The organism is Microvirga yunnanensis (genome assembly GCF_025460875.1).
This window is the reverse complement of record NZ_JAMXFI010000066.1, coordinates 1-42,975: the sequence shown is the minus strand read 5'-3', so window position 1 is coordinate 42,975 and position 42,975 is coordinate 1. Positions and strand designations below refer to the sequence as shown.

The 42,975-nt window shown below is 66.7% G+C and carries 37 protein-coding genes and 1 pseudogene; 22 read left to right on the top strand and 16 right to left on the bottom strand.

Annotated elements, in window-relative coordinates; translation table 11 throughout:
• Positions 1-231: 231 nt before the first annotated feature.
• Complete coding sequence (locus NF876_RS26735; RefSeq protein WP_262271397.1) at positions 232-1,011, bottom strand: class I SAM-dependent methyltransferase; 780 nt, start codon at positions 1,009-1,011, stop codon at positions 232-234.
• Between the two features lie 193 nt (positions 1,012-1,204).
• Complete coding sequence (locus NF876_RS26730) at positions 1,205-1,627, bottom strand: ester cyclase (RefSeq protein WP_262271396.1); 423 nt, start codon at positions 1,625-1,627, stop codon at positions 1,205-1,207.
• A 540-nt stretch (positions 1,628-2,167) separates the two neighbouring features.
• On the opposite strand from NF876_RS26730, the gene NF876_RS26725 reads away from it, so the two are divergent.
• Positions 2,168-2,422, top strand: coding sequence for a DUF2171 domain-containing protein (locus NF876_RS26725; protein WP_009488682.1), 255 nt, complete (start codon positions 2,168-2,170; stop codon positions 2,420-2,422).
• Positions 2,423-3,007: 585 nt separating this feature from the next.
• Here the strand turns inward: NF876_RS26725 and gyrB are convergent.
• The 9 genes from gyrB to mutM all read right to left on the bottom strand — a co-directional run bounded on the left by gyrB (position 3,008) and on the right by mutM (position 14,244).
• Complete coding sequence (gene gyrB / locus NF876_RS26720) at positions 3,008-5,434, bottom strand: DNA topoisomerase (ATP-hydrolyzing) subunit B (RefSeq protein WP_262271395.1); 2,427 nt, start codon at positions 5,432-5,434, stop codon at positions 3,008-3,010.
• Positions 5,435-5,633: 199 nt separating this feature from the next.
• On the bottom strand, positions 5,634-6,311 hold the full coding sequence (locus tag NF876_RS26715; protein ID WP_315975080.1) for a LysE family translocator: 678 nt from the start codon (positions 6,309-6,311) through the stop codon (positions 5,634-5,636).
• The gene (gene recF / locus NF876_RS26710; protein ID WP_262271394.1) at positions 6,311-7,471 is read right to left on the bottom strand and encodes a DNA replication/repair protein RecF; all 1,161 of its coding nucleotides are present in this window, start codon (positions 7,469-7,471) and stop codon (positions 6,311-6,313) included. The genes NF876_RS26715 and recF overlap by 1 nt, the downstream gene beginning before the upstream one ends.
• Positions 7,472-7,660: 189 nt before the next feature.
• Complete coding sequence (dnaN, locus tag NF876_RS26705; protein ID WP_262271393.1) at positions 7,661-8,779, bottom strand: DNA polymerase III subunit beta; 1,119 nt, start codon at positions 8,777-8,779, stop codon at positions 7,661-7,663.
• 158 nt (positions 8,780-8,937) lie between these two features.
• Complete coding sequence (gene dnaA, locus NF876_RS26700; RefSeq protein WP_262271400.1) at positions 8,938-10,389, bottom strand: chromosomal replication initiator protein DnaA; 1,452 nt, start codon at positions 10,387-10,389, stop codon at positions 8,938-8,940.
• Between the two features lie 829 nt (positions 10,390-11,218).
• On the bottom strand, positions 11,219-11,485 hold the full coding sequence (rpsT, locus tag NF876_RS26695) for a 30S ribosomal protein S20 (protein ID WP_114947025.1): 267 nt from the start codon (positions 11,483-11,485) through the stop codon (positions 11,219-11,221).
• Positions 11,486-11,658: 173 nt separating this feature from the next.
• Entirely contained in the window at positions 11,659-12,462 is an 804-nt protein-coding gene (locus tag NF876_RS26690; protein WP_262271392.1) for a TSUP family transporter, read from the bottom strand.
• Positions 12,463-12,465: 3 nt separating this feature from the next.
• Entirely contained in the window at positions 12,466-13,239 is a 774-nt protein-coding gene (locus tag NF876_RS26685; RefSeq protein ID WP_262271391.1) for an enoyl-CoA hydratase, read from the bottom strand.
• 111 nt (positions 13,240-13,350) lie between these two features.
• A complete protein-coding gene (gene mutM, locus NF876_RS26680; protein WP_262271390.1) occupies positions 13,351-14,244 on the bottom strand; it encodes a bifunctional DNA-formamidopyrimidine glycosylase/DNA-(apurinic or apyrimidinic site) lyase in 894 nt (297 codons plus the stop codon).
• Between the two features lie 161 nt (positions 14,245-14,405).
• On the opposite strand from mutM, the gene ubiE reads away from it, so the two are divergent.
• The 10 genes from ubiE (at position 14,406) to NF876_RS26630 (ending at position 21,342) form a co-directional block, all read left to right on the top strand.
• Positions 14,406-15,155: a bifunctional demethylmenaquinone methyltransferase/2-methoxy-6-polyprenyl-1,4-benzoquinol methylase UbiE gene (ubiE, locus tag NF876_RS26675; protein WP_262271389.1), complete on the top strand. Its 750-nt coding sequence runs from the start codon at positions 14,406-14,408 to the stop codon at positions 15,153-15,155.
• Positions 15,156-15,158: 3 nt separating this feature from the next.
• Complete coding sequence (gene ubiB, locus NF876_RS26670) at positions 15,159-16,733, top strand: 2-polyprenylphenol 6-hydroxylase (RefSeq protein ID WP_262271388.1); 1,575 nt, start codon at positions 15,159-15,161, stop codon at positions 16,731-16,733.
• On the top strand, positions 16,730-17,944 hold the full coding sequence (gene coaBC / locus NF876_RS26665) for a bifunctional phosphopantothenoylcysteine decarboxylase/phosphopantothenate--cysteine ligase CoaBC (RefSeq protein WP_262271387.1): 1,215 nt from the start codon (positions 16,730-16,732) through the stop codon (positions 17,942-17,944). Before ubiB ends, coaBC begins: the two co-directional genes overlap by 4 nt.
• Positions 17,941-18,396 (top strand): dUTP diphosphatase, encoded by a 456-nt coding sequence (dut, locus tag NF876_RS26660; protein ID WP_262271386.1) that lies wholly within the window; start codon positions 17,941-17,943, stop codon positions 18,394-18,396. The genes coaBC and dut overlap by 4 nt, the downstream gene beginning before the upstream one ends.
• A gap of 12 nt (positions 18,397-18,408) precedes the next feature.
• Positions 18,409-18,858 carry an RrF2 family transcriptional regulator gene (locus NF876_RS26655; RefSeq protein WP_262271385.1) on the top strand — a complete coding sequence of 150 codons (450 nt, stop codon included), beginning with the start codon at positions 18,409-18,411 and terminating at the stop codon, positions 18,856-18,858.
• Between the two features lie 74 nt (positions 18,859-18,932).
• Positions 18,933-19,913: a cysteine synthase A gene (gene cysK / locus NF876_RS26650; RefSeq protein WP_262271384.1), complete on the top strand. Its 981-nt coding sequence runs from the start codon at positions 18,933-18,935 to the stop codon at positions 19,911-19,913.
• 143 nt (positions 19,914-20,056) lie between these two features.
• Positions 20,057-20,404: a hypothetical protein gene (locus NF876_RS26645; protein ID WP_262271383.1), complete on the top strand. Its 348-nt coding sequence runs from the start codon at positions 20,057-20,059 to the stop codon at positions 20,402-20,404.
• Positions 20,405-20,416: 12 nt separating this feature from the next.
• Entirely contained in the window at positions 20,417-20,650 is a 234-nt protein-coding gene (locus NF876_RS26640; RefSeq protein WP_262271382.1) for a hypothetical protein, read from the top strand.
• A gap of 17 nt (positions 20,651-20,667) precedes the next feature.
• Positions 20,668-20,988 (top strand): hypothetical protein, encoded by a 321-nt coding sequence (locus NF876_RS26635; RefSeq protein WP_262271381.1) that lies wholly within the window; start codon positions 20,668-20,670, stop codon positions 20,986-20,988.
• A gap of 189 nt (positions 20,989-21,177) precedes the next feature.
• Positions 21,178-21,342, top strand: a complete 165-nt coding sequence (locus NF876_RS26630) for a hypothetical protein (RefSeq protein WP_262271380.1) — start codon at positions 21,178-21,180, stop codon at positions 21,340-21,342.
• An 84-nt stretch (positions 21,343-21,426) separates the two neighbouring features.
• Here the strand turns inward: NF876_RS26630 and NF876_RS26625 are convergent, their stop codons facing one another.
• Both NF876_RS26625 and typA read right to left on the bottom strand, forming a co-directional pair.
• Positions 21,427-22,050 (bottom strand): glutathione S-transferase family protein, encoded by a 624-nt coding sequence (locus NF876_RS26625; protein ID WP_262271379.1) that lies wholly within the window; start codon positions 22,048-22,050, stop codon positions 21,427-21,429.
• A 215-nt stretch (positions 22,051-22,265) separates the two neighbouring features.
• Complete coding sequence (gene typA / locus NF876_RS26620; RefSeq protein ID WP_262271378.1) at positions 22,266-24,092, bottom strand: translational GTPase TypA; 1,827 nt, start codon at positions 24,090-24,092, stop codon at positions 22,266-22,268.
• A gap of 772 nt (positions 24,093-24,864) precedes the next feature.
• On the opposite strand from typA, the gene NF876_RS26615 reads away from it, so the two are divergent.
• Both NF876_RS26615 and NF876_RS26610 read left to right on the top strand, forming a co-directional pair.
• Positions 24,865-27,132, top strand: coding sequence for a PAS domain S-box protein (locus NF876_RS26615; protein WP_262271377.1), 2,268 nt, complete (start codon positions 24,865-24,867; stop codon positions 27,130-27,132).
• A gap of 365 nt (positions 27,133-27,497) precedes the next feature.
• Positions 27,498-29,921 carry a penicillin acylase family protein gene (locus tag NF876_RS26610; RefSeq protein WP_262271376.1) on the top strand — a complete coding sequence of 808 codons (2,424 nt, stop codon included), beginning with the start codon at positions 27,498-27,500 and terminating at the stop codon, positions 29,919-29,921.
• A 110-nt stretch (positions 29,922-30,031) separates the two neighbouring features.
• On the opposite strand, the pseudogene NF876_RS26605 reads toward NF876_RS26610, so the two are convergent.
• The 3 genes and pseudogenes from NF876_RS26605 to NF876_RS26595 form a co-directional block, all read right to left on the bottom strand.
• Positions 30,032-31,367, bottom strand: a pseudogene (locus NF876_RS26605) (PQQ-dependent sugar dehydrogenase); the annotation flags it as partial.
• A complete protein-coding gene (locus NF876_RS26600; protein WP_262271374.1) occupies positions 31,360-31,824 on the bottom strand; it encodes a DUF2231 domain-containing protein in 465 nt (154 codons plus the stop codon). The pseudogene NF876_RS26605 and the gene NF876_RS26600, both read right to left, overlap by 8 nt.
• Before the next feature lie 458 nt (positions 31,825-32,282).
• A complete protein-coding gene (locus tag NF876_RS26595) occupies positions 32,283-33,515 on the bottom strand; it encodes an argininosuccinate synthase (RefSeq protein ID WP_262271373.1) in 1,233 nt (410 codons plus the stop codon).
• Between the two features lie 224 nt (positions 33,516-33,739).
• Here NF876_RS26595 and NF876_RS26590 point away from each other — a divergent pair, with 224 nt between their 5' ends.
• From NF876_RS26590 to NF876_RS26550, 9 genes are all read left to right on the top strand, one after another.
• A complete protein-coding gene (locus tag NF876_RS26590) occupies positions 33,740-34,369 on the top strand; it encodes a 2-hydroxychromene-2-carboxylate isomerase (protein WP_262271372.1) in 630 nt (209 codons plus the stop codon).
• 155 nt (positions 34,370-34,524) lie between these two features.
• Positions 34,525-35,835 carry an MFS transporter gene (locus tag NF876_RS26585; RefSeq protein ID WP_262271399.1) on the top strand — a complete coding sequence of 437 codons (1,311 nt, stop codon included), beginning with the start codon at positions 34,525-34,527 and terminating at the stop codon, positions 35,833-35,835.
• A gap of 212 nt (positions 35,836-36,047) precedes the next feature.
• Complete coding sequence (locus NF876_RS26580) at positions 36,048-37,283, top strand: SMP-30/gluconolactonase/LRE family protein (protein WP_373696722.1); 1,236 nt, start codon at positions 36,048-36,050, stop codon at positions 37,281-37,283.
• 325 nt (positions 37,284-37,608) lie between these two features.
• The gene (rpsA, locus tag NF876_RS26575) at positions 37,609-39,309 is read left to right on the top strand and encodes a 30S ribosomal protein S1 (RefSeq protein ID WP_262271371.1); all 1,701 of its coding nucleotides are present in this window, start codon (positions 37,609-37,611) and stop codon (positions 39,307-39,309) included.
• Between the two features lie 382 nt (positions 39,310-39,691).
• A complete protein-coding gene (gene sppA, locus NF876_RS26570; RefSeq protein WP_262271370.1) occupies positions 39,692-40,657 on the top strand; it encodes a signal peptide peptidase SppA in 966 nt (321 codons plus the stop codon).
• 26 nt (positions 40,658-40,683) lie between these two features.
• Complete coding sequence (gene ihfB, locus NF876_RS26565) at positions 40,684-40,998, top strand: integration host factor subunit beta (protein ID WP_262271369.1); 315 nt, start codon at positions 40,684-40,686, stop codon at positions 40,996-40,998.
• Between the two features lie 54 nt (positions 40,999-41,052).
• Positions 41,053-41,406, top strand: coding sequence for a lipopolysaccharide assembly protein LapA domain-containing protein (locus NF876_RS26560; protein WP_262271368.1), 354 nt, complete (start codon positions 41,053-41,055; stop codon positions 41,404-41,406).
• Between the two features lie 9 nt (positions 41,407-41,415).
• Positions 41,416-42,366, top strand: coding sequence for a bifunctional Delta(1)-pyrroline-2-carboxylate/Delta(1)-piperideine-2-carboxylate reductase (lhpI, locus tag NF876_RS26555; protein WP_262271367.1), 951 nt, complete (start codon positions 41,416-41,418; stop codon positions 42,364-42,366).
• A gap of 5 nt (positions 42,367-42,371) precedes the next feature.
• Positions 42,372-42,975 (top strand): phosphoribosylanthranilate isomerase (locus NF876_RS26550; RefSeq protein ID WP_262271366.1); only part of this gene is annotated, 604 nt, incomplete at its 3' end.

Genomic DNA, 42,975 nt, shown 5'->3' with positions numbered 1-42,975 from the left:
AATCCCCATAACATCCGCAGCGTCAGCACGGTGCTCCGCGGTTTCCTCCTTTGAGGCTTGTCGAACGCCTGCCGCTCGTGCCGCGGTTCCGTTCCGCCGCGGCAGGCATCCAACAAGCCTTAACAAAATCGGCACTCCTGAGACATAGGCGCTTTGTCTGCTTTGGCGCTCGAGAGCTGACGTTCAGCGAGGGGTCCTGAATGCGAATGTCTGATCCGAGGCTGATCTCAGTCAAGATCCCGTTCGGCGCTGTGCAGTGGTTGCCGTGAATGCGATCGTTGTCGTCCAGTAATCTGGATCGCGGGAGAGGTCATAGAACTCGTCGAGTGTTGCCTGGGATATTCCGCTCTCCGCTTTCAACTTATCTGCGACTTCGCGGATTCCGTAATCCCACCATTCCGCGAATGGCGAACCACCATTGTAGAGAATGGCATGCCCTTCGGAGGAGATATCGATCAACCCCTCTGCTTGCAGCCATGCGGGGATGCTGCGACCAACGTAGTAGTCGATCTGGTGGGCTGCTGCCCACTGAATGAATTGCTCCCAGAAGCGTTTCTGGGAGAGGGGCTCGACGGTCCACGTGGGGTAGAAGTCGGGCTCCTGCACGAAAAGATAACCACCCGGCTTAAGCCAGCGGACAACCTTGCTCACCACGGCGCGGCGCTCGGGAAGATGGTGCAGGAGGGCTCGAATTGCGATGAGGTCATAGGGGGCATCCGATGGCTCGTCGTTCACGACATCAAACTTGCGGACTTCCAAATTGCTGGCCGCAATTCCTTGCATCAGGTCGGTACGAATGTCGCTGGCGATGACGTGCCCCGTCGGACCGACGCGCTGCGCGAGCCACTGCGAGAGCGAGCCGTTGCCGGCACCGATCTCCAGACAACGCCAACCGATGCCGACGCCTGTCTCGGACAGATGAAATCGGCTCGGTGGGTCAAGCAAGTCCGACATCAATCTCAGTCGCTCCGCTTCGCCCTTCAGATCGTGGCGCCAGACATACTCGGCCATGACAGCCTCCCAGGATGCGTTCCTCTATTGTCCCACAATTCATCCTGGTTGGCAGGATGTCTCCTCAAGCAGGAATACCGGGGATTTCCAAAGAGATGCGGATGTTCTCGGCTCACCCTGGCTGTCGTCTGATCCCCCGTTGCAATGCAAGGCCCTTTTGTGCCGAGGCTGTGATCTGCCGTTGCGACAGACCCTACGAACCGGTTGGAACGCATCCGAGCTGCTGGAAGAGGCCGAGCCGGTCCAACTCGACCCAGTCCTCTTTCAGCTTGCCCCCGACGAAGTGGCCAATGATGATGACGGTCCACGTCACGTTGCGGCCGGACGCGGCGATCCCCTGCCATTCGCCCTGCTGGGTCGCTTGCCAGTGGCCACGCCAGACGCCTCGGTCACCAGCAAAGAACATGTCGTCCAGGGTGTAGGCAGCATTCGGAAATGCGGCGAAGAAGCCCTCCATCGCTGCGCGCCAGGCTGGCAGGCCGTGGATCGTCTCCATTCCCAGCCAGTGTGACGTCAGATCATCGTCCCAGTACTTGTCCAGGGCGTCCAGACGGTGCCCGTTGAAGACCTCGTCGATGTAGGCGCGGATCAACGCCTCGTGCTGGTCTTCCGCCATGATCGTTGCTCCTCCGGATGCTGAAGGTCGACTGGCCCATCTGGTAGTCCAGCACGCGCTGCGGTGGCCGGCGAGTGCTGTTCGGCCCGGAGAGCAGTGGCGCGGTTCTCATGCGCGCCTTGTCGAGCAAGTGACGAGCGCTACTTTATCCGCAGGTCGACTACGCTCGCATAATAGCGCAGACTTTCTCTAAATGCATGAGGCATAAAAAGGGACAGAAGGGCCACAACTGGCACGCCTGAGACGTAGGCGCTTTGTTTCCTTTGGCGCTCGAGAGCAGACGTTCAGTGAGGGGTCCTGAATGCGAATGTCTGACCCGATCCAGACATCAAAGACAGGCTCCGCGTCCTGGTCCGCAGGGGTGAGGTCTACCCCCAGGATCTGCGCGCGGCACACATGGTAGAGCATGATCGCCAGGAGGACCTGTGGGGTCAGGGAATTTCGCGCCTGGAGCAGGTGAAGGCTGTCGGGCGACGAGCTTGCGGCGGCATCCAAATCCGTCATCATGCGTTGTGCTCCCGTCATCTACGGGAGAAAGCCATGACCGATGTCAGCAGGATTCGGGAGCACATGGAGGTGATCGGCGCTGACGGCGTCCACGTCGGAACGGTCGATCGGGTCGAGGGCGACCACATCAAGCTAACACGGAAGGACAGCGGCGAGGGCTCCCACAAGGGGCACCATCATACCGTTCCGCTGGCCCTTGTGGCAGACATTGAGGGCGACAGGGTGCGCCTATCCGCCAATGCGGACGTGGCCGTCACCTTCGAGCAGGAGGCGGATCGCTCCGCCTGAGTTCGGCCACAGCCACCGCGGGCCGCCTGGCCGTCAAGAGCCACCCCAGCGCAGTTACTGCTCTGTGCAGACGAGCCGCCGGGCTGAACACATCGCCTGGGTACTCAGTCTCGCATCCTTTCCGGCTGTGCGGGCGGTGACCATCGCAAGTTCACACAGACCGGCCAGCTTCGGCTCGTTGGGGCCCAAAGGCCTTTGCGTCCCGGACGCCGTGACAACCCAATCGCGGAGGAGACGCCATGCTCGACAGTATTCCTATCTAGTCGCAGGCGGGCTCCTGGTCTGCTGGGCGGCCTCATAGGCTTCTGTGATCCGGTGCCACGTATCCTTACAACCGCCGTGCGGTTGTTGTTGAAACACCTCATTTCGCGCGTCCGGGCCCTTGAGAAGTGACTTGGCCCCTGAACGGCCTTCGCCTCGACCCGGAACCGGGATTGTCCGGAAATGGCACGAGCCGGACCTTAGTTGAAGGTCCGTGCTCCGGCCGGAAGCGGAAATTCAGGCTTGAGTCAGACTTCCGTGCAAATTGAGTCAATCTTTTTCGCAATTGAGTCAGACTTATAGGTATTCAGACACAGGACGCGATCAGACGTCCAGGTTCGCCACCGAGAGGGCGTTTTCCTGGATGAACTCGCGACGCGGCTCGACCACGTCGCCCATGAGCTTGACGAACAGGTCGTCCGCGTCGGTGGTGTCCTTCACCTTGACCTGCAGCAGCGAGCGCACGTCGCGGTCGAGCGTCGTCTCCCAGAGCTGCTGGGCGGTCATCTCGCCAAGGCCTTTGTAGCGCTGGAGCTGCAGGCCCTTGCGGCCGGCGGACAGCACCGACTGGAACAGCGAGAGCGGGCCGTCGATCTGCATCTCGTCGTTCTTGCGCACGAGCCTCGCCGGCTTGGCGTAGACGTCCTGCAGGGTCGTGGCGCGCTCGTCGAGCTTCTTGGCTTCCTGGCTGGCGATGAGGGCCTGATCGAGGGTCGCGGTCTGCTTCACGCCGCGCACGGTGCGGGAGAACACATAGCCGCCCTCATGCACCTCGCCGGTCCAGCCGCGTTCGAGTTCTTCCGAGATCGCGTCCAGACGCTGGGCGATGTAGGCCGCAGCGGCAGGTCCCTTCTGCGGATCGTCCACCACATCGGGGCGAAGCGCCCCGGCGATCGCCGCCTGCTCGACCACCTTGCGGTCGTAGCGCGTGTGCAGGCTGTTGAGCACCTGTCGCACGAGGCGGGCCTCGTCGATGAGGCCCTTCAGCTGATCGCCCTGGAACGAGACGCCGGTTTCGAGCTGCAGCGCGGCGCTCTCGACGCCTTCGCCGATGAGGTAGTCTTCCAGGGCGCGCTCGTCCTTCAGGTAGATCGAGGACTTGCCGCGGGTCGCCTTGTAGAGCGGCGGCTGGGCGATGTAGAGGTGTCCGCGCTCGATCAGGTCCGGCATCTGCCGGAAGAAGAACGTGAGCAGCAGGGTGCGGATGTGCGAGCCGTCCACGTCCGCATCGGTCATGATGATGATGCGATGGTAGCGCAGCTTGTCGAGGTTGAACTCCTCGCGGCCGATGCCCGTGCCGAGGGCGGTGATCAGCGTGCCGATCTCCTGGCTGGACAGCATCTTGTCGAAGCGCGCACGCTCCACGTTGAGGATCTTGCCGCGCAGGGGAAGAACCGCCTGGAAGGCGCGGTCGCGGCCCTGCTTGGCGGAGCCGCCGGCGGAATCGCCCTCCACGAGGAGCAATTCGCACTTGGACGGATCACGCTCCTGGCAATCGGCGAGCTTGCCCGGCAGCGACGCGATGTCGAGCGCACCCTTGCGGCGGGTGAGCTCGCGCGCCTTGCGGGCGGCCTCGCGGGCGGCGGCGGCTTCCACCACCTTGCCCACGAGGGTGCGGGCCTCTTGCGGGTGCTCCTCGAGCCAGTTGTTGAGCGCCTCGTTCATGACGTTCTCGACGGCAGGGCGCACCTCGGACGAGACGAGCTTGTCCTTCGTCTGCGACGAGAATTTGGGATCGGGCACCTTCACGGACACGACGGCGGTCAGGCCTTCGCGGCAGTCGTCACCGGTCAGGGAGACCTTCTCCTTCTTCGTGAGGCCGGAGGATTCCGCATAGCCGTTCACCTGGCGCGTCAGCGCCGCCCGGAAGCCCGCCAGGTGCGTGCCGCCATCGCGCTGCGGGATGTTGTTGGTGAAGCAGAGCACGTTCTCGTGGTACGAGTCGTTCCACCACAGGGCCACTTCGACGCCGATGCCGTCCTTCTCGGAGCGGATCATGACCGGCTGCTGGATCAGCGGGGTCTTGGCGCGGTCGAGATAGCGCACGAAGGCCTCGACGCCGCCCTCGTACATCAGCTCCTCGCGCTTGTGCTCCGCATGGCGCTTGTCGGTGAGGATGATGCGCACGCCCGAATTGAGGAAGGCCAGCTCGCGCAGGCGGTGCTCGAGGGTCGCGTAATCGAACTCCACCATGGTGAAGGTTTCAGGGCTCGGCGTGAAGGTCACTTCCGTACCGCGCTTGTTCGGCGCATCGCCCACGACGGCGAGCGGCGCCACCGCGTCGCCGTGGCGGAACTCCATGAAGTGTTCCTTGCCGCTGCGGTAGATGCGCAGCTTCAGCGAGGTCGAGAGGGCGTTCACCACCGACACGCCCACCCCGTGCAGACCGCCCGAGACCTTGTAGGAATTCTGGTCGAACTTACCGCCCGCATGGAGCTGGGTCATGATGACCTCGGCGGCCGAGACGCCTTCGCCCGGATGGATGTCGGTGGGGATGCCGCGGCCATTGTCGGTGACGGTCACCGAGCCGTCCGCATTGAGCGTGACGGTGACTTCCGTTGCGTGACCGGCGAGCGCCTCGTCGATGGCGTTGTCCACCACCTCGTAGACCATGTGGTGCAGGCCCGAGCCGTCATCGGTATCGCCGATATACATGCCCGGCCGCTTGCGCACCGCATCAAGGCCCTTGAGCACCTTGATCGATTCCGCGCCATAGGCGTCGGCATTCACGTTGATAGCAGGTTCGGCCATTTGGGATCCTTCAAGACGCGCGGAAAAAGGGGCAGGCGCGCCCGGGTTTTGATTCGTCAGATCAGTTATTTAGGGATGAATGGTTGAAATTTCACCCCCATGGGCCTACGCGCGCGCGTCACGGGGCGGAAAAATCCACCAAAAACCGCCGAATCGGGCCGTTTCAGGAGCGGTCCATGGCCTCAGGCCGCGGGGACCTTCATCGTGACGCAACGGCGGCCGCCGCCCCGGCCAGCAGGGCGCCCGTGGTGCGGTTGAGGATCCGGACCGCCCGCGGCGTGGTGAAGAGCTGCCGGGCCCGGGCGGCGAGCACGATATAGCCGGCGAAGACCACCCCCAGCACGGTCAGGGTCGCGGCCACCAGTTCGGCATAGCCCAGCAGGGTGATCCGGGTGAGATCGAGGATCGTGGGCAGGAGCGCGAGGTAGAAGACGATCGTCTTCGGGTTGCCCAGGGTGAGCGCAAGCCCGCCGAGGAGGAGCTTGGCCGGGTGCTCGGCCCGCCTGTCCGCCCGAACGTCCTTGGCGAGCGCCGGGGCCGTCCAGATCTTGTAGGCGATGTAGAGCAGATAGGCGGCGCCGGCATATTTGATGACCAGGAACACCTCGTGGAAGGCCTGGGCCAGGGCCGCGAGCCCGAGGATCGCGCAGGTCAGCCAGACCACGTCGCCGAGGGCCACGCCGATGCTGAAGGCCACGGTCTCCTTGGGCCCGCGGCCGAGGACACGTCCGACGATGGCCGCGACCCCGGGGCCCGGCGACGCGGCAGCGATGAAGAGGGCGGAGGAGAAGAGCAGCAGGCCTGCAAGGTCCATGGTCGTGACGCCCGGAGAGACAATGTTGCCGCCAGCATAAGGCCAGGCGGCCTCGAAGGCCATCAAGGAGTTGTGATGGGTTCGATCACGCCGGCTGACACCTGCAGCAGATCGGCCCGGCCCTGCAGCCCGGCGAACAGGCCAGGATCCGCTCCCGTCATCCAGACCTGCCCGCCGAGGGATTCGAGCGCGTCGTAGAGACCCGCCCGGCGGCGGGGATCGAGATGGGCCGCGACCTCGTCGAGTAGCACGAAGGGGGCGATTCCGCTCATGCTCGCGACGAGCCGGGCATGGGCGAGCACGAGCCCGATCAGCAGCGCCTTCTGCTCGCCCGTGGACGCCGTGTTGGCCGGAATGTCCTTGGGCCCATGGCGCACGAGCAGATCCGAGGCCTGAGGCCCGACGAGGGTGCGCCCGGCTGCCCGGTCGCGGTGCCGGTGGTCCCGCAGGATCGCCCGGTAGCGGTCCTCGGCATCGACCGCCGGCAGGGTGGCCACGAGCGCATCGAGTTCGCCCTCCAGACCCATCGTGGCGAAGGGGAAAGGGGATTCCTCCTCGCGGGTTTCGAGGATGAGGCTCGCCAGCCGCTCCACGGTTTCGCGGCGGGCGGCGACGACCGCGATGGCGAGTTCCGCCACCTCGCGTTCGAGCGCGTCGAGCCACAGGCGGTCGTCCGGATTGTCCTCGAGCACCCGGTTGCGGGAGCGGAGCGCCCGCTCCAGGGCATTCACCCGCGTCCCGTGCTCCGCGTCGACCGCGAGCACGAGACGATCGAGGAAGCGCCGACGGTCACCGGCGGGTCCGCGGAACAGGGCATCGAGGTCGGGCGTGAGCCAGACGATGCGCAGATACTCGGCGAAGGCCGTCAGCGAGGAGGCGGGCATGCCGTCGATGCGGCAGACCCGCGACGCACGGGAGCCTTCATGCTGAGGTTCCACTCCCGTGCCGAGGCGATGCTCGCCATAAGGCGCGTCGAGGGTCACGGAAACGGCGAACGAGCCCGGCCCCTCGTTCCGCGCCATCTCGCCGAGCTCGGCGCGCCGCAGGCCCCGGCCGGGCATGAAGAGCGAGATCGCCTCGAGCACGTTGGTCTTTCCGGCACCATTCTCGCCCACGAGCGCCACGAGCGGGCGCGAGACGGTGAGATCCAGGCTCGCATAGGTGCGGAAATCCTGGAGGATCAGGCGGGCGATTCGGGAGGCGGCAACGGGCGAGGAGGACATGCGCCCCCTTCATTCAGGAGCGGACGCGAAAGATCAAGCGCCGCCGAAGCGGTTCGGGATCATGGCGGGCTGCATGCAGGACAAGCTCCTCTTGTCCGAGATCGCCGGCACATGGCCGGCGATGACGGGGGCTTCGTCCTGTGTACGATCCGGGGTTCTGCCTTGCAGCCCCGGATGGACATGGGCCGATCAGACGCGCATCGGCATCAGGACGTAGAGCGCCGATGCGCCTTCCCGGTCCTGGACGATGGTCGGCGAGCCGGGATCCGCCAGCTTGAACAGGGCGGTATCGCCGTCGAGCTGGGCCGTGATATCGAGGAGATAGCGGGCGTTGAAGCCGATATCGATCGGGGTCGCATCATAATCGACCTCGATCTCCTCCGTGGCGCTGCCCGAATCCGGGTTGTTGACCGTGAGCGTCAGGCGCCCGTCGTTGAGCGCGAGCTTCACCGCGCGGCCGCGCTCGGACGAGATGGTGGAGACGCGGTCGACGGCCTTGGAGAAATCGGCGCGCTCGACCACGAGCACCTTGTCGTTGCCGGCGGGAATGACGCGCTGGTAGTCGGGGAAGGTGCCGTCGATGAGCTTGGAGGTCAGCACCACGCCGTCGAAGGTCAGCCGCACCTTGGCGGAGGACAACTCGACCGTGATGGTCTCGGAGCCGTCCTCCACGAGCTTGACGATCTCGGCCACGGCCTTGCGGGGCACGATCACGCCGGGCATGCCTTCCGAACCCGTAGGGGCCGGGATCTCGACCCGGGCGAGGCGATGGCCGTCCGTAGCGACAGCCCGCATGACAATGGCGCCGCCCGCATCCAGGGTGTGGAGATAGATTCCGTTGAGATAGTAGCGCGTCTCCTCGGTGGAGATCGCGAACTGCGTCTTCTCGATCAGGCGCTTGAGATCGGCGGCGGCCAGCGTGAAGCGGTGCGGCAGGTCGCCGGCGGCGAGATCCGGAAAATCGCTTTCCGGCAGCGCCTGCAGCATGAAGCGCGAGCGGCCGGAGCGGATCTGCATCTGGCCCAGATCGGGGGTCATTTCGAGCGAGACCTGGGCGCCGTCGGAGAGCTTGCGCACGATGTCGTAGATCATGTAGGCCGGCACCGTGGTCGAGCCGGCTTCCGTGATCTCGGCCGGGATCGTCTCCGTGACCTCGATGTCGAGGTCGGTGGCCTTGAGGCGGAGCGATCCCTCGTCCGCGCGCAGGAGGACGTTGGACAGGATCGGAATGGTGTTGCGGCGCTCGACGACGCGGTGCACATGCCCCAGCGCCTTCAGCAGAGCGGCGCGCTCAACGGTAACTCTCATAACCTAGCACCTGGTTTCGGTGAAATTCTTGGCTCGTGCCCGCGAAGGACGAGCTTCGGACGGGACAAGCAGGGCAGCAATGTTGGCGTTTGTTGCCTGAGAAAGCAAGGCCGGGCGATGCCCGGCCCTGTCCGCCCGCGGCGGCCGGATCCGAAGGCCTATTCCTGCAGCATCCGCTTGAGGAGCTCGACCTCGTCCGAGAGGGCGTGGTCTTCGCCCAGGGCCTTCTCGATCTTGCGCACCGCATGGAGCACGGTGGTGTGGTCGCGCCCTCCGAAGCGGCGGCCGATCTCGGGCAGAGACCGCAGCGTCAGCACCTTGGACAGGTACATGGCGATCTGGCGCGGCCGCACCACGGCGGCGGTGCGGCGCTCCGAGAGGATGTCGGAGCGGGAGACGTTGTAGCGGGAGGCCACCAGCTTCTGGATGTCCTCGATCTTCACCCGCTTGGGTTCCCGGTTGCGCACCAGGTCTCGGATCGCGGTCTCGGCGGTCTCCAGCGTGATGGCGGAGCCGGTGAGAGTCGCGTGGGCGAGCAGGCGGTTCACGGCGCCTTCGAGGTCGCGTCCGTTCGCCGTGATGGCGCGGGCCACGTAGGCGATCACGTTCGGGCCCACCTCGAAGGTGGGATGGATCGTCTTCAGGGCGTCGACCCGGGTGGTGAGGATGGAGGTGCGCAGCGCCTCGTCGAGGGCGCTGACCTCCACCACGAGGCCGCCTGCGAGGCGCGAGCGCACGCGCTCGTCGAGGTTTTCGAGATCCGCCGGCGGCCGGTCGGCGGCGATCACGATCTGGCGGCCCGCATCGATGAGGGCGTTCAGCGTGTGCCCGAATTCCTGCTGGATCTGCTTTCCTTGGATGAACTGCACGTCGTCGATGATGAGCAGGTCGATGCCGCGAAGGCGTTCCTTGAAGGCCAGGGACGTCTGCGCCTTCAGGGAGGCGACGAAGCCGTACATGAAGCGGTCGGCCGTCAGATAGATGACGCGGCGGCCCTGCGCCCGCACCTCATGGCCGATGGCATGGAGGAGATGCGTCTTGCCGAGGCCTACGCCCGCATGAAGATAAAGCGGGTTGTAGATGGCCTGACCGTTCTGCGCGTGCGCCACCCGGTCCGCGGCCGCATGAGCGAGCGCGTTGGAGCGGCCGACGATGAAGCTCTCAAAGGTGAGGCGGGAATCGAGCGGAGCTCCGCCGAGGTCGCCGTTCTCGCCCCGCTCCTCCTGGGGAGCGGCCGCCGAGGGGGATTTGATCTCCCCGGCCAGGCTCGGCATCGCCATGGAGGCGGTCGGAGCCGGGCGGGGGGCTTCGGTGACCCGGCGCTGGGCCGCGGGATCGCGTCCGAGCGTGTTGCGCACGCCGATGGAGACGCGCTCCACGTCGCCGGCCTCGGAGCGGTAGACCGCCAGCACCCGGTCTGCATAGTGGGACTCGATCCAGCTTTTCAGGAAGCGGGTGGGAACGGTGAGATAGGCGCAGCCCTCGATCACCGAATCCAGCTCCAAGCGTCCGAACCAGCTCGCGAAGATATCCTCCCCCAGTTCGGCCCGGAGACGGCGCTTGACGCGCGTCCACACATCCGATGCCGTCTGCTCGCCCGGGGACTCCATGCCGTTCTCGCTGGGAGCGGCAAAGGTGCGGTGATCTTCGCTGCGATACATCAATGTTCCTCCACGAGGTTCCGCCTCCTTTAAGGTCGGAAACCCCCACGCATGACCCGTTTCGAACACCGAGGCACAAAGGCCTCACAGGTTATCCAAAACGCGGCGCCCCCAATTGTACTAAAGATTATTTGAACGCTTTTAAGTGGAGACGGTCGCTGACTGCCGTCTCCTTCGTCTTCACTCACGGTCTATCAAGTTTACCTCTCGGTAAAGGATGAGCCTTCGCTTGCTTCTGGAGAGAATGAAACAACGACTGATCCCCGCACATGGTGTCTTTAGTTCGAGCTTTGAGTGAATGACTTCACGGCGAGCCGTTGAAGCGAATTGACCTTACACAGGGTGCGGGACGGGGTGCAATACGGCCGAGTCGAGTCACGGGGGGCTGCAAGCCCTTTGTTGCGTTCACAGCCTCGTCCACAGCTTTTGAATCTGGGCTTTAAAGTCCTGACTCTTCAACTGATTCACTGTTCCACCACAGCCTGTCCCGAGCCTGAAAAAAGAGTCTTTGCGCAACCTTGATTCAGAACCGATTCGCCGCGACTCGGGAGGTGATTCTGATGCTTCGCGATGCTTTGCCTGCTAAGCTCTTGATGTCACTGGATGTTTTATGTGCAGTTTGAATCTGCTCTGTGGAGCTTTCACCCTGTCAGGCGGGGATAAAGTCAAGCTGCGGTGTGGATAAAATTTGACCGCGGAATCGGGGCTCAGAGACGAAAAAACCCGGCCGCGAGGCCGGGTCTGATCGATGATGGAAGTCAGCGGTGGAGGCTGCTTCTTAGGCGCTCAGCGTCTTGATGCGGCTCGCCAGGCGCGAGACCTTCCGGGACGCGGTGTTCTTGTGCACGATGCCCTTCTGGGCGGCGCGCATCATCTCCGGCTCGGCGGCGCGCAGAGCGGCCACGGCCTCGGTCTGGTTGCCGGCGGCGATCGCCTCTTCGACCTTGCGGACGAAGGTCCGCATCCGGCTGCGACGCGACTTGTTGATCGCGGTGCGCTTCGCGATCTTGCGGGTCATCTTCTTGGCGGACACGGTGTTGGCCATGGCCCATCCTCGTTCTTTAAAATCCCGATGCGCCAAGCTCGAGCCCATCGAGAACTCCGGCAGCGATCGGTTGATTGCATGGAAACCGAAGAGCCCGCGGGACGCGCGGGCTCATGTGAGGCGGCTTATAGACGCGATGCCCGCGAACGTCAACGTCCGTGGGCCTTTGCGCGTCAAAAAAGCGCCAGGACGGCCTTCTGCAGGGCCTGGCGCCAGGGATTGGCCGGGTCGAGAAGGAGCCTGAGCGCCATGAGGCCCGACACCACGACCAGGAGCGGGCGGATGATCCGGGAGCCCAGCCGCATGGCGAGCCGCGATCCCGCCTGGGCTCCCAGGAAGGAGGCGCCCGCCATGACGATGCCGACCGGCCAGACCACCGCGCCCGTCGACGCATAGAGAAGAAGGCTGCCGAAATTGCTGGCGAAATTGACGAGCTTGGTATGAGCGGTCGCCTTCACCACCCCGTAGCCGAGGAGCGTCACGAAGGCGAGCATGTAGAAGGAGCCTGCTCCCGGGCCGAAGATCCCGTCGTAGAAGCCGATGGCGACCGGTGCCGTGAGGCCGAAGGCGAGAGCCGTCATCCGGGCCTGCGCATCCTCGTCCTTCATCTTGCGCGAGAGCGCGAAATAGACAGCCATCGCGACCAGCAGCAGCGGGATCAGCCCCTCGAGCACGGAACGCGGCAGGAACTGCACGCAGAGCGCTCCCGCGATGCTGCTGAGAAACGCCGCCAGGGTGAACCCCCAGGCCTTGCGCCATTCGATCAGCCCCTTGCGCCCGAAGGTATAGGTGGCGGAGGCCGCCGCGACCGAGCCCTGGACCTTGTTGGTGGCGATCGCCTGGGCGGGATCGAGGCCCGCGAGCAGAAGAGCCGGCACGGTGATGAGCCCTCCGCCTCCGGCAATGGAATCCACGAAGCCCGCAAGGAAGGAGACCGCGGCGAGAGCCGCGATCGCGTCGAATCCGATGGTGAGCACGATCTACTGGTTCTTGAACTCGGCTGCGCGCTTCCCGACGAAGGCCGTCATGCCTTCCTTCTGGTCGGCGGTCGCGAACATGGCGTGGAACAGGCGCCGCTCGAAGCGAATGCCCTCGGACAGCGACACCTCGTCGGCGCGGTTGATGGTTTCCTTCGTCATCATGGCGATGGGCAGCGACATGGACGCGATGGTGTCGGCGGTCTTCAGAGCCTCGTTCAGAAGATCGGCCAGCGGCACCACGCGGGCGACGAGCCCGGACCGCTCGGCCTCCTCGGCGCCCATCGTCCGGCCCGTCAGGCACATCTCCATGGCCTTGGCCCTGCCGATGAGCCGGGTCAGGCGCTGCGTGCCGCCCATGCCCGGCATCACGCCGAGCTTGATCTCGGGCTGGCCGAACTTGGCGTTGTCCGCCGCAATGATGAAATCGCACATCATGGCGAACTCGCAGCCGCCGCCCAGCGCGAAGCCCGCGACTGCGGCGATCATGGGCTTGCGGCGGCCCGACACCTTCTCCCAGCCGGAGAAGAAGTCGGCCATGTAGGTGTGCGGATAGGTGAGTTCCGCCATCTCCTTGATATCGGCGCCCGCCGCGAAGGCCTTCTCCGAGCCGGTGATGACGATGCAGCCGACGGCCGGGTCCGCCTCGAAGGCGTCGAGAGCCTGGTTCACCTCGTTCAGCAGGGCCGTATTGAGGGCGTTCAGGGCCTGGGGGCGGTTGAGGGTGATCAGCCCCACCTTGCCGCGCGTCTCAACGAGAATGGTCTCAAAAGCCATGCCGGCGTCTCCTCATCGCTGGATGAGACACCGGTAGGCGAGGCCGGTCGATGCGGCAAGAGCAAATCCGACAAGCCCTGCCCCCTCCTTTCGGCAAAGCCGTGGGCGCGCTCATGCGCGCAAGCGCTTCTGACACTCGGGGCAGTAGAAGGTCGAGCGGCCGGACTGCACGAGCCGGGCCACCGTTCCGGTGCAGGAGGGAGTCACGCAGGCCTGTCCCTCGCGGTCGTAGACCCGGAAAGAGTGCTGGAAATAGCCGAGCGAGCCGTCCACCTGCGCATGATCGCGCAGGGTCGAACCGCCGGCTTCCACGGCCTCGGCCAGCACGTCGCGGATGACGCCGGCGAGCTGGTGCGCCTTGTCGGTCGGCTGACCGGTCTTGGTCGCGAGCGATCCCGCGGCCGCCTCCGGATGGAGCCCGGTGCGGAACAGGGCCTCGCAGACATAGATGTTGCCGAGGCCCGCGATGAGGCGCTGGTCGAGGAGGGCGGCCTTCAGGGGCGTGCGCTTGCCCGCGAAGAGCCTCGCGATGGTCTCGCCCGAGAGCTCGTTGCCCAGGGGCTCGATGCCCATGCCGGCGAAGTGCTTCGACGTCTCGATCGCGGAGCGGGGCACCAGGTCCATGAAGCCGAAGCGGCGGGCGTCGTTGTAGGTGACGGTCGCCCCGTTGGAGAACTGGAACACCACATGGTCATGGGCCCCGAGGCCGCCGTGCTCGTGATGGAATTCCCCCGGCATGCGGGTGGCTCCGTCCCGGGTCACCAGAAATCGACCGGACATGCCCAGATGCATTACCAGCACCTCGCCGGACGCGAGATCGGCCAGGAGGTACTTGGCCCGCCGGCCCAGGGCCGTGACCTCCTGGCCCTCCAGGCGCTCGGCGAACCGATCCGGGAAGGGAAAGCGCAGGTCGGGCCGGCGCTGGGTCACCCTGGTGAAGCGGGCGCCGACCATGGCGGGCTCCAGACCGCGGCGCACGGTCTCGACTTCGGGCAGTTCGGGCATCAACCATCTCTCGGCTTCTTGAGACCTCTTACATAGCCATCCCGCCCCGCTTCCGCTATGGATCGCGACATTGGTGCATCGTGCGCAAAGCCGGGCCCGGCTTTTTCTGTCGTGGCCCGTCGGGTCCGACGCTCGAGGTGACGAGAGATTTGGTGAAGGTCATGACCGACGAGAACACCCATTTCGGGTTCCAGTCCGTGCCGCTCGGCGAGAAGCAGGGCAAGGTCAACGAGGTCTTCCGCTCCGTGGCGAGCCGCTACGACCTGATGAACGATCTCATGTCGGCCGGGCTCCACCGGGTCTGGAAGGATGCCCTCGTGTCCACCCTGCGCCCGCCCCGCGGCCGGCCGTTCCGCCATCTCGACGTGGCCGGCGGCACCGGCGACGTGGCCTTCCGCATCCTGGACGAGAGCGGCCCGCAGACCCGCGTGACCGTGCTCGACATCAACGGCGAGATGCTCAAGGTCGGGGCCGAACGGGCCGGCCACCGCTACGAGGGCCGCATCGATTTTATCGAGGCCAATGCGGAGGAGCTGCCGCTCGAATCCGCGACCTACGACGCCTACACCATCGCGTTCGGCATCCGGAACGTGCCGCGCATCGATGCGGCGCTTCGCGAGGCGCACCGGGTCCTGAAGCCCGGCGGCCGCTTCCTCTGCCTCGAATTCTCGAAGGTCGACGTGCCGCTCCTCGACCGGATCTACGACGCCTATTCCTTCAACGTCATCCCGCGCCTCGGAGGCATGGTGACGGGGGACGCGGAGTCCTATCAATATCTGGTGGAATCGATCCGCCGCTTCCCGCCCCCGGCTGCCTTCGCCCGCATGATCGAGGAAGCGGGGTTCCGGCGCGTGACGCACCGGTCCCTGACGGCGGGCGTCGTCGCCATTCATTCCGGCTGGAAGATCTGACACGTGATCGGCAGCCTCGTTCATCTTGCCCGCAACCTGCGCGCCGGGTTCGTCCTGGCCCGCGAAGGCGCCCTGGCGCTCGTCGATCCGAGCGCCCTGCCGCCCTCCGCCCGCTTCGGCCTGAGGATGGCGCGCCTCGTCGAGCGGCCGCAGGCCGGCGACGGAGCGGCGCGGCTCTCCAAGGCCCTGACGCGGCTCGGGCCGTCTTACGTGAAATTCGGCCAGTTCCTCGCGACCCGCCCGGATATCGTCGGCGTTGCGGCGGCCCGCGATCTGGAGCGCCTGCAGGACCGCATGCCGCCCTTCCCGCGGGCGGAGGCGGTGCGCATGGTCGAGATCGCCCTGGGCCGCCCCATCGACGCGCTGTTCCTGGAATTCAGCGAGCCGATCGCGGCCGCCTCCATCGCGCAGGTTCACCGGGCCCGCATCCGCACGGCGGAGGGCGAGGAGACGGTGGCGGTCAAGGTCGTGCGCCCCGGTGTGCGCGAGGGCTTCGCCCGCGATCTTCAGGCCATGCGCGCGGCCGCCCGCCTGTTCGAGCGCGTGGTTCCCGACGCGCGCCGCCTCAAGCCGCTGGAGATCGTGGAGGCGCTCGCCCGCTCCGTCGCCGTGGAGATGGATCTGCGCCTCGAGGCGGCGGCCGTCTCGGAACTGGCGGAGAACACGAAGGACGACCCGGATTTCCGCGTGCCGAAGCCGGAATGGGACCTCACCGCGCGCGACGTGCTCACCACCACATGGATCGAAGGCATCCGCCTCAACGATCTGGCCGGGATCGAAGCGGCGGGCCTCGACCGGGTCGCGCTCGGGCGCACGGTGATCCAGTCCTTCCTGCGCCACGCCATCCGCGACGGCTATTTTCACGCCGACATGCATCCGGGCAACCTGTTCGTGGATGCGGAAGGGCGCCTCGTGGCCGTCGATTTCGGCATCATGGGCCGTCTCGGCCTGAAGGAGCGGCGCTTCCTCGCCGAAATTCTGCTCGGGTTCATCCGCCGCGACTATCTGCGGGTGGCGCAGGTGCACTTCGAGGCCGGCTACGTGCCGCCGCACCATTCGGTGGAGGATTTCGCCCAGGCCATCCGCGCCATCGGCGAGCCGATCCACGATCGCCGCGCCGACGAGATCTCGATGGCGAAGCTCCTGACGCTCCTGTTCGAGATCACGGCCCTGTTCGACATGGCGACCCGCATCGAGCTGGTCATGCTGCAGAAGACCATGGTGGTGGTCGAGGGCGTGGCCCGTAACCTGGATCCGAAGCTCGACATGTGGACCACCTCCGAGCCCGTGGTGCGCGACTGGATCGAGCGCAACCTCGGGCCGCTGGGCCGCGCCGAGCAGGCGGGCCGCGGCCTGTGGACGCTCGCCGGCGTCATCGGCGACCTGCCCGAGCTGGCCCTGCGGGCCGAGCGGGTGCTCAACCAGCTCGAGGACGTGACGGCCCGGGGCGTGGCGCTCGACCAGGACAGCGTCGCGGCCATCGGCCGGGCCGAGGCGCGGGGCAACCGCTGGGGCGTGGCGGCCTTGTGGATCATCGCGGCCTCGCTGATGATCATGCTGTTCAGGGGCTTCGCATGACGGCGCTTTCGGGCAAACGCATCCTCCTCGTCATCGGCGGCGGCATCGCGGCCTACAAGTCGCTCGACCTCATCCGCCGCCTGCGGGAGCGCGGCGCCTCCGTCCGCTGCATCCTGACCGCGGGCGCGCAGGCCTTCATCACCCCGCTCGCGGCCTCCGCCCTCACGGGCCAGCGCTCGCATACCGATCTCTTCGACCGTGAGGACGAAGCGGATATCGGCCATATCAAGCTCGCCCGCGATGCGGATCTCGTGATCGTCGCGCCGGCCACGGCCAATCTCATGGCCAAGATGGCCGGCGGCCATGCGGACGATCTCGCCTCCACGGTGCTGCTCGCAACGATCCTGCCGATCCTGATCGCTCCGGCCATGAACGTGCGCATGTGGCAGCATCCGGCCACGCAGCGCAATCTGACGATCCTCCGACAGGACGGTGTTCATGTGGTGGGGCCCAATGACGGCGCCATGGCCGAGGCCGAGTTCGGCCCCGGCCGCATGGCCGAGCCGCTCGAGATCGCGGCTGCCGCGGAGCGCCTGCTCGCCCCGTCCGGGCCGTTGGCCGGCAGGCATGTGATCGTGACCTCGGGACCGACGCACGAGCCCATCGACCCGGTCCGCTACATCGCCAACCGCTCCTCGGGCAAGCAGGGCCATGCCATCGCGAAGGCAGCCGCCGACGCGGGGGCCCGGGTCACGCTGATTGCGGGCCCCGTGACGCTGCCGGATCCAGCCGGCGTGACGACCGTCCATGTGGAGAGCGCCCGCGAGATGCTGGATGCCGTCGAGAAAGCCCTGCCGGCCGATATCGGAATCTTCGCCGCGGCCGTCGCCGATTGGCGCGTGGCCAACGCGGGCGAGCAGAAGATCAAGAAGAAGGACGGCGCGCTGCCGAACCTGTCGCTCGCCGAGAATCCCGACATTCTCGCCACGATCGCCCATCGCAGCGAGGACCGCCCGCCGCTGATGGTGGGCTTCGCGGCCGAGACCGAGCACGTGATCGAGCATGCCCGGCAGAAGCTCGCGAAGAAGGGCTGCGACCTCATCGTGGCCAACGACGTGTCCGCGGCGGGTGGCGTCATGGGGGGCGACAGCAACACGGTGCATCTCGTCAGCGCGTCAGGCGTGGAGACCTGGCCGACCCTGTCGAAAGCCGACGTGGCCAAGAAGCTCGTGGAGCGCTTGGGCGCGATGGCGAAAGGGGGACAGCCATGAGCCGGCGCCTGCGCATCCAGCGGCTCGCCCATGCGGCCGATCTGCCGCTGCCGCGCTACGAGACGGCCGGAGCCGCCGGCATGGATCTCGTGGCCGCCCATCCGGCCGAGGCGCCGATCGTCCTGCAGCCGATGCAGCGGGCGCTCGTTCCCACCGGCCTCGTCCTGCAGCTCGAACCCGGCTTCGAAGCCCAGGTGCGGCCCCGCTCCGGGCTGGCCTTTCGCCATGGCGTGACCGTGCTCAATACGCCGGGCACCGTCGACGCGGATTACCGCGGCGAGGTGCAGGTGCTTCTCGTCAATCTCGGCTCCGAGCCTTTTTCCATCGCCCGCGGCATGCGCATCGCCCAAATGGTGGTCGCCCCGGTCACCATGGTAGAATTGGTCGAGGTGAGCCAGGTCGACGAAACGGGTCGCGCGGCAGGCGGCTTCGGATCGACTGGGCTGGGGTAGGGAAGCACTCGCATGAATTTCCTCTCGCGCCGCTCGCTTCTTGCCATCGCCGCCGTCACGGACATCGCGCTCCACGCCCGGCCGATGCCGGTTTCGGCCAAGGCGCTCGCGGCCCGGCACAACCTGCCCCCGCGTTATCTCGAGCCGGTCCTGCAGGCTCTGGTCCGTCAGGGCATCCTGAAGGGGGTGCGCGGCCCCCGGGGCGGCTACGAGCTCGCCCGCGAGCGACGCCGGATCACGGCCGGCGACATCGTGCGCATCGCCATGTCGGCCCTTGAGGAGGACGCAGCCTCTCCGGTGCCGGAATCGCGCCTCGCCGAGGCCGTCGTGTCGCCCCTGGTGCAGCGCGGAACCGAGGCGTTCCTGGCCGAGCTCGACAAGGTGACGGTGGAGGATCTGTGCCAGAAGGCGCAGGCTGAGTCGGCTGTCGAGACGACCCCGGCCGTCGATTTCACCATTTGAAATGTGAATAGGGGCAAAGATCGACACTCCGTATGGGAAAGGCTAAATTTCCGCCGACCTGAAGGAGGATATTCATGGCTGACACCGCCCATCTGTCGGGCTCCGACGCCAAGCCCGGGCGCGGCCGCATCTACGGCTCGATCACGGAAACCATCGGCAACACCCCGCTCGTGCGCCTGAACCGGCTGCCCAAGGAGCGCGGGATCGACGCCGAGATCCTCGTCAAGCTCGAGTTCTTCAACCCGATCTCCAGCGTGAAGGATCGCATCGGCGTCAGCATGATCGAGGCCATGGAGGCTGCCGGTACGATCAATCCCGACACGACCCTGATCGAGCCGACCTCCGGCAATACCGGCATCGCGCTCGCCTTCGTGGCCGCGGCGCGAGGCTACCGGCTGATTCTGGTGATGCCCGAGACCATGTCCATCGAGCGTCGCAAGATGCTGGCCTATCTCGGCGCGGAACTCGTGCTCACCCCCGGCCCCATGGGGATGAAAGGCGCCGTGGCCCGGGCCGAGGCGCTCCTGACCGAGATCCCCAACTCGGTCATTCCGCAGCAGTTCAAGAACCCGGCCAATCCGGAGATCCACCGCAGGACCACCGCGGAGGAGATCTGGAACGACACCGACGGACGGTTCGACGCCTTCGTGGCGGGCGTCGGCACCGGCGGCACGATCACCGGCGTCGCCCAGGTGATCAAGCCGCGCCTGCCGGCCATGAAGGTGATCGCCGTGGAGCCGGAGGATTCTCCCGTGCTCTCCGGCGGCCAGCCAGGTCCGCACAAGATCCAGGGCATCGGGGCCGGTTTCGTGCCGGATGTCCTCGACCGCTCGCTCATCGACGACGTGGTGACGGTCGGCAACCAGACGGCCTTCGACACTGCGCGCCGGCTCGCGAAGCTCGAAGGCATTCCCGGCGGCATCTCGACCGGCGCCAACGTGGCGGCCGCGCTCGAAGTGGCGGCGCGCCCCGAGTTCAAGGGCCGGCGCATCGTCACGGTCGCGCCTTCCTTCGCCGAGCGCTACATCTCGAGCGCATTGTTCGAAGGGCTTTGATCCTCTCGGCACGCAGACCATCGGGGCGGCTTCACGGCCGCCCTTTTTGTTGGCGCTCCGCGCAAGCGTGGCCAGAACTTCGCCCCGCCCGCCGGGTTCTCCTTGCACGCACGAAATTCGAACGATGTTTCAAGGAGTTCATCATGGCGGAACGCAAGGCGCCTCATTCACTCAAGGATCAGACGGCGGATCAGATCCGCAACGAGCAGCGCGGCGGCATCGACAGTCCCGTCGATCCGAACCGCGACGGCGGCATCGAAGGCAACGCGACCCTGAGGCGCGTATGGAGCGAGCCCGGCGGCGAGGCCTACAACTACCGCCAGGGGCAGACCAGCAAGGCCGGCATGGACGGCCATGACGAGCTCACGGCCGCCGAGACGCCGGAGACCACCAGGCACCTGAGCGACGCGAGCCTCTCGCCCGAGGACAAGGACGCGACCGCCGAAGCCATCGAGCGCGCCACCGCCGTGAACGGCAAACAGGACGGCTGAAAGGACACGGCGATGGGCAATGCAGGCTACGGCAATCACACCGACGACACGAAGAAGGACGTGGAGTCCAAGCGGCTCGACCCGCAGGGCGGCCAGCAGAGGTCGACCGAACAAGGCCCGGGCGGGAAGCAGCCGGCGGCAGGACCCCACAGCAAGCCGTCGCTGACCAACCCGGATTCGACGCCCGGCACGGGCGCCCTGCCGGACGTCGGCGACCACGACGCGACGGATTCCACGAGCTCGTAGGAACGGACCCGATCATCATGACCCAGAACCACAACGCGGGGCCCCGCGTCCCGACGGAACGTCCTGACCCTGACGAAGCCGGACGGGATCCCGGCCCCGGCGCCCAGGACCGCCCCGGCTTCGATCTCGGCGGCGCGGTGGATCCCTCCAACAAGACCCAGGTGGGCTCCGGCACCATTCCCGGCGGGCCGAAGGGCAGCCCCACGAGCGGCACCGATGCGGGCGGACGGGCGACCGGGCTCACCGACCCGAGCGGCTCGCGCTCCCTCGGCAACGAAGGGGATGCAGGCTCCGATTCCGGCTCGGGCCCGACCGGCGGCTCCGGCGGCCCCACTTGAGCATCGGACGCACAAGTGGGAACCGGTTTTGCGTGGAAAGATGCTCCCAAACAAAAGCTTGAAGCATCGGACGCAAAAGTGGGAACCGGTTTTGCGTGAAAAGATGCTCCAAAACGAAAGCCTCAAGCATCGGGCGTGAGTTCGATGACACGTCTGATGCTTTTGAACGCATCAGAAGGAACAGCAGCGATGGGAAAAACCGACGACAAGTCCAAGCAGGCCACCGAGGAGGATATCAGCGCCCCCCGGCTGACCCCGCAGGGCCGCGAGAATCCGGAGGCCTCGGGCGAGGACTCGACGAACCCGATGGGCGAGGGCGCGAAGAAGGGCCAGAGCAGCAAGGCGGAAGGGTGATCAGAGGGGTGATCAGAGGGGTGATCGGAGGGTGATCGGAGCACCCTTCGCGTCTGGGGAGGAGCCGATGCCGACTTCTCCCCTCTACACTCCACCGTCCCGGCCGTAGGTGCGAAATCCCTCCCGTTCGCAGAGACGATCGTAGTAGCGTTCGATCGCCGGCAGATCGGGCCGTTCGAGCGGAATGCTCTTCCAGCGGTGGATCGAGAGACCGATCACGATGTCCGCGCAGGTGAAATGCGGTCCGGCCACATGGGCGCCGGTGCGCGCCAGTTCCCGGTCGATCACGCGAACGGCGGAGCAGAAACCGTCCCAGGATCGGGCGATCTGCGCCGGGTCCTGGAAATTCGGGTTCCTGCGGACAAGCCCGAGGAAAACATAGCGCCAGGTGTTGTTGAAGTCGGAGACCTGCCAGTCCATCCACTTCTCGACATGGGCCCTCTCGGCCGGTGCGCCGGGCAGGAGATCACGGCGACCTTCGCGGGCCGCGAGATAGCGGACGATGCTGTTCGACTCCCAGAACATCTGACCGGCGTCCTCAAGCACCGGGATCATCCCGACCGGGGTGAGCCTTTGAAACGCGGGGTCCGTGACGGGCCGGGTGTCGCCGCCCCAATCGACCCTCTCGAACGGAAGGCCGAGCTCCGCGCAGGTCCAAAGCACCTTCCTCACATTGATGGATTTCGGCTGGCCGTAGATCTTCAGCATGACGCCCCTGCATCTTTATTGCATTGCATATAGCATTTTTCGGCGAAGTGGATCCGGTTCGCCGTCAAAAATGCGGCACGGCCAAGACGAGAGGTGATTCCACGCCTGTGGAAACACCTCTGGCCGGCGGCCGCGAGGTGCGCCAGATCAGAAAGAGAGCCCATGAAAAAGGCCGCCCCTCGGGGCGGCCTTTCGTCGTGGCGGGAAGCGGTGGTTCAGGCGCTCAGCGCTTCCTTCTGCTTCTCGGCGCGCTTGCGGTCGTTCGGGTCGAGGATCGCCTTGCGGATGCGGATCGACTTCGGCGTCACCTCGACGAGCTCGTCGTCCTCGATCCAGGCGAGGGAGCGCTCCAGGGTCATGCGGATCGGCGGCGTCAGGCGCACGGCCTCGTCCTTGGAGGTGGTGCGGATGTTGGTCAGCTTCTTGCCCTTGAGCACGTTGACCTCGAGATCGTTCTCGCGGTTGTGCTCGCCCACGATCATGCCCTGGTAGACCTTCCAGCCGGGCTCGATCATCATCGGGCCGCGATCCTCCAGGTTCCACAGGGCGTAGGCCACGGCCTCGCCGGAATCGTTGGAGATCAGCACGCCGTTGCGCCGTCCCGCGATCTCGCCCTTGTAGGGCTCGTAGGCGTGGAACAGGCGGTTCATGATCGCGGTGCCGCGGGTGTCGGTGAGAAGCTCGCTCTGGTAGCCGATGAGGCCGCGGGTCGGGGCGTAGAACACGAGGCGCTGGCGGTTGCCGCCGGAGGGCCTCATCTCGATCATGTCGGCGCGGCGCTCGGACATCTTCTGCACCACGACGCCCGAATGCTCCTCGTCCACGTCGATGACCACTTCCTCGATGGGCTCGAGGAGCTGGCCGTTCGCGTCCTTCTCGAACACCACGCGGGGGCGCGACACGGCGAGCTCGAAGCCCTCGCGGCGCATGGTCTCGATCAGGATGGCGAGCTGCAATTCGCCACGGCCGGAGACATAGAACGAATCCTTGTCGGCCGCCTCCTCGATCTTGAGGGTCACGTTGCCTTCCGCTTCCTTGAACAGGCGGTCGCGGATCATGCGGCTCGTCACCTTGTCGCCCTCGGTGCCGGCGAGCGGGCTGTCGTTGACGATGAACGACATGGTCACGGTCGGCGGGTCGATCGGCTGCGCCTGGATCGGGATGTCGTTCTCAGGGGCGCAGAAGGTGTCGGCCACCGATCCCTTCACGAGACCCGCGATGGACACGATGTCGCCGGCCTCGCCGACGTCGATCGGCTGGCGCTCCAGGCCGCGGAAGGCCAGGATCTTGGACACGCGGCCGGTCTCGACCACGTTGCCCTCGCGGTCGAGCACCTTGATCGACTGGTTCGGCTTCACCGAGCCGGAGCTGATGCGCCCGGTGACGATGCGGCCCAGGAAGGGGTTCGACTCGAGCAGGGTGCCGAGCATGCGGAACGGACCTTCCTCGGTCTTGGCCGGCGGCACGTGCTCGAGCACGAGATCGAACAGCGGCGCCAGGCCCTGGTCGCTCGGGCCTTCCGGCGACTTGGCCATCCAGCCGTTGCGGCCGGACCCGTAGAGGATCGGGAAGTCGAGCTGCTCGTCGGTGGCGTCGAGGGCCGCGAACAGGTCGAACACCTCGTTGATGACCTCCTGATGGCGGGCGTCGGGGCGGTCGATCTTGTTGATGGCCACGATGGGCTTGAGGCCGATCTTGAGGGCCTTGGACACCACGAACTTGGTCTGGGGCATCGGGCCCTCGGCCGCGTCCACGAGCACGATGGCGCCGTCGACCATGCTCAGGATGCGCTCCACCTCGCCGCCGAAATCGGCGTGGCCGGGGGTGTCGACGATGTTGATGCGGGTGTCCTTCCAGACCACCGAGGTCGCCTTCGCCAGGATGGTGATGCCGCGCTCCTTCTCAAGGTCGTTCGAGTCCATGGCGCGCTCTTCCACGCGCTGGTTCTCGCGGAAGGCGCCGGATTGCTGGAGCAGCTTGTCGACCAGGGTGGTCTTGCCGTGGTCGACGTGGGCGATGATGGCGATATTGCGGAGTTTCATACGGGGTCTTTCAAAGCAAAGCGGCCCGGCACGCGGCAAGCTTGGCCGCGCCCCTGGCTCGTACCGGGCGATAAATCTGATGCGCTGCAATATAGTGATTAGTCTGCGGCGGCAATAGGGCGGGCTGGAACCTTTCTGAGCAAAGCGGATGCGGCCATCCTCCGTCCTCCCGGGCTCGCCCCGCTGAACGTGATGCCATGGAGCCCTGAGCCTCACCGGATCGGTCTGGCCGTGTCTCCCCGCCACGTTATCACCGGGCTCGTCCCGGTGATCCCGCTTGTCTGAAGCGCCGAGCCTTTCGGATCGGGATGGCCGGGCTTGTCCCGGCCATCCCGCTTCTGAGAAGCGCCGCGCCTCACCGGAGCGGGATCACCGGCACAAGGCCGGTGATGACGTGGAGGGTGTTAGGACGGGCGGAGGGTGACGGGGAGGGTGCCATGGCGGGCGGAGGGTGGCCGGGAAGCCCCGGGGTGTCGGGTGAGGCGAGGGGAACGCCACTCCGGGCTCGGCGCCCAAGGACCGGAGATCATTGAATGAACAGTGCGACGGCCTAAATGGCAGGGTATTCTCTGCTTCCCGAAAGTCGGCATGTCGGCCACCCCTATCTCGAACATTCCGCCCGCGCCCCCACTCCCGGCTTCCGTGCAAGCCAGGGTTCATGGCCGCGACGCCGGCGGACCCGGCACGGTCCTGTCCACCCGTCGTCGCCATCCCGACAGCTCCGCCAGACTTCACGACCGAAAGGCCGGGTCGTTTGCGACAGGCAGTCACGATGCACCATAAGCCGGCGCCCAATCTCGACTTCCTGAGCGGAGGCGGCGAGATGGGGGCTCTCATGCGGTCTCACGACTGGGCCGCTTCGCCCCTCGGTCAGCCGGAGCGCTGGCCGCAGAGCCTCCGGACCGTGGTGAGCCTGATGCTCACCTCCAAGTTTCCCATGTTCGTCGCCTGGGGGCCGCACCTCGCCTTCCTGTACAACGACGGCTACCGGCCCATCTTCGGGGCGAAGCATCCGCACGCCCTGGGTCTGCCTTTCCGGGAGGTATGGTCGGAAATCTGGCCCGATATCGAGCCGCTGGTCACCAAGGCGCTCGCCGGAGAGGCGACGTTCCACGAGGACCTGCACCTGGTGATGGAGCGCAACGGCTATCCGGAGGATACCTGGTACACCTTCTCCTACTCGCCCGTGCGCGACGAGACGGGCGGCATCGGGGGCATGTTCTGCGCCTGCACGGAGACGACCGGGGAGGTCAAGCTGCGGGCCACCTTGCGGGCGGAGCAGGAGCGGCTGCGCGAACTCTTCCGGAAGGCGCCCGGCTTCATGGCGATGCTGGGCGGGCGCGACCATGTCTTCGAGCTGGCGAACGACGCCTATCTTCAGCTCGTGGGCCACCGTCGCGACATTATCGGCAAGCCCGTCCGGGACGTCCTGCCCGAGGTGGCCGGCCAGGGCTTCTTCGAGCTGCTCGACAAGGTCTACGCGACGGGCGAGCCGTTCGTCGGACGCAACCTTCGGGTCGGCCTCCAGCGACACCCGGGAAGCCCCGTCGAGGACCGCTTCGTCGACCTGGTCTACCAGCCGATCACGGACCGCAACGGCAATGTCACGGGCATCTTCTCCGAGGGATACGACGTCACCGAGCGGGTCCAGGCGGAGGAAAGCGTCCGCGAGAGCGAGGCCCGGTTCCGCAATCTGGCCGACAACGCCCCGGTGATGGTCTGGGTGACGGAGCCGGACGGGGCCTGCTCCTACCTGTCCCGCTCCTGGTACGAGTTCACCGGCCAGTCGCCGGAGAACGGGCTCGGCTTCGGCTGGCTCGATGCGGTCCATCCGGACGACAGCGCCTGGTCGGGCGAGACGTTCCGGTCCGCCAATGCCCGGCAGGCGCCGTTCCAGCTCGAATACCGGCTCCGCCGGGCGGACGGGACCTATCGCTGGGCCATCGACACGGCCGCGCCGCGCATCGGCGAGGACGGCACCTTCCTGGGCTATGTAGGCTCGGTTCTCGACATCACCGAACGCAAGGAGATCGAGGAGCGCCTGCGGACGAGCGCGGCGGAGTTCCAGACCGTGACCAATGCGGCGCCCGCTCTGGTCTGGGTCGGGTCGGAGGACGGCCGCATCCTCTACATGAACGAGCGCTGGCACGAGTTCACCGGGCAGACCACCGAGGAGGCGCTCGGCTACGGCTGGGTCAGCGCGATGCACCCCGAGGATGCGGCGCGCATCCTGCCCTACTGGCAGCATTGCCGCGAAACGGGCGAGATCTACGAGGGCGAGGTGCGCTATCGCCGCCGGGACGGGGAGTACCGCTGGCACGCGTTCCGGGCCATGCCGCATCTCGACCCGGAGGGCGCCATCGCGAAATGGTTCGGCGTGAGCGTCGACATCCACGAGCGCAAGGAATGGGAGGAGCATCGGGAACTCCTCATCAACGAGCTGAACCACCGGGTGAAGAACACCCTGACCATCGTGCAGTCGATGGCCGCCCAGAGCCTGCGGCAGCTGAGCGAGGAGAGCCGCCCCAAGCTCCAGGCCTTCGAGGATCGCCTGTTCGCGCTCGCCCGCGCCCATGACGTGCTCACGCGCGAGAACTGGGAAGGCGCGGAGCTCCGGGAGATCATCGACGAGGTCGTCGAGCCCTATCTCCGGCAGAAGACGAAGCACCTCGACATCGAGGGCCCGCGCCTGCGCCTCATCCCGCGGACGGCCCTGGCCATCGCCATGGCGATCCACGAACTCGCCACCAACGCGGCCAAGTACGGCGCGCTCTCCGTCCCGTCGGGATGCGTTCACATCACCTGGACGGTCGAGCCGGGCGACGTTCCGCGCCTGGTGCTGCAATGGCAGGAGCGCGACGGCCCGCGCGTCACCGCTCCGACCCGCCGCGGCTTCGGCACGCGGCTGATCGAGCGGAGCCTGGCGCAGGACATCGGCGGGGACGTCCGGCTGACCTACGCGCCCACCGGCGTCGTCTGTGTGATGAACGTTCCGTTGACCGAGACGGGCGCGACGGCGGAGCTCCCTTCAGCCCATTGAGCAGTGAGGCCGGGCTTGGCCTTGCGGTCGTGAGGGGAGAGCGCCGTCGTCACGGGAACGTGGCGGCCATTCGCCACCGCGGTCATCTCCGGGCTTGTCTCGATGCGAGAGGCGGCTGGGCGAGAAGGTCAGGCGGGCGCCAAGGAGGCGCCAGCTCTCCGTCCGGCACGATGCTTTTCCCGCGTGCGCCAAGATAGCGTCGAGGCCCGGAGCGACAAGCTTCCCCATCCGGACATCTGCCCCGTCAGGAATGCAATTGTCCGCGGCCCGACAAAGGGCCGAGCATCGCGGGTGGCCGATTCCCGAACGCCACTCCGATCCTGGAGAACAAGGGAACGGTCGATGTCGCTCAAGGAGGAAACGCGATGGGAGCTTTGACCGGAACCGCACGCCTGATGCCGTATGTGGGCATTCTGCTCGCCAGCACGGCCATTCCGGCCTTCGCCGACATGTCGAGCGCCGTCCGGACCACGTCGCAGCAGGTGAAGGGCCTGCAGGCCCCGGCGGAAATCATCGTCGATCACTGGGGCATCCCGCACATCTACACGGCGAACCAGCACGACGCCTTCTTCATGCAGGGCTACAACGCGGCCCGCGACCGGCTCTGGCAGATCGACCTGTGGCGCAAGCGCGGGCTCGGCCTGCTCGCGAAGGATTTCGGCCCCGACTACGCGGAGCAGGACCGGGCCGCCCGCATGTTCCTCTACCGCGGCGACATGGACAAGGAATGGGCCGCCTACGGGCCCAACGCCAAGACCTACACGGAGGCCTTCGTCGAGGGCGTGAACGCCTTCGTCCAGGAGGTCCGTGACGGCACCCGGCCGGCGCCGGCGGAGTTCCGAATCGCCGGCACGCAGCCCGATCCGTGGAAGCCCGAGGACGTGGTCCGCATCCGCAGCCACGGCCTGACCCGCAACGTGGCCTCCGAGGTGCGGCGCGCGCAGGTCGCCTGCGCGGCCGGCCTCGATGCCGACCGCCTGCGCACCAAGTTCGAGCCCGAATGGCAGACCAAGGTCCCGGCGGGCCTCGACCCGTGCTTCATCCCCAAGGACGTGCTGAAGGATTACGAGCTCGGCACCAAGGACGTCTCGTTCGTGGCGCCGCAGAAGAAGGCCTCCCTCGACTCGCACGAGGATTTCCTCAACGAGGCCATGGCCAATATCGACCGGATCGGGTCGAACAACTGGGTCGTGGCGGGCTCCCGCACGGCCACGGGCCGGCCGATCCTGGCGAACGACCCGCACCGGGCCCACGGGGTGCCGTCCCTGCGCTACATCGTGCATCTGAACGCGCCCGGCATGTCGGTGATCGGGGCCGGCGAGCCGGCCCTCCCGGGCGTCTCCATCGGGCACAACGGCAAGATCGCCTTCGGGTTGACCATCTTCGCCATCGACCAGGAGGACCTCTACGTCTACGAGCTCAACCCGGCCAATGCCAACCAGTACAAGTTCCGCGACGGCTGGGAGGACATGAAGGTCGTGCGCGAGACCATCGAGGTGAAGGGCGAGCAGCCGCGCGATGTCGATCTGCTCTTCACGCGCCACGGGCCGGTTCTCTCGAAGGACGACGCCGGCCAGCGGGCCTTCGCCATGCGGTCGGTCTGGTTCGATCCCGGCACCTCGGCCTATTTCGGCTCGTCGGACTACATGACGGCCCAGAACTGGACCGGCTTCCTGGAGGCCATGAACCGCTGGGGCGCTCCGTCCGAAAACCAGGTCTATGCCGACACGGACGGCAATATCGGCTGGGTGCCGGGCGGCCTCACGCCGAGGCGCGTGAGCTATGACGGTCTCATGCCCGTGCCGGGCGACGGGCGCTACGAGTGGGAGGGGTTCATCCCCCTGTCCGACCTGCCCAAGGAGTACAACCCGGCCCAGGGTTTCTTCGCGACCGCCAACCAGAACAACCTGCCGCCGGATTACCCGGTCAACGAGCGCCGGATCGGCTTCGACCAATGGGCCGATCCGGCCCGGTTCGAGCGGATCACGGAGGTGCTGAAGGCGAAGCCGAAATTCACCCTGGCGGACGCCATGGACCTGCAGAACGACGACACGAGCATGCTCGGCCGCAGGCTCGTCGCGCTGGTGAAGCCGCTTCGCTCGGAGGACCCGAAGCAGCGGGCCGCGCTCGAGCTCCTGCAGGGCTGGGATGCCCGGGAGACCGCCGACAGCGCCGCCGCCGCCCTGTTCGAGGTCTGGACCAGCAAGCATCTCGGTCGCGCCACAGTGGCCGCGACCACGCCCGAGGCGGCCCGCGCCATCATCGGCAACGGCAGCCTCTCGGCGGTGGTCGACTACCTCGAGAAGCCCGACCAGGCCCTCGGGGCCGATCAGGCGACGGCCCGGGACAGGGTCCTGCTCCAGAGCCTCACGGCGGCGGCCGACGAGGTCGGCAAGCTTCTCGGCGACGACATGGCGCAGTGGAAGTGGGGCAACCTGCACCAGGCCGAGTTCAGTCACGCCCTGAAGCCGCTGGCCGACAAGGCCACCCAGGCGCAGATGACCGTCGGGCCGCTGGTGATGGGCGGCGGCAACAACGTGCCCCACGCGGCGGGCTACAGCACGTCCACGTTCAAGGTGACGTCCGGCGCCTCGTTCCGCATGGTGCTCGACGTGGGCAACTGGGACGCCAGCCGGGCGATCAACACGCCCGGCCAGTCGGGAGACCCCTACAGCCCTCATTACCGCGATCTCGCGCCCCTCTGGGCGACCGGCGATTACGTGCCGCTGGTCTATTCCCGCGAGGCGGTGGAGAAGGCCGCGAGCGAGCGCCTTCAGCTGACGCCCTGAGATTATTGCGGGAGGCGCTTGGGCTTTACGGCCCTGGAAAGGACCGGCGCGCAGCCGGTCCTTTTTTGCGGCGGTCCGTCCCGGCCGTTACTGGCTCGGAGCCGGGGCGCTCGCCGCCACGCGCCACACGACGTTGCCCGTGTCGTCGGCGACCAGGAGGGCGCCGGTGCCGTCGATGGCCACGCCCACCGGGCGGCCGCGGGCCTGATCGCCCTCGATGAACCCGGTGACCACGTCCTGCGCCTTGCCGGACGGCCGGCCGTTCTCGAACGGCACGTAGACCACCTTGTAGCCGTTGAAGGCCTGGCGGTTCCAGCTCCCGTGCTCGCCGATGAACGCTCCCCTCCGGTAGGGCTCCGGCAGGGTGGAGTTCATCGAGAAGGTCAGGCCGAGCGCCGCCACGTGACTCGAGAGCGCGTAGTCGGGCTTCACCGCCTTCTGCACCATGTCGGGACGGGGCGGGTGCACGCGCTCGTCCACGTGGTTGCCGTAATAGCTCCAGGGCCAGCCATAGAAGGCGTTCTCCTGCACGGAGGTCAGGTAGTCCGGCACGAGGTTGGGGCCGAGCTCGTCGCGTTCGTTCACCACCGTCCAGAGGATTCCGGTCTCGGGATGGAACGTCAACCCGTTGGGGTTGCGCAGGCCCGACGCGTAGACGCGGGACAGGCCGGTGGCGCGGTCCACCTGCCAGATGGCGGCCCGGCCCTTTTCGGCCTCGAGCCCGCGCTCGCCGGCATTCGAGTTGGAGCCGACCGACGCGTAGAGGAACCGTCCGTCCGGGCTCAGGGCCAGGTCCTTGGTCCAGTGATGGTTGATCGGCCCGCCGGGAAGCGGCGCCAGCACCCGGGGGGCGGCCGTGATCGCGGTCTCGCCGAGCCGGTAGGGATAGACCAGGATCGCGTCGGCGGCGGCCACATAGAGAATGTCCTCGTGCCAGACCACCCCGAAGGGCGAGTTCAGCCCCTTGAGCAGGTCGTGGCGCTCGTCGACCGTGCCGTCGCGGTTGGTGTCGCGCAACAGAGTGATCAGGTTGCTCTCCTTCTTCGGCCCGCCGCTGTCGCCCTTGGCGATCGCCATGATCCATTGCCGGATGTAGTCCTTGGGCCGCGACAGGGGCTTGCCCTCGGGCGCCCGCGACTGGACCACGAGCACGTCGCCGTTCGGCAGGGTGCGCACCAGGCGCGGGCTGACCAGGTCCTTCGCATAGGCCGTCACGGTCATCCCCTGCGGGGCCTTCGGCGCCTGTCCGTCCTTCCAGCCCACCACCTCGGCGACCTTCAGGTCGGGCATGAGCTCCGTGCTGGGCGCCGGCAGGACCGGATCGGGGCCGATCTGGCTCGCGACGTCGAAATTGCCGTTGCCGTCGTTGCAGCCGGCGAGCGCCAGGGCCAGGAGGCCCGTTCCCGCGAGCGCGGAGACGGGCCGGACGCGGAAGCGATCAGTCATAGGCGTGCTCTCCCAGGGCAGGTCCGTAGGCGAACGACGTGCTGAGCCAGAGCGTGACGAGCACGGCCAGCACCGTCAGGGCCGACAGGGTCAGCCCCCAGGGCATGACCGCGGTCCAGCCGTCGGCCGCATGGGCCAGGTTGTTGAAGAAGGCCAGGATCAGGACCACGAGGGTGCCGATGGCGGCGGGCCAGCCGAACCGCACGGCCCGGGTCCGGAACCGGACCAGATAATAGATCGCCCCGAACACGGCGGCCGCCACCCCGACCGTAATGCCCGCGAGCAGGAGCCAGGCGGAGAACTCCACCCATACCAGGTTCGACGTGCGCCAATAGGCGATGTCGGCGGCGAGCGCCAGGATGAAGCACGCGACGGGGAACGACGCCAGCAATCGCTGGATCATATGCCCGGCAACCGCCGCTCGCGACGGCCGGTACGGAACTTGGGGCGACGGCATCGGGCCTCTCTCGGACGATGGGACTTGATGTCTACGGCCGAGATTCCGTTAGGTTCCAGGTCTTCTCCGAAGGGCAGCCCCCGCCCTTCCTGCCACCTTCCCAGGTCATGGCCGGGCTTGTCCCGGCCATCCCGACCGGAAAGGTCCGGCGCTTCAATTCATCGGGATCACCGGGGCGAGCCCGGTGATGACGTGGAAGTGGTGTGAGCCGGTGATGACTTGGCACGGATGCGAGCCGCAGCCGCTCGACCCGGAGGACCGCCCCGGAGCCGATCGGACGCGGCACAGTGATCCAGGGCCCGTTCCGGCGGCCGGAGGGGTAAGGATCGCTCAGCACGCTCGGCCCCCTGGCGCGACGGGCTGCGACCATCCCGGCCAGAAGCCGAACGCTTTTCACGTTCAGGCCGGGATGGAATGCGTCGGTCTGCGGTGACGGCCGTGACCGACGCATGCATGGCTTACAGCCCGAGCTTCTTCTTGCGCTGCGCGAGCGTGCGCAGGCGCAGGGCATTGAGCTTGATGAAGCCGGCGGCGTCGCGGTGGTCGTAGGCGACGGCGCCTTCCTCGAAGGTGACGAGGTCCTGGTCGTAGAGCGTGTAGGGGCTCTGGCGGCCGATGAGGTGGACGCCGCCCTTGTAGAGCTTGAGCGTCACCTCGCCGGTGACGAATTCCTGGCTCTTGTCGATGAGGGCCTGGAGCATCTCGCGCTCGGGCGAGAACCAGAAGCCGTTATAGATGAGCTCGGCGTATTTCGGCATCAGCTCGTCCTTCAGGTGCGCGGCGCCGCGATCGAGGGTGATCGACTCGATGCCGCGATGGGCCAGGTGAAGGATCGTGCCGCCCGGGGTCTCGTACATGCCGCGGCTCTTCATGCCGACGAAGCGGTTCTCCACGAGGTCGAGGCGGCCGATGCCATTGATCTTGCCGAGTTCGTTGAGCTTCGCCAGCAGGTCGGCCGGGCCCATCGTCCGGCCGTCGATGGCGACGGGGTCGCCCTTCTCGAAGGCGATCTTGATCACGGTCGGCGTGTCGGGGGCGGTCTCCGGACCGTCGGTGCGCGAATAGACGTAGTCCGGCACTTCCATGGCCGGATCCTCCAGCACCTTGCCCTCCGAGGAGGCGTGCAGGAGGTTGGCGTCGACCGAGAACGGGGCCTCGCCGCGCTTGTCCTTGGCGATCGGGATCTGGTGCTGCTCGGCGAAGGCGATGAGCTGCTCGCGGGAGCGCAGGTCCCATTCGCGCCAGGGGGCGATCACGGTCACGTCGGGCTTCAGGGCGTAATAGCCGAGCTCGAAGCGCACCTGGTCGTTGCCCTTGCCGGTGGCCCCGTGAGCGACCGCGTCGGCCCCGACCCTCTCGGCGATCTCGATCTGCTTCTTGGCGATCAGCGGCCGGGCGATGGAGGTGCCGAGCAGGTACAGGCCCTCGTATTGGGCGTTGGCGCGGAACATCGGGAACACGTAATCGCGCACGAACTCGTCGCGCAGGTCCTCGATGAAGATGTTCTCGGGCTTGATGCCCAGGAGCTCGGCTTTCTTGCGGGCGGGCTCCAGCTCCTCGCCCTGGCCGAGATCGGCGGTGAAGGTCACCACCTCGCAGCCGTAGGTGGTCTGCAGCCACTTGAGGATGATGGAGGTGTCGAGGCCGCCCGAATAGGCGAGCACGACCTTGTTCACGCGCTTCTCAGCCATAGCAAAGGTTCCGATGATAAGGGTGCTCGCGACTTAGAACATCGGGCTTCAAAGGGGAAGCTTCTTGTTGGTCGAAGAAGGCGGTATGTGTCAGGTGCATTCCTGACCGGAAAGTCAGGCGCTGCCATAACTCCAGGGAATGCGATAGGCATCATGATGGAGCGAAGAACCGGCTTTGGGGCGGCTCGTTTCTTCCTCCAGGCATCCGGCAGTGAAAGGCGCCCATGATCCGTCAGCCGCAGCTCGAGTTCTGGTACGAATTCGCCTCCACCTATTCCTATCTCGCGGCCATGCGCATCGAGACGGCCGCCGCGGAGGCGGGCGTCGGGCTCCTGTGGCGCCCGTTCCTGCTCGGGCCCGTTTTCAAGGCGCAGGGGTTGGACACCTCCCCCTTCGCCGCCTATCCGGCCAAGGGGCGCTACATGTGGCGCGACATGGAGCGGGAGGCGGCCCGCTTCGGGCTGCCCTTCTACCGCCCCAAGACCTTCCCCCAGAACGGGCTTCTGGCCGCGCGGGTCGCGTTGGTCGGCGTCGAGCCCGGCTGGACGCCGGCCTTCACCAAGGCCGTGTACACGGCCGAGTTCGGCGAGTGCCGCGACATCGCCGATCCGGCCGTACTGGCGAGCCTCCTGAACGACCTCAACCTCGATGCCGAGGCGGTCCTGACGGAGGCGCAGGGCGAGACCAACAAGATGCGCCTGCGCCGGATGGGCGACGAGGTCCTGTCCCGCGGCCTCTTCGGGGCTCCGACCTTCTTCACCGAGGATGGGGAGATGTTCTGGGGCAACGACCGGCTCGAACAGGCTCTCGACTGGGCGGTCGCCCAGGCGCGGCGCTCGGACTGGCCGGTTTGACCCACGGTCGAGCTGGCTCTCTGTGGACCCCGACGGGATGAGGCCGCGGCGAGACGCCAATCGCCGGCCCCCGTCCGAAATCCTTGCATCCTCACCCACACGCCATGCGCTCCTCTCCCGGGAGCGCGTGTCCCCGTTGGAAAACAAGACGCATGATGTTGATGAAAAACACTGTCGCCGACCAGAAAGGCCGCCTCAAATCGATCCTCGGCGGATCGGCCGGCAACATGGTCGAGTGGTACGACTGGTACGTCTATTCCGCCTTCACGCTCTATTTCGCCCCGATCTTCTTTCCCAAGGGCGATCAGACCGCCCAGCTCCTGAACGCCGCCGCGGTCTTCGCGGTCGGGTTTCTCATGCGCCCCATCGGGGCCTGGATCATGGGCATCTATGCGGACCGGAAGGGCCGCAAGGCCGGCCTGACCCTGTCGGTGACGCTCATGTGCACGGGCTCGCTGATGATCGCCGTCACGCCCGGCTACGAGCGGATCGGCGTGTTCGCCCCGATCGTCCTGGTCCTGGCGCGCCTGCTCCAGGGCATCAGCGTCGGCGGCGAGTACGGGGCCAGCGCCACCTATCTCAGCGAGATGGCAGGCAGGAGCCGGCGCGGCTTCTTCTCGAGCTTCCAGTACGTGACGCTGATCTCGGGCCAGCTCATCGCGCTCGCCGTGCTGCTGATCCTGCAGCTCTTCCTGTCCGAGCAGCAGATCGAGACCTGGGGCTGGCGCATCCCGTTCTTCATCGGCGGCATCCTGGCCGTGCTCGTCTTCTATCTCCGCCGGGGCCTGGCCGAGACGGAATCCTACAAGAACGCGCAGGGCACGCAGGCCGAGGGCACGAAGGCGCCCCGCTCCAGCGGCCTGGCGCTGTTCACGAAGTACCCGCGCGAGGCCTTCACAGTGATCGCGCTCACCGCCGGCGGCACGCTCGCCTTCTATGCCTACACCACCTACCTGCAGAAGTTCCTGGTCAACACCTCGGGCTTCTCCCGCGAGGCGGCGAGCCAGATCACGGCCGCGGCCCTGTTCGTCTTCATGCTGCTGCAGCCGGCGGCCGGCGCCCTGTCGGACCGGATCGGCCGCAAGCCCCTGATGGTGGGCTTCGGCATCCTCGGCGTCCTGTTCACCTACCTGATCTTCTCGACGCTCGCCGGCACGAAGGACCCGTACATGGCCTTCGCCCTCAGCCTGGCGGCCCTCGTGATCGTCACCGGCTACACGTCGATCAACGCGGTGGTGAAGGCCGAGATGTTCCCGGCCCATATTCGGGCGCTCGGCGTCGCGCTGCCCTACGCCATCGCCAACACGGTCTTCGGCGGCACGGCCGAGTACGTGGCGCTGTGGTTCAAGCAGGCCGGGATCGAATACGGCTTCTTCTGGTACGTGACCGCCATGATCGCCGTCTCGCTCGTCGTCTACCTGCGCATGCGGGACACCCGCCAGCACAGCCTGATCCACGAGGATTGAGAAACGGCTCGCCGGCCTCGGCCGATCCATTCGCACCCCCGCTTCCCTGAAGCGGGGGTGATTGTTTCGGGCCCCGCCTGCCGCGGCGGGCCTGTCCGATCCCTCCTAAGGGCAGTTCCGGCGCGGCGGAAATATGAGATTCTAACCCCCAAGCGAGACTCGCGGTCGGGCTGACCCGTGGGCGACAAGAACGCCGACACAGGGAGGTATCCATGACTTCGCAACGCCATGCACCGGGCGGGAACCGCGCTGTCCTGTCCAGACGCAGTCTCATCACGGCCATGGGAGCAGGGGCCTTGGGAGCTGGGGCCTTGGGGGCGGGCTCCGGCCGCGCCCTGGCCCAGGCTCCCGCGCAGCCGCCCAGCACCGTGACCAATCCCCCGCGCGACTTCAGCCCCCGGGGCGCCCCCACCACCTATTTCACCGACCCGGACGTGATCACGGTCGATCCGCTCTTCAACCAATACGCCCAGCCCAACAGCGCCATCACCCGCCTGTGGACCGGAACGCTCTGGGCCGAGGGGCCGGCCTGGAACGCCCAGGGGCGCTATCTCGTGTGGAGCGACATCCCCAACAACCGCCAGATGCGCTGGCTGGAGGACGACGGCCGCGTGAGCGTGTTCCGCCTGCCGTCGAACAACTCCAACGGCAACAGCTTCGACTTCCAGGGCCGCCAGCTCTCCTGCGAGCACCTCACCCGGCGCGTCGTCCGCTACGAGCTCGACGGCTCCGTCACGGTGCTGGCCGATTCCTTCGAGGGCAAGCGCCTCAACTCGCCCAACGACGTGGTGGCCCACCCCGACGGCAGCTACTGGTTCACGGACCCGCCCTATGGCGGCCAGCTCTACGAGGGCGCGCCCGACGTGCAGGGCGGGCCGAGCAATGCGGGCGGGCGGCTCAACCCGAGGCTCGGCCAGGCGGCCGGCATCGGCACGGCCCGGCGCGAGCTGCCGACGAACTGCTACCGGATCGACCCGAGCGGCCGCGTCGACCTGGTGGTCACGGAGGACCAGGTTCCCGATCCGAACGGGCTGTGCTTCTCGCCCGACTACAAGCGGCTCTACGTGGCGAGCACGGGCAAGGGCCCGGGCGACACGGGGCCGGGCGGCAAGGGCGACATCCACGTCTTCGACGTGGGCACCGACAACCGGCTCTCCAACCGCCGGCTGTTCTCGGACTGCGTGATCGACGGGGTGAAATGCGGGCCCGACGGGCTGCGCTGCGACGTGGACGGCAATCTCTGGGCCTCGAGCAATGCCGGCCGGGCGGTCGGCTACAACGGGGTCACCGTCTGGACCCCGGAGGGCAAGCTCATCGGGCGCATCCGCCTGCCCGAGGTGTGCGGCAACATCTGCTTCGGCGGGCCCAAGCGCAACCGTCTGTTCATGGCCGCGAGCCAGTCGCTCTACGCGGTCTACGTGAACACGCAGGGGGGCGGGCCCGGCTGAGGAGCCGGGCCGCCGCCGCGGGATCCGCGCAAATCCTTGAAAGTCTTGTGATCCGGGGCCACATGGGATACAAGAACCCCCATCCGACAGGACATTGACGGTTTATCAAGCGTAGGGCGCGTGTTCCGCGCCCTTGTGGCGTCCCGAAAAGTCTTGACGGATCAAGCGTTTCCATCCGTCGATGATACGCCGGCCCGCTCAGGAGAGCGGCATGCCCTGGACATGGCCCTAAAAGGGGCGTCCTCGGGCAGCGGCGGCTGGAAACGGCCCGTTAACACGAGCCGCCGGCGTTGCCCCTTTGAACGAGGGCCATTCAGGAGAACCTATGTCTGCAGCTTTGCAACAGCCGAGCCGTGAAGATTTCGCGGCCCTGCTCGAAGAATCCTTCCGCACCTCCGAGATCAGCGAAGGCTCGGTCGTGAAGGGCAAGGTGGTCGCGATCGAAAAGGACGTCGCGGTCATCGATATCGGGGCCAAGACCGAAGGTCGCGTCGCCCTGAAGGAATTTGCCGGCCCGAACCGCGACCAGACGGTCAATGTCGGTGACGAGGTCGAGGTCTATGTCGAGCGCATCGAGAATGCGCTGGGCGAGGCCGTCATCTCCCGTGACAAGGCCCGCCGCGAAGAGTCGTGGGTGAAGCTCGAGAAGGCCTTCGAGGCCGGCGAGCGCGTCAACGGCACCATCTTCAACCAGGTCAAGGGCGGCTACACGGTCGATCTCGACGGCGCCGTGGCGTTCCTGCCCCGCTCGCAGGTCGATATCCGCCCGGTGCGCGACGTCACCCCGCTCATGGGCGTGGCTCAGCCGTTCCAGATCCTCAAGATGGATCGCCGCCGCGGCAACATCGTCGTGTCGCGCCGTACGGTTCTCGAGGAGAGCCGCGCCGAGCAGCGTTCCGAGCTCGTGGCCAACCTCGAAGAGGGTCAGGTCATCGACGGCGTGGTCAAGAACATCACCGAGTACGGTGCGTTCGTTGACCTCGGCGGCATCGACGGCCTGCTGCACGTCACCGACATGGCATGGCGCCGCGTCAATCATCCGTCCGAGGTCGTAACCATCGGCCAGACGGTGAAGGTGAAGATCATCAAGATCAACCACGAGACGCACCGCATCTCGCTGGGCATCAAGCAGCTGCTGGCCGATCCGTGGGAAGGCATCGCCGCCCGCTATCCGGTCGGCGCCAAGCTGAAGGGCCGCGTCACGAACATCACCGATTACGGTGCGTTCGTCGAGCTCGAGCCCGGCATCGAAGGCCTGATCCACGTCTCCGAGATGTCCTGGACGAAGAAGAACGTCCACCCGGGCAAGATCATCTCCACCTCTCAGGAGGTCGAGGTCGTGATCCTCGAGGTCGACCAGGTGAAGCGCCGCATCTCGCTGGGCCTGAAGCAGACGCTCCAGAACCCGTGGGAGGCCTTCGCCGAGAAGCACCCGGTCGGCACAGAGGTCGAAGGCGAGGTCAAGAACAAGACCGAATTCGGTCTGTTCATCGGTCTCGAGAACGACGTCGACGGCATGGTCCACCTCTCGGACCTCGACTGGAACCGTCCGGGCGAGCAGGTCATCGACGACTTCAAGAAGGGCGACGTCGTGCGCGCCCAGGTTCTCGACGTGGATGTCGAGAAGGAGCGCATCTCGCTCGGCATCAAGCAGCTTGCGGGCGATCCCTTCGCCGAAGCCGGCGAGATCAAGAAGGGCCAGATCGTCACCTGCGAGGTTCTCGAGGTGAAGGACGGCGGCCTGGAGGTGAAGATCGTCGACACCGACCTCACCACCTTCATCAAGCGCAACGAGCTCGCTCGTGACCGCGCCGACCAGCGCCCCGAGCGCTTCGCCCCCGGCGAGAAGCTCGATGCCCGCGTCACGCAGTTCGACCGCAAGGCCCGCCGCGTCACCGTCTCCATCAAGGCCCTCGAGGTCGCCGAGGAGAAGGAGGCCATGGCCCAGTACGGCTCGACCGATTCGGGCGCGTCGCTCGGCGACATCCTGGGTGCCGCCCTCAAGGCCCGCACCGACAAGAAGTAATCGGCCTCCGCACGTCGGAGACGGATGGATCCCCGGGCTGAAAAGCCCGGGGATTTTTTTGTTTGCGAGCTCAGCTCGACCTGGCATCACCGGCCTTGTGCCGGTGATCCCGATCCGGAAACCGCGGCGCTTCACGTCACCGGGATGGCCGGGACACGCCCGGCCATGACCAGGGAGGCGCCGGCCCGGGAGCTTGGGTCTGTCTTCGGGCCCGCTATCCCGAGCCGATTTTTGTTGGCCATCTCCCTTTCTGCCCTATCTGCTTGCGCGCGGAGGCATTTTCAGCCACGGCGGATTCACGTTCGCCACCTGGAAATTGCGTCCGAAGCGCTCTAGGGTGCTGCCCTTCTCATCCGACCTGGAACCAGCAAGAGACGAATCGATGTCCATCGATGCCGAAGCCATCGCCGACCGCCGCCGTCTGCGCCGCAAGCTGTCCTTCTGGCGCGTCGCCGGATTTTCCGGCCTGATCGCCGCCGTGGCCGCCCTCGGCTACGCCGCCGCGGACCGGGCGGGCTACGGGGCGATCCAGAGCCAGATCGCGCGGATCTCCGTCGACGGCGTGATCACCGGCAACCAGCGCCTGGCCGACCTGATGCAGCGCGTGGGCGATTCGAGCGCGGTCTCCGGCGTCGTGATCTCCATCAACAGCCCCGGCGGCACCACGACGGGCTCCGAGGAGCTCTACCGCAATATCCGCCGGCTCAGCGAGAAGAAGCCCGTGGTCACCTTCGTGGACGGCACGGCGGCGTCCGGCGGCTACATCACGGCGATCGCCACCGACTACATCGTCGCCCGCGAGACCTCGCTCGTCGGCTCCATCGGGGTGCTGTTCCAGTATCCCGACCTGTCCGGCCTCATGGGCCAGGTCGGCGTGAAGCTGGAGGAGGTGAAATCCTCGCCGCTCAAGGCGGAGCCGAGCCCGTTCAAGCCGACCTCGCCCGAGGCCCGCGCGGCCATGCAGGCGGTGGTCAACGACACCTATGACTGGTTCAAGGCTCTGGTGCGCGAGCGTCGCCGGCTCAACGAGGGCGAGCTGGCTGCGGCCTCCACCGGCCAGGTCTTCAGCGGCCGTCAGGGCGTGCCCATGAAGCTCGTCGACAGGATCGGCGGCGAGCGCGACGCGGTCGCCTGGCTGGAGCAGAACAAGGGTGTTGCCAAGGATCTGCCGATTCGCGACTGGAAGCCGAGCAGCGACCGGGATCTCTCCCTCTTCGCCATGAGCGCGACGGTTGCCGACCTCTTCGGATTCGAGCGCGTGGCCGAAACCTTACGCAGGACATCGTCCCATGCCGAGATTGCGCAACTTGACGGCCTCCTGGCTGTCTGGCAACCTTCGGAAAAATAAAGCAACGTCAAAGATATAGCCACTCCATGATCAAATCCGAACTGGTGCTCAAGATCGCCGAGCAGAACCCGCATCTCTATCAGCGCGACGTCGAGAAGATCGTGAACGCCATCCTCGATACGATCGCGGACGCGCTCGCCAGAGGCGATCGGGTCGAGCTGCGCGGCTTCGGTGCGTTCTCGGTGAAGAAGCGCGATGCCCGTACGGGCCGCAACCCGCGCACGGGTGCGGCCGTTTCCATCTCCGAAAAGGTCGTTCCCGTCTTCAAGACGGGCAAGGAAATGCGGCAGCGGCTCAATGCTCCGGCCCCGAAGGTGCTCAAGGCCGCGGCCGCGCAGTGAGCTCTGCCCACGGTCCTTGTCCATGATCCTTGAAGTCATTCCTGAGAGGTGTTCGTGATTCGCTTCCTGAAGGCGCTCATTCTCCTGCCGGTGGCCATCCTGGTCGTTCTGCTCGCGGTCGCGAACCGCGCGCCGGTCACGCTGTCGCTCGACCCGTTCTCGCAGGAGGCGCCGGAATTCGCCACGCAGCTGCCCCTGTTCGCCGTGATCTTCGCGGCCGTCATGCTCGGCGTGATCATCGGCGGCACCGCGAGCTGGCTCGCCCAGGGCAAGAACCGTCGCAAGGGACGTCAGTCGCGCCGCGAAGCGCGCCAGCTGCGCTATGAGGCCGAGCGCCTCAAGTCGCAGGGCGCTTCGGGCAACACGCTGCCGGCCACGGTGCCCTCGTCCCCCGGCCCCAGGTTCTAAGACAGTTCCATGCGCGTCGTATCCTCCGCCGAGATCGATCGGGTCCTGTCCTTTCCTGCCCTGATCGATGCCCTCGCCGAGGCCTTTCGCGGCGACATGGTGACGCCGGTGCGCCATCACCACGAGATCGAGCGGCCGGGCGCCCACGGCACGCTCCTGCTCATGCCGTCCTGGACCGGCCCCGCCATGCGGGACGGGTTCGTCGGCGTGAAGATCGTGTCGGTCTTTCCCGAGAACGGCGCCAGGGGCCTGCCCAGCGTGATGGGCTCCTATCTCCTGATGGACGGCGCCACCGGCGCGCCCGTCTCGGTGCTCGACGGAACCCGCCTGACGGTTTGGCGCACCGCCGCCGCCTCCGCGCTGGCGGCCCGCCATCTGGCGCGCCAGGATGCCGGCCGCATGGTGATGGTCGGGGCAGGCGCGCTCGCGCCGTTCCTGATCCGCGCCCATCTGAGCCAGCGCCCGATCCGCGAGGTGGCGCTCTGGAACCGCAACGACGCCAAGGCCAGGAGCCTTGCCGACGAGCTGGCCCGCGAGGGACTGCCCGTCACCGCCGTCACGGATCTGGAGGCCGCTGTGCGGCAGGCCGATCTCGTCTCCTGCGCGACGCTCTCGACCGCCCCGATCGTCAAGGGGGGCTGGCTGAAGCAGGGCGCGCATCTCGATCTCGTGGGCGCGTTCAACCTGAAGATGCGCGAGGCCGACGACGAGGCCCTGCGGCGTGCGCAGGTCTATATCGACACGCCGGCCGCCAAGACCGAGGGCGGCGACGTGGCCGTTGCGCTCCAGAGCGGCGCCATCGCTGAAAGCCACATCCGCGGCACCCTGGCGGATCTGTGCCGGAACGCGCCCCCTCGCGACCGCGAGGCCGTCACGGCGTTCAAATCCGTGGGTGCGGCGCTGGAGGATCTGGCTGCGGCGATGCTGGTGTGGCGCTCGCTGAAAAGCGTTGTAAAATAGCCCTTATGGATAACCTGATCAAAATCTGCGGGCTCTCCACGCCCGAAACCCTCGATGTCGCCCTCGGAGCAGGCGCCGACATGGTGGGCTTCGTGCGCTTCCCCAAGAGCCCCCGCCATGTCAGCCTGGATCTCGGGCACCGTCTCTCGATCCAGGCCCGTGGCCGCGCCCAGCGGGTGGTGCTGCTGGTCGATCCGACCGACGAGGCCATCGCGCAGGCCATCGAGGCGCTCAACCCCGACCTGATCCAGCTGCATGGCGGCGAGACGCCCGAGCGCGTCGCCGAGATCCGCTCGATGGTCAAACGGCCGGTCATGAAGGCGGTCGGCATCGCGCAGGCGTCGGATCTGCGGGCGCTTCACCCCTATGCCGGCGGCGTCGACCACATCCTGCTCGACGCCAAGCCGCCCCGCACGCCCGAGGCCCTGCCCGGCGGCAACGGGATCTCGTTCGACTGGCGGCTCCTGAACGGACTTGACCCCAGACTTTCCTTCATGCTGTCAGGAGGGCTCAACCCCGACAACGTGGCGGAGGCGATCCGGCTCACGAAGCCGCAGGCCGTCGACGTGTCGTCCGGGGTGGAAAGCGGTCCGGGCCTCAAGGATCCGG

Bases quoted from the DNA above. Each gene is read 5' to 3' on its own strand.
- NF876_RS26735 (WP_262271397.1), bottom strand. From the start codon at position 1,011: ATGGCCGAGTATGTCTGGCGCCACGATCTGAAGGGCGAAGCGGAGCGA.
- NF876_RS26730 (WP_262271396.1), bottom strand. From the start codon at position 1,627: ATGGCGGAAGACCAGCACGAGGCGTTGATCCGCGCCTACATCGACGAG.
- NF876_RS26725 (WP_009488682.1), top strand. From the start codon at position 2,168: ATGACCGATGTCAGCAGGATTCGGGAGCACATGGAGGTGATCGGCGCT.
- gyrB (WP_262271395.1), bottom strand. From the start codon at position 5,434: ATGGCCGAACCTGCTATCAACGTGAATGCCGACGCCTATGGCGCGGAA.
- NF876_RS26715 (WP_315975080.1), bottom strand. From the start codon at position 6,311: ATGGCCTTCGAGGCCGCCTGGCCTTATGCTGGCGGCAACATTGTCTCT.
- recF (WP_262271394.1), bottom strand. From the start codon at position 7,471: ATGTCCTCCTCGCCCGTTGCCGCCTCCCGAATCGCCCGCCTGATCCTC.
- dnaN (WP_262271393.1), bottom strand. From the start codon at position 8,779: ATGAGAGTTACCGTTGAGCGCGCCGCTCTGCTGAAGGCGCTGGGGCAT.
- dnaA (WP_262271400.1), bottom strand. From the start codon at position 10,389: ATGGAGTCCCCGGGCGAGCAGACGGCATCGGATGTGTGGACGCGCGTC.
- rpsT (WP_114947025.1), bottom strand. From the start codon at position 11,485: ATGGCCAACACCGTGTCCGCCAAGAAGATGACCCGCAAGATCGCGAAG.
- NF876_RS26685 (WP_262271391.1), bottom strand. From the start codon at position 13,239: ATGGCTTTTGAGACCATTCTCGTTGAGACGCGCGGCAAGGTGGGGCTG.
- mutM (WP_262271390.1), bottom strand. From the start codon at position 14,244: ATGCCCGAACTGCCCGAAGTCGAGACCGTGCGCCGCGGTCTGGAGCCC.
- ubiE (WP_262271389.1), top strand. From the start codon at position 14,406: ATGACCGACGAGAACACCCATTTCGGGTTCCAGTCCGTGCCGCTCGGC.
- coaBC (WP_262271387.1), top strand. From the start codon at position 16,730: ATGACGGCGCTTTCGGGCAAACGCATCCTCCTCGTCATCGGCGGCGGC.
- dut (WP_262271386.1), top strand. From the start codon at position 17,941: ATGAGCCGGCGCCTGCGCATCCAGCGGCTCGCCCATGCGGCCGATCTG.
- NF876_RS26655 (WP_262271385.1), top strand. From the start codon at position 18,409: ATGAATTTCCTCTCGCGCCGCTCGCTTCTTGCCATCGCCGCCGTCACG.
- cysK (WP_262271384.1), top strand. From the start codon at position 18,933: ATGGCTGACACCGCCCATCTGTCGGGCTCCGACGCCAAGCCCGGGCGC.
- NF876_RS26645 (WP_262271383.1), top strand. From the start codon at position 20,057: ATGGCGGAACGCAAGGCGCCTCATTCACTCAAGGATCAGACGGCGGAT.
- NF876_RS26640 (WP_262271382.1), top strand. From the start codon at position 20,417: ATGGGCAATGCAGGCTACGGCAATCACACCGACGACACGAAGAAGGAC.
- NF876_RS26635 (WP_262271381.1), top strand. From the start codon at position 20,668: ATGACCCAGAACCACAACGCGGGGCCCCGCGTCCCGACGGAACGTCCT.
- NF876_RS26630 (WP_262271380.1), top strand. From the start codon at position 21,178: ATGGGAAAAACCGACGACAAGTCCAAGCAGGCCACCGAGGAGGATATC.
- NF876_RS26625 (WP_262271379.1), bottom strand. From the start codon at position 22,050: ATGCTGAAGATCTACGGCCAGCCGAAATCCATCAATGTGAGGAAGGTG.
- typA (WP_262271378.1), bottom strand. From the start codon at position 24,092: ATGAAACTCCGCAATATCGCCATCATCGCCCACGTCGACCACGGCAAG.
- NF876_RS26615 (WP_262271377.1), top strand. From the start codon at position 24,865: ATGCACCATAAGCCGGCGCCCAATCTCGACTTCCTGAGCGGAGGCGGC.
- NF876_RS26610 (WP_262271376.1), top strand. From the start codon at position 27,498: ATGGGAGCTTTGACCGGAACCGCACGCCTGATGCCGTATGTGGGCATT.
- NF876_RS26600 (WP_262271374.1), bottom strand. From the start codon at position 31,824: ATGCCGTCGCCCCAAGTTCCGTACCGGCCGTCGCGAGCGGCGGTTGCC.
- NF876_RS26595 (WP_262271373.1), bottom strand. From the start codon at position 33,515: ATGGCTGAGAAGCGCGTGAACAAGGTCGTGCTCGCCTATTCGGGCGGC.
- NF876_RS26590 (WP_262271372.1), top strand. From the start codon at position 33,740: ATGATCCGTCAGCCGCAGCTCGAGTTCTGGTACGAATTCGCCTCCACC.
- NF876_RS26585 (WP_262271399.1), top strand. From the start codon at position 34,525: ATGTTGATGAAAAACACTGTCGCCGACCAGAAAGGCCGCCTCAAATCG.
- NF876_RS26580 (WP_373696722.1), top strand. From the start codon at position 36,048: ATGACTTCGCAACGCCATGCACCGGGCGGGAACCGCGCTGTCCTGTCC.
- rpsA (WP_262271371.1), top strand. From the start codon at position 37,609: ATGTCTGCAGCTTTGCAACAGCCGAGCCGTGAAGATTTCGCGGCCCTG.
- sppA (WP_262271370.1), top strand. From the start codon at position 39,692: ATGTCCATCGATGCCGAAGCCATCGCCGACCGCCGCCGTCTGCGCCGC.
- ihfB (WP_262271369.1), top strand. From the start codon at position 40,684: ATGATCAAATCCGAACTGGTGCTCAAGATCGCCGAGCAGAACCCGCAT.
- lhpI (WP_262271367.1), top strand. From the start codon at position 41,416: ATGCGCGTCGTATCCTCCGCCGAGATCGATCGGGTCCTGTCCTTTCCT.